Raw genomic sequence first — 55,993 nt, forward strand, 5'->3', positions numbered from 1 at the left:
GCATGCAGGGCTTGGAAGCCATTGCAGCGTTCGCCCGGGAAGTGCTGCCGCTCGATGAACTGCGGCGGAACGAGGCGCGCATTGCCGTGCATTTCTGGCATCTGGCGCTAGGCGATCCCAAGCTGGCCGTCGTGAATGCATCGACGATGGACCAATGGCGAAGCATGCTCGATGGCTGGCTGGAGCAAATTTTCCCCGCAGCAGACGCGCGCACCCTGATGGCCCGCGATGCGCTGATCAACTTCCTCTTGGGTGCCCAGGCCAGCAGCGTGTTGGATGCAGAAGTCAATACCGCTGTCCTGTTGGAAGAACAACTGAAGTACCAGCTGGACCTGCTCGACTCCTTCGCCCGATAGAATTCCCAGCAATATTCTCGGGTTGAAGAAAATAGTGACAATCTTCGCGGCCGAGCGTACCCTCAAATGTGATGCCCCGCACCTTGGAAGCGTCAATGGGGGAGGGAACGCATGTATCAGATCCAGCACGTCGACTCATTTACCGCGTGGTCGCGGCTCATTTCTGATGCCTTCGTGCAATTGCGCAGCGAACAAGTGACCGGTGGCCACTTCACCGCGTCCCTCGGGGTGAACATGCTCGGCGACATCGGCCTGATGCGCATCCACGCAAGGCCCCACGCGGTGCAGCGCACCGTGGATCTGACCAACAGCGGGGATGGGGAGTTCTACAAAGTCTCCTACCAGCTCGACGGCTATGGCCTGCTGGTTCAGGACGGGCGTGAAACGGTGCTCGCCCCGGGAGACCTGGCCATCTATGACACCCAGCGTCCCTATACGCTGGCCTTCGAAAAGCCTGCCACCGTCGTTGTCGCACTGATTCCGCACGGCCAATTCAAGCTTTCAACCCAGCAGGTCGGGCAGGTGACCGCGCTGGCCCTCAAGAACAACCATCCGCTCTCCGGGACCGTCGCCCCGCTCATGAACCACCTTGGCGCCAATCTTGCGCAATGGGACGAATACGGGGGATACCCCTTGGCCCGCAATACCGTGGATCTGCTTGCCACGGCACTCGGCGGGGTGCTGGGAATCGATACCGTTGCGGACACCAAGGCCCAGCAGCGCGAGAAGATCACCAGCTACATTGATGAGCATCTCAACGACGCCGACTTGGGGCCGGCGCAAATCGCGGCGGCGCACTTCATCTCGATCCGCAGCTTGCACGCCTTGTTCGAGCATCAACCCCATAGCGTCGCTGCGCTCATCCGCCACCGCCGCCTCACCGAAGCTTCGCGTTTGCTGCGCGACCCGCTGCTGTTGGCGCAATCAGTCCAGGCAATTGGCGCGCGGGTGGGCATCGCCGATGCGGCCGGATTCAGCCGGATGTTTTCCAAGGAATTCGGCTGCACTCCGGGCAAATACCGCACCGGGCAATGAGACGTGGCGCACAGCCCTGCGCGGGGAAGCAATGAGGCTGCACCGAATGACAATGCGAATCCTCCCGCGCCGTAGATCCTGAAGAGAGCACAATCAACACTTTTGGGGGATCTTATGGCACTGGAACAACGCACTCTTACGGTGCCAGCGCTGGTGGTCATGATCATTGCGGCCAGCGCGCCGTTGACGGCAGTGGCCGGTGGCGTCACCACAAACTACGCGGTGACCGGAATGAGCTCTGTACCGCTGTCCTTCCTGCTCATCGGGGCGGTGCTCCTGGTCTTCAGCATTGGCTACACCGCCATGAGCCGGCATATCCCCAACGCGGGGGCCTTCTACGCCTATGTGGCCGAAGGGCTGGGGCGGATCGTAGGAGTCGGGGCCGCAATGGTGGCGCTCGTTAGCTACAACCTGATGCAAATCGGCATCTATGGAATGTTCGGATTCGCGGCGGCTTCCTTCGCCAATGCCACGTTCAACACGGCAATTCCGTGGTGGGGCATGGCCCTCGTGGCCTGGGCCGCCGTCGGGTTCCTCGGCATGAACCGCGTGGATTTCTCCGTGAAGGTCCTGGGGATCATCGTTGCCGCCGAATTCCTGGTCGTTGTCGTTTACAACATCATGGCTTTTGCGCTGGCACCACAGGCGCCGCAACCGGAAACCGCCTTCAACTTCTCCGACGCGCTGGCCCCGGGCATGGGTGCCGTCGTGGCGTTCACCATTGCGGCGTTCATGGGCTTCGAATCGGGAACCATCTACAACGAAGAGGTCAAGGACCCGCAGCGAACGGCACGGCGCGCCACCATGATCGCCATCGTCATTATCGCCTGCTTCTACGCCTTCTCCGCCTTTGCGGTAGCGGTAGGCGAGGGGGCAGACAACGTCATCGCCGCCTCGGCCGAGAATGGCCCGGATCTGCTGTTCGTCTTTTTCGCAGCCCATGCCCCAACGTGGTTCGTGGATCTTGCGAACATCCTGTTCATCACGAGCCTGTTCGCCGCATTGCTGGCCTTCCACAATGTCATTGCGCGGTATTTCTACTCCATGGGCCGTGGTGGCGCCCTGCCGAAGTTCTTGGCGGTCACCTCGCGAACCACTCACGCGCCGATTGCAGGATCGATGGCCCAGTCGGTGCTCGGGCTGATCGTGATCATTGCCTTCGCCATCGCATCGCGCGGCCAAGAACCCATGTACATCGTGTTCACCATGTTCACCTGGATGACCAATTCCGCGGCCTTTGGCCTGGTGCTGCTGATGGCGCTGACATCCTTCGCTGTCATCGGATACTTTGCGCGGCGCAAAACCGACGACTCGCTGGTCACCCGGGTGATCGCGCCATCGATTTCAGGCATCGCGCTGTTCTACGTCTTCGCCCAGATCATCATCAACTTCGATATCCTGCTCGGCGTTGAAGACCCGGGCCTTCTGGGATACGCGCTCCAAGGCATCGTCATCATCCCCGGGGTACTGGCTTCATTGGCCGCGGCAATCATCAGGCTAACCGGCAAGGGATCCCAGCCGGCAACAGAACTATCCGTCTTGTAAAAGCACAACAAAGGAGTTGCACCATGGCATACGCCAACGCCCAAGAACTATTGGACGCAATCCAGCCCGCCACCGGCGGAACCGAAATTTTCGATCCGGCCACCGGGGAACTCGTGGGACGGGTCGAGCAGCAGACCGCCGAAGACCTGGATGCCGCGGTCGCTTCGGCCAAGGCTGCCCAGCCTGCCTGGGACAAGCTCGGACACGCTGAACGCAAGCGCTTGCTGAATGCCGCTGCGGACAATATCGAGGCTAACGCTGAAGCCTTGGCCGAACTGCTCTCCCGCGAGCAGGGCAAGCCGCTCAATGGCCCTAATGCCCGATTCGAGGTGGGAGGGGCAGCAGCATGGCTGCGCGCAGCAACCGCCTATGAGGTAGAGCCAGAAGTGATCGTGGATGACGGCGAAACCTATGCCGCAAAGCATTTTCGCGCGCTGGGTGTGGTCGGGGCCATCGGTCCGTGGAACTGGCCAGTGATGATCTCCATCTGGCAGCTGGCACCGTCGCTGCGCATGGGCAACACGGTGGTGATGAAGCCCAGCGAGTACACGCCGCTATCGGTCCTGGCACTGGTGCACATCCTGAATGAAGTGCTTCCAGCCGACGTCCTGCAAATAGTCGCCGGTGGGCGCGAAGTGGGAGAAAAGCTCTCCGGCCATCCAGACATTGCCAAGATCATGTTCACCGGGTCCACCCGCACCGGAAAAGCGATCATCCGTTCTTCCGCAGACACGGTCAAGCGACTGACCATGGAACTGGGCGGAAATGATGCCGGCATCGTGCTGGAAGACGCTGATCCAAAAGCCATCGCCCAGGACCTGTTCTGGGGTGCCTTCATCAACACCGGCCAGACCTGCGCTGCCTTGAAGCGGCTCTACGTTCCCGAATCCATCTACGACGAGGTGTGCGCCGAGCTCACCGCGGTAGCCAAGGCCATGCCGATGGGCGTTGGCTTGGACGAGAACAATGTCCTGGGTCCCCTGCAAAACAAGGCGCAGTACGACATCGTCGCAGGACTCGTCGCGGACGCTGTGAATTCGGGAGCCACCGTATTGCTCGGTGCGAACCCGGATGAGCAGGCCAAGGGCTACTTCTACCCCACAACGCTCATCGCCGACATCGACCCGGACAACCGGCTGGTGACCGAAGAACAATTCGGCCCGGCACTGCCGATCATCAAGGTCAAAAACAGTGCTGAAGCAGTTGCCCACGCCAACTCCCTGGAAGTCGGCCTCGGCGCTTCGGTCTGGAGCAGCGACCGCGACAAGGCCCTGGAAGTAGCAGCCCAGATTGAGTCGGGGACCGTGTGGATCAACTCCCACGGCACCATCGATCCGCGCATTCCATTTGGTGGTGCCAAGCAATCGGGCTACGGCCTGGAATTCGGCCTTGACGGGCTGAAGTCCTTGGCACAGCCGCAGATCATCAAGGGCTGACAAGCTCAGGAGAAAACGAGAAGTGGCGGTGTTCGCGGGCCCAAGCCGGGACCTGTGAACACCGCCACTTCCCCATATAGGGCTAGTTGATGATGTCGCCTTTGGGGCTTTCTGCAATCGCTGCGATGCGTTCGCGCCAGGCTTGCAGCTGATCAGGAGGCAGCCGCGTCCAATCATGGATTTCGCGGACAACTTTCAATGGACTGGAACTGCGGTAGGAGCGGGTCGGGTTTCCCGGGAACTTCTTGTCGGTGACATTAGGATCATCTTCGAATTCTCCGGTCGGCTCCACCTCATACACATGCGGAGTTCCGTCATGTGCCGCAATCTGCGCAGCCAAGCCAGCCCCGTCGGGCAACGCCGTGAAATAGATGTGATTCATGAGGATCTCGGGTCGATAGTTCGAGGGAAAACCAGCGGACAGTAAATCGCCGGGGCCCAATGCCGCCTTGGTGCCGTGGTAGAACGGTCCTGCTTCCGAATCCTTGGTCATGGACCCGAGCATAGCGAATTGGCTACGGCGGTAAAAGGGGCACTGGCCGAGCAGCCACAGGGCGGGCAATTGAAGAGTTTCAAGTACCCGGACACGTATATTGGGTGGTGAACTGCGAACAAGCTTTGGAGAATTACTCGTGCCCATCTTGAATAAAGACATGTCCCTGTGCATCTCGTTGTCGGGGCGACCATCAAATCTCGGGACCCGTTTCCACAACTACCTTTATGAAGAATTGGGGCTGAACTTCATTTACAAGGCTTTCTCCACCGATGATTTGGCAGGCGCCATTGCTGGAGTCCGTGCTTTGGGAATTCGTGGATGCTCGGTCTCCATGCCTTTTAAGGAAGACGTGATGAAGCTGGTCGATGAGATCGAGACTTCTGCCGCGGCTATCGATTCGGTCAACACCATCGTGAACACCGGCGGCCGCCTGGTGGCCTCGAATACTGATTTTGAAGCAATTGCGACGCTGATCAAGCGCCACGAGCTGGATGCGAGCCACAGCGTCCTGGTCCGTGGATCCGGAGGAATGGCCAAGGCTGTTGTCGCAGCGTTCCGCGATGCTGGCTTTGAGAATCTCACCGTGCTGGCCCGGAACGAAAAAGCCGGCCAAGAGCTGGCTCAGAAGTACAACTACAAGTTTGCTGCTGCTGATCCAGCACCTGGAAGCCAGATCTTGGTCAACGTGACTCCGCTAGGCATGGATGGGGCGCAAGCCGACGTCCAATCATTTTCCGATGAGCACATTGCCGCTGCTGAAGCCATCTTTGATGTTGTCGCTTTCCCAAGCCAGACTCCGCTGATCCTGGCCGCCCAGAAGGCAGGAAAGCCGGTGATCACCGGCGCGGAAGTCATCGCACTGCAGGCCGCCGCCCAGTTCGAGAAGTACACCGGGCACTCGCTGAGCGATGAGCAGATTGCGCGGGCCTCGGAGTTCTCGCGCCAGTAGCCGCCTATTGATGCTTGAGGGTCAATGTACTGCAACGCCAAATAGCCGATGCCAGCACCAAGACCTTGGTGCTGGCATCAGCTATGTCAGGCGTTGCGGCTATTCGCCTCTTGAATCCGTCTCATCATCAGCAACGAATTCCACGGTTGTCGACTTGCGGCCCCGGGCCACGAGGACGATGACAACGACCAGTGCGATGACAAAGAGCACCGGAACGATATAGAACACGATGAGCTCGTAGGCATTAGGCACTAATGGGTTCACGCTTGAGTCACCATTATCTAATTGATCCATGTTTTTTGGCACTTGGCTTGGGCGGATCAGCCGCGGAGCACTATCTCCAGATCTTCGAGCTGCTGGCCTGCAGGATACTGCCCGTTGAAAAGCTTCGAGCCATCCTCGGTGAGGACAGCAGAGAAACGGGTCTTGACCAAGCCGAAAGCGCGCGAGACGGCAGTTTCAGTGAGTTCAGCGATCGCAACGCGACCATTAGCCGTACCAATGGTGAGCGTGATGGCTTCATCCTGGTTTTCCACGCGAGGCTCTATCAGGTCCAGCTTCATCATGCCTCCGTGTCCGGAGAAGGACACGTGGCCGTTGAACCACACCTCATTATCCGGGACATCAGTTGCCGGGGATGCGGGGAAGACCAAGGAGTTGCCGGCTTGCCAGACACCATTGCTTGCTTCGATGCGTCCGTCAGCAAGGGAAGAAATATAACCCACGAACGAGGCTTTCAGGCCCCATTCCAGATGCGGCTGGAACGGATCGCCAGCTGGCGCACCATTTCCCATCATTATTGTCGTCCTTCCACAAGTTAACGGCACTAAATACTCTGTTGATCAGTATTTCATAACTCCGATAGCTGTTGGTGCCCAGATTCACTGCTAGCTGATCATTACGCGGTGCGTCATTGAGGATGCGATGGTTGCCGCAACCGACGGCAGTGCAGCCGGCAGCAGCTCCACGCTCAATTGCCCGGACGGCCATTTGAGCGTGCAGCGACGATCGCGCGCAAGGATTTGCATCGGCGCATGGGAGCCAAGGAGGCAGCAGCACCCATCGGAACAACGATGGCCGTGCCAAAATCTATCCAAAGGTATTGGTTCCTGGCCGGGCTGTGCCCAGTCAGGCGGCGGAAGCCAGGCTAGATCGCCTTGCCAGGATTCAGGATTCCCTGCGGATCGAAGACGGCACGCAGCCGGCGCTGCAGCTGCAACGAAGTTTCTCCCAGTTCTTCGGCCAGCCAGTCCTGCTTGAGCAAGCCGATGCCGTGTTCGCCGGTCAACGTCCCGCCCAGATCCTTGGCCAGATGGAACATGTCCGCCAAGGCTGCCTTGGGGGCTCCTGAAGTAATCGACTGCCCGCGTGGAACGATAATGATCGGATGGAGGTTTCCATCAGCCGCGTGGGCAATGATGAAAATCGATACAGCGCGTTCGGCTTCGATCCGCTGCAGCCCGTGGATCGCCTCGGCTAGCCGATTGCGTGGGACTCCGATATCGCAGATCGACACCGTACCCAGTTTTTCCATGCTGGGGATGGCCTGGCGCCGGGCTTCGAGCAGAGCTTCGGCATGCTGCGGGTCTACAGCCAATTCGCTGTGCCCGGCTAATGGCCCGATGGCCTCCTGCAACGCCTGCATTTCCAAGTGCGCACCGTAGCCATCGGTTTGGGCGAGCAGCAGCGCACCACCGCGGTTGTGGTGATCGGTTCCCAAAGCGGCATCCACCGCGCCGAGTGTTTTGCCGTCCATGAGTTCCAGCACCGAAGGTGTCAGTCCGGCGGCTGCCACCGCTGAAGCCGCCAAGGCCGCCGACGACTCATCGGGGAAGTAGGCGACCAGGGTGGCAGTGTGCTTCGGCTTCGGGCGCAACCGCAGCATCGCCTCGACCACAATGCCCAAGGTTCCCTCCGAGCCAATCATCAGCGCATTCATGTCATAGCCGGCCACGCCCTTGATGGTGCGCCGCCCGGTGCGCAGCAGCTGCCCATCGGGCAGCACCACCAGCAAGCTGAGCACCGATTCACGGGTCACCCCGTACTTGGCGCACCACATGCCCCCGGCATTCGTCGCAATGTTGCCGCCGATGGAACAAATAGCGGTGCTGGCCGGGTCCGGGGCATAGAACAATCCGTGCTCCAAGGCTGCCTGGTTCACCGCCGCGTTAATAACTCCGGGCTGGACCACCGCGATCCCTTGCACGGGATCCAGCGAAAGGATCTGGTTCATCGCCGACAGGTCCAGCACCACCTCGCCAGCCTGGGCGCAGGAACCTGCCGCAAGGCCCGTGCCTGCCCCGCGCGGGACGATTTTCACGCCGTGTTCCTGGGCCAGCTTCATGGTGAGCACCACGTCATCCACGTCCTGGGCGAAAATCACCCCGTCGGCGAAGCTTTGCGGGATGAACCCCGAGCGATCCACGCTGGCCCGTGCCCGGTCATCCGGATCAACCGAAGCCCTGGGATGGGCGTCCAAGAGCTGCTGGCTGCTTTCTGAAATCATCATGGTCCTCCCGCAAAAAGAAAACTGGCAGGAAGGCTCATGCCTTCCTGCCAGCCAGGTGCTTATTCGACGAAGCTGTCAGCGACGATCAGCGCTTGCTCCAGGCGATCCAGCGCTTCGATGAGCACCTCGTCCTGGATGTTCATCGCCGGAACCACGTGCAGCCGGTTGAAGTTGGCGAACGGCAGCAAGCCGGCCTTCTTCGCGGCGCCAATCACCTGGTTCATCTCCGGGCTGCTGCCGCCATAGGCTGCCAGCGGCTCACGGGTCTCGCGGTTCTTCACCAGCTCGATGGCCCAGAACACCCCGGTGCCGCGCACCTCGCCCACCGACGGGTGATCGGCGGCGAACTGTGCCAGGCGGGGCCCGATGATTTCCTCGCCCAAGCGCTTGGCGTTCTCCACCATGCCCTCGTCCTCCATCGCGGTGATGGTGGCTGCGGCCGCGGCGCAAGCCAGCGGGTGGCCCGAGTAGGTCAGCCCGCCAGGATAGGCCCTCTCCCGGAAGGTCTCGAAGATCTGCGGGCTGATGGCCACCCCGCCCAGCGGCACGTAGCCGGAGTTCACGCCCTTGGCGAAGGTCAGCAGGTCCGGGACCACGCCGAAGTGGTTCACCGCGAACCATTCGCCGCTGCGGCCGAAGCCGGCCATGACCTCGTCGGCGATATACACGATGCCGTGCTTCTTGGTCAGCTCGCGCACGCCCTGGAGGTATCCGGGAGGCGGCAGGTAGATGCCGGCGGTACCCGGAATCGACTCAAGGATGAGCGCGGCAATGGTGCCCGGGCCCTCCAGGAGAATCGTGTCCTCCAGGTGCTTGAGCGCCCGCTGCGTTTCCTCTTCCAAGGTGCTCGAGTTGAAGTAGGAGCGGTAGGGGTAGGCAGGGAAGAAGCGCACCACCCCGTCGCTGGCATGATCCGAGGCGAAGCGCCGCGGATCCCCGGTGATATTCACCGCCAGGTGGGTGCCGCCATGGTAGGAGCGGTAGGCCGAAAGCACCTTGTGCTTGCCGGTATGCAGCCGGGCCATGCGCACCGCATGCTCCACCGCATCCGCCCCGCCATTGGTGAAGAAGATCTTGTCCAGCTCGCCCGGGGTGTGCTTGGCGATCAGCCGGGCCGCCTCGGAACGCGCGTCATTGACATGCTGCGGCGCGATGGTCGCCAGCTTGCCTGCCTGCTCGACGATAGCCGCGATGACCTTGGGGTGCTGATGGCCGATATTGGTATTCACCAGCTGGCTGGACAGGTCGATCAGCTTGTTGCCCTCGCCGTCCCACACATAGGACCCCTCGGTCTTCAAGATGGTCATCGGGTCGAAGGGGCCCTGCGCCTGCCAGGAGTGGAACACATGCTCGCGGTCCAGCTCGTAGGCGCGGCGCCCGGCGGCGATCTGCTCTTCGGTGATCTGGACCTGTGCGATTGCTTGCTCGCTCATGATGCTCCTAGTCGTTCTGCGGGAAGCCGAGGTTGATGCCACCGTGGCTGGGATCCAGCCAGCGCTTGGTGACCACCTTGTTGCGGGTGAAGAATTTGAAGCCCTCCGGGCCGTAGGCGTGCTGGTCGCCGAACAGCGAGGCCTTCCAGCCGCCAAAGGAGTGGTAGCCCACCGGGACGGGGATCGGCACGTTCACCCCGACCATGCCCACCTGGATCTCGTCCTCGAAGCGGCGGGCCGCTCCACCGTCGTTGGTGAAGATCGCGGTGCCATTGCCATAGGGCGAGGAGTTGATCAGGTCGATCCCGTCGTTGAAGGACTCGACGCGGACCACCGAGAGCACCGGGCCGAAGATCTCATCGGTGTAGATGGACATGCCGGTGCCGACCTTGTCGAAGAGGGTCGGGTGCAGGAAGAAGCCCTCGCCGTCGGCATCCACGGTGCCGGTGCGGCCATCGATCACCAGCTCTGCCCCGGCCTCGATTCCGGCGTCGATGTAGCCGGCCACCTTCGCCTTGTGCTCGCCGGTGATCAGCGGGCCCATATCGCAGCCGCGGGTTCCCTCGCCCACGCGCAGCGTCTTGGCGCGCTGGGCGATCTTGGCCACCAGCTCATCGGCGATGGATTCCAGCGCCACCACCACGGAGATCGCCATGCAGCGCTCGCCGGCCGCCCCGAAGCCCGCGTTCACGGCCATGTCGGCGGCCAGGTCCAGGTCGGCGTCGGGCAGCACCAGCATGTGGTTCTTCGCTCCGCCGAAGGCCTGGACGCGCTTGCCGTGGGCGGTGCCGGTGGAGTAGACATACTGGGCGATCGGGGTGGATCCGACGAAGGATACCGAGTTGACCCGCGGGTCGGTCAGCAGGGTGTCCACCGATTCCTTGTCGCCGTGCACCACATTCAGCACGCCCTCGGGCAGGCCGGCCTCCGCGAAGAGCTGGGCCAGCCAGATCGATGCGGTCGGGTCCTTCTCCGAAGGCTTGAGCACCACGGCGTTGCCGGCGGCGATGGCCACCGGGAAGAACCATAGCGGGACCATGGCCGGGAAGTTGAAGGGGGAGATGATGGCCGAGACGCCGACCGGCTGGCGCAGCGACTGCACGTCAACACCGGTCGAGGCGTTCTGCGAGTATTCGCCCTTGAGCAGGTACGGGGCGTTGCAGGCCAGCTCCACCACTTCCAGGCCGCGGGCTACCTCGCCCAGCGCGTCGTCGAGCACCTTGCCGTGCTCCGCGGTGATGATGGCGGCCAGCTCGCCCTTGCGCTCGGCCAGCAGCTGGCGGAAGTTGAACATGATCGCGGTGCGGCGGGCCAGCGAGGTGTCGCGCCACTTCGGGAAGGCCTCGGCGGCCGCGGCAATGGCCACCTCGGTGGTGGCCTTGGAAGCCAGCTGCACGGTGCGGGTGATCTCGCCGGTGGCCGGGTTGTAGATGTTGCCGGTGCGCTCGTTGGCGGAGTAGGCGGCGTTGTTGATCCAGTGCTGCAGGGTATCGGTCAGCGTGGTGCTCATCGCGGGTTTTCCTTTCAGGGTCCTTCATCGGGCTTTCCTTCATCATGGGTCATTGCGGTGACCGGGAACACCGTTACTGTGTCATGATTTATGCAAGAACGATTACGGAGTGTAAAAATGCTGACGGTCAATGAGGTCCTGCAACTGCCGGTGGTCCAAGCCGCCGACCCCCGGATCCTCTGCGCCGACGGGCTGGACTCCGAACTGCGCTGGGTGCACGTGACCGAATCCAGCGAGAACACCGAGCTGCTCCTGGGGCGCGAACTGGTGCTCACCACCCTGCGCAACGTCAGCGACGTCCGGGGCTTCATCACCGCCCTGCGCGCCGCCGGCGCGGCCGCGGTCATCATCGAGGACACCACCGGCAGCGACATTTCCGCAGCGGACCTGGGGCTGCCGGTCATCGTGCTGCGCCGCCGCACCCGCTTCGTGGCGATCACCGAAGTCATCCACCAGCTGCTCGTGGCCCAGCAGCTCGAAGCCGTGCAATTCTCCCGCACCGTGCACGAAATCTACACCGGGCTCTCCCTGTCCGAGGCCGACGAGGCCGACATCGTCGCGCGCACCGCCGAGCTGCTTTGCGCCCCGGTGGTGCTCGAAGATGTCCGCCACCGGGTGCTCGCCCACGCCGACGCCCACCTGGAGGACTGGATCAACCGCTCCAAGTTCGTCGGCTACCTCCAGCACACCGGACGGGCCACCGGAGCGGAGAACTGGCTGCAAACCCCGGTGGGCGCGGCCCGCCGGCGCTGGGGCCGGCTGATTGTCCCGGCCCAATTGCAGGACGACGACCGGGCCGCCCTGGTCCTGGAACGCGCCGGCCAGGCCCTGACCATCGCCCGGCTTTCCGGACGCGACGAGCGCGAATTGCTCTACCAGACCCGCACCGCCACCTTGCACGAACTGGCCGCCGGGCACAGCTACAGCGAAAAGGAGCTGTCCATCCGCACCCAGGCCCTGGGCCTGGCCCCGGCCGCCTACTATGTCCCGGTGGTCATTTCCACCTCCGCCGCGGCCAGCGCCACCGAAACCCAGCTGGCCGACCGCGCCTTGCTGGAGGAGCTCGACCAGCTCGCCGATTCCATGCACCTGGGCATCCTCGCCGGCCTGCGCAAGCCCGGCTACCTCTCGATCCTGCTGCCGGTGCGCGCCCGCGAACTGATCGACTCCACCCTGCAGGGCTTCACCCGCCGGCTGGCCGAGCAGCGGGCCGAGCCGGTGGCCATCGGGGTCGGGCCCGAAGGCACCCTGGGCGCGGCGATCACCGGGCTGGAACAAGCAGCGCAGGTGGCGGAAATCGTGCCGCACCTGCCCACCCGCGCCCAGCCCTACTACCGCTTTGCCGACCTGCGCCTGCGCGGGGTGCTCTCGGCCATGGGCAGCGACCCCCGGATGCGCACCTTCGCCCACGCCGAGCTGGCCTCCTTGCTCAACCCCGTCGACGAACCTGCCCTGGACCTGCTCGAGCTCTACCTCGCGCACAGCGGCAACAAGTCCGCCCTGGCCAAGGCCGGCTACCTCTCGCGCCCCACGCTCTACTCCCGGCTGGCCAAGCTCGAAGCAAAGCTCGGCGTGGTGCTGGACTCCGCGGAATCCCGCGCCAGCCTGCAGGTTGCCCTGCTCTGGTACCGCATGCACGGCTGAGCCCCGCCGGCCGGGGCTGTCCGCGCCGAAGTTCTCCACAGTTCGATCCCGGCGCAGCTCCGCCGCCCGCGCACCCGTGCACGCTGGGGGACATGAGCACAGCAACGACCCAGGCGCTGGCCGATCTGGCCACCGCGGCCCGGCTGATCACTTCGGCCACCGCTGCGCTCAGCGATCCCGGGATCGCTGCCGGCCACGCCGCCTGCTTCGGGATCCTGGCCGAACAGCTGGGCGCAGCCCAAGCCCGCGCGCAGATCCATGTCGCCCACGCCGTGCGGCGCAGCGGCGCCCACAAGCTCGACCAGCCCTCCCTGCAGGCCGTGGCCCAGGCCGGCGCCGATCCCAGCTTGTCCAACCTCGCCGCCGCCGAAGGCCAAACCACCGCCGGGCGCACCGCCTTCCGCTCGGCCCGCTCCTTCCTGCAGGACTGGTTGGATATTCCGCGCAGTGCCGCCCACGACCGGCTCATCCAAGCCGACTGCCTGATCGGCGGCGTGGATGAGGCCGGGCAGCCCCTCGCACCGTGGCTCGAAGAACTGGCCGCGGACTTCGCCGAACCCGCCATCGATCCGCGCCTGGTGGCCGCCACCGCGCTGAAGCTGCACTCCACCTGCAAGGACCTGCCCGATGGCGCGGCCGGGGCCGAGCAAAAACAGCGCCTGCAGTCCGACGCCCGGGCGCTGATCCACAGCGAGCCCAAATCCGCGCGCAAGCACATCGCCGACATGGTCGCCCAGGTCAAAGCCGGCAAGCGCCCGCTCAAAGCGCTGCTGGACGAGGTCGGCCTCTTCCGCCGGGGCACCCGCCGCGGCTTGATCGAATACATCCTGCGAGTTCTGCCCTCCCAGGCCGCAGTGATCGAAGCGCACTTCGCCCGCACCGGCAACCCCGCCACGCAGGCCGGGGACCGCCAGGGATTGCAGGAAGCCGAAGCCGCATTCACCGGCGATCAGGGCGAGGGCTGGGACGATGAAGCCACCAAGCCCGACTGGGCCCGCGAAGGCAACACCGGCCCGCCCGGCCCGGATTCCGGCGCCGGCCCGGATTCCGAACCTGCACCGGATTCCGAACCTGCACCGGATTCCGAACCTGCACCGGGCGCCGACGCGGAGCCCGACACCGAACCAGAAGTCGAAGCCAGGCCCGTTGAGCCCGCACCTGCATGGGAGGATCTGAAACCCGAACGGCGCCGGCTGATCGGCCTCATGGCGCTATTGCTCAAAGACCATCGAGCCAATGAGGACCATCAAGCCAATGACGGGACAAGCGCCAGCCGTGCCGGCCTGGCCACCGCGCAAGTCAGCATTATTCTGGACTACGAGAAAATGCTCAGCGGAGCACCGCGCTATGCCGTGAGCTCCTCGGGGCTGGCGATCTCGCCCGGTGAACTGCGCGCCGCCATGTGCAACGCCGGAATCTTTCCGGTCATCCTCAACGGCCAATCCCTGCCACTTGACCTGGGCCGAACCCAGCGCCTGTTCAGCAAGGCGCAGGGCCGGGCGATCCGCGCCGCCTACCGCGGGTGCGCCTACCCGGGCTGCGCGATGCCCGTCGAACGCTGCGAACTGGACCATCTGGACGCCTGGGAGAACGGCGGATGCACCGACATCCATTCGGCGTCCCTGTGCTGCCCGGTTCATCACGTGGAACGGCACTGCGGGCTGTTCCACGCGGTGAAGATCCCCGGCTGCCGCCCCATGGTCTTGCTATCGCCGGATCTGGACCCGGAACAGCAATTGCGGATCAACACCTACTTCATGACGCCCGATGAGGCCTTGGCCGCCGAGGAGCTGGCGCAGCGCATGACCGCGCAATGGCGTGCAGGCCAGCTCGAAATGGAAATCGTCGACCCCTGAGGACACCAGCTAGAGTGCGCGCAGGTGCCCGCGATGGATCTCGCCGGGCTCTTGCTCGTTCTGGCCAGCCAGCACGACAAAGGCCTGCCCGAACGTCAGCTCGTGGATGTGCTGTTCGCGCAGTCCCAGCTCGCGGGCGATCACCGAGGTGCTGGCTCGATGCTCCAGCTGCAGCGAAGGGAAGACGATCGAGAAGACGCGGGAGGTCACCGGCTGCACCGGTGCCGGCGCTTCGAGCGCGATCTCCTGGGATAGCCAGCAGTAGGCCTTTTCGCCGAGCAACCCGCTGGCCCGGCTATGGGCCAGGATCACCGCGGCCGGCACGCCGAAATGCACTTCGAGGGTCAGCAGCTGCGGAATCTGCAGGGAATCGGAAATCCGCATTTGCAGGGACAAGGCCGGAAGCAGGAGCTGAGCGGCGAACTGATCGGCTTCCAATTCCGCAGCAGCTACCTGTTCGCTGCCTGCGCCCAAGGACGAATGCAGCAGCAGGTGCCCCAGTTCGTGGGCGAGGGCAAAACGCCGAGCCTTCGCGGACCCGGAGGCCAGGAAGATGTAGGCTTGGGAGTCCTCCCAGAAGCTGAAGGTCTTCACCGCTTCGAGTTCCGGGGGCAGGCTCAGCACCCTGACCCCGTGGGATTCGAGCAGGTGCAGCACATCGGGCAGCGCGCCGCAGCCAAGCTGCCAGTCCAGGCGCAGTTGCACGGCCGCATCGGCCGGCGAATATCCGGTCAGGTCCGGGACTTCGGTGGCTGGCAGGGCGAAATTCTGGGTGATTAGGCGATAGAGCTCCACGCCGGTTCGGCCGGCGGCGGCAGCGGCCCGCTTCTGCGCGGTGCTGGTTCGCCGTGGGCTGCGGAAGAAGATGCGTTCGGTATCGATGCCGCTGGCGGCAGGCAGGTGGAAGAAGCGCGGGGTGCATCCGAGCGCGGCGGCCAATTCATCGCCCAGCCGCTCCGGTGCCTGGGCCAGCTCCTGCTCGCAGATGCCCAGTGACGCGGCCAGGGCAGACCGGCTCAAAGCTGCACGTTCGCGTGCGAGCCTGATTCTGGTCGGTTCCAAAGTCATGAGCTTCCTGCCATCTTCCAAAGGCGATCTTCATCGTCCTAGACCACAGACTAGTGGCCTATGACACAAAGCACCAATTGAGCGGCAAAGCGTGAAGACTTGGTGCTTCATATGACGCTGACATGCAGATTTATGGCCCACAGGTTGCACCTGCGGGCCATAAAACACTAGATCTTGTTGGCGGCTTCCTTCAGCACCGTGCGAAGGATGGATTCGATCTGGTCGAATTCCGGCTGCCCGATGGTGATCGGCGGCGCCAGCTGGATGACCGGGTCCCCGCGATCGTCGGCTCGGCAATACAGTCCGGCCTCCCACAGGGCGGGGGAGAGGTATTGGCGCAGCAGCCGCTCGGACTCTTCGTCGCTGAAGGTTTCCTTGGTGGCTTTGTCCTTGACCAGCTCGATCCCGTAGAAGTAGCCGGCCCCGCGCACGTCGCCCACAATGTCCAGATCCTTGAGCTTGGACAGCGTGGTTTTGAAGGCGTCGGCGTTGTTCTTGACGTTCTCGTTGAGCCCTTCGCGCTCGAAGATATCCAGGTTCGCCATCGCCACTGCGGCCGCCACCGGGTGCCCGCCGAAGGTATAGCCGTGGTAGAAAGTGGTGTCGCCCTTGGTGAAGGGCTCGAAGAGCTTGTCGGAAACGACCATCACGCCCAGCGGGACGTAGCCGCTAGTCAGGGCCTTGGCCGAGGTGATGATGTCGGGCACGTAGCCGAAGTCGTTGCAGGCGAACATCGAGCCGATGCGCCCGAAGGCGCAGATGGTTTCGTCGGAAACCAGCAGCACGTCGTATTCGTCGCAGATTTCGCGGACCCGGTCGAAGTAGCCCGGCGGCGGCGGGAAGCAGCCGCCGGAGTTCTGCACCGGCTCCAGGAAGACGGCGGCCACGGTATCCGGGCCCTCGAATTCGATGGCCTCGCGGATGCGCTCGGCGGCCCACAGCCCGAAGTCCTTCTCGTTCTGTGCATACATTTCCGGTGCGCGGTAGAAGTTGGTGTTCGGCACGCGGAAGGTGCCAGGCACCAGCGGCTCGAAGGGAGTCTTCATATCGGGCAGCGAGGTGATGGCCAAGGCGCCCTGCGGGGTGCCGTGGTAAGCCAGCGCCCGGGAGATGACCTTGGTCTTGCCGGGCTTGCCCTTCATCTTGAAGTGCTGCTTGGCCAGCTTGAAGGCCGATTCCACCGCTTCGCCTCCACCGGTGGTGAAGAAGACGCGGTTCAGGTCGCCCGGCGCGTAGCTGGCCAGGCGCTCGGCCAGGTCAATTGCTGGTTCGTGGGCGTAGGACCACAGCGGCATGAAGGCCAGCTTCTCTGCCTGCTTCGCCATCGCTTCGGCCAGCTCGGCGCGTCCGTGGCCGGCGTTGACCACAAACAGCCCGGCCAGTCCGTCGAAGTACTCGCGTCCGGAATCGTCGTAGATCTTGTGCCCCTCGCCGCGCGCAATGATCGGAACCTGCGCGCCTTGCGAGATCCCGGAATGCCGGGCCATGTGCATCCAAAGGTGATCGCGAGCGGCCTGCTGGCGATCGGTACCACGTGGTGTGTTCATCGTGTTCCCCAGTTGTATTCCTGTTTTTTCAGTGAAAGGTAGGTGAAGGTATTGGTGCTGACCACGCCTTGGATTCCGCGGATGGTTCCGATCACCCGAAGCAGGTCCTCGTCGTTCGAGCAAATGACCTCGGCAAGGATGTCGGAACTTCCGGTGGTGACTACGCAGTAGTCCACCTCGGGAAGCTCGGCAATGCGGTCGGCGGTGCCGCTGATGTCATCGTTGGCAACGACGCCGATCATCGCCTGGCGGGTGAATCCCAGCTCCAATGGGTTGGTGACTGCGACGATTTGCATAACGCGACTCTCGACCAGCTTCTGCACGCGTTGGCGCACTGCGGCTTCGCTCAAGCCGACTGCTTTGCCGATGGCGGCATAGGAACGGCGCCCGTCTTCCTGCAGCTGCTCGATGATTTCCTTGGAAATTTCGTCGATGGCCTGTGCTGAATGCGAGGGTAACGTCATATCGACCTCCTTGGGTCATTGGGCTTGGAACCGACCCTACATCCACTGATTCAGTTGCGAAAGGGTTATTTTTGTAAGTTTCTCGTTTCATATTCGTTAAATATCTGAGGAATCTTTTGTTTAGGTCTTGTTTGGCTTTTGCATAGCTGACAGGATAAACGTCATCACATTCAGTATGTGCCAGATCACATTTCGCAGATGTTAGGACGGATGCCATGTCGCACTCGCAACGACGACTACCGCAAGATCCACAAATTCGCGCGCTGGTCCAAGCCATGGGCCAGCGAAGCTTCTCCCGCCGGTCTGTGCTGTCCACCGCCGGGGTGCTGGGCTTGACCGGATTGCTGGCAGCCTGCGGCACCGGCGGCTCCAGCGGAACGAAATCCGAGGTGTCGGTGACTGATATTTCCGAGTCCGATCCCTCCGTGAACTGGGCCAACTGGACCTTGTACCTGGATTATGACGACAAGAAGAAGACCTACCCGACCCTCGACGCCTTCACCAAGAAGACCGGCATCAAGGTCAACTACGCCGAAGACATCGACGGCAACGACTCCTACTACGGCAAGGTGCAGGGTCAGCTGAAGTCCGGCCAGGACATCGGCCAGGACATCATCACGCTCACCGACTGGATGGCCGGGCGCCTGATCCGCCAGGGCTACACCCAGGAATTGAACCTCGACAACATCCCGAACTCGGCGAATCTGCTGCCAACCTTGCAGAATGTCGACTTCGATCCAGGCCGCAAGCACTCGCTGACCTGGCAAACCGGCTATGCGGGCATCGCCTGGAACAAGAAGGCGTTCCCGAAGGGCCTGAAGAGCGTGGAAGACCTCTGGGATCCAGCGCTGAAAGGCCGTGTGACGGTGCTCGACGAGATGCGCGACACCATGGGCTTGCTGATGCTGCAAAACGGCGTGGACATCGCGGGCCAGTGGGGCGAGACCGAATTCGGCGCTGCCGCCGACGTGCTGCGCCAGAACATCGACAACGGCCAGATCCGCCAGGTCAAGGGCAACTCCTATAAGCAGGACTTCATCTCCGGGGACGCGATCGCCGGCATCGTCTGGTCCGGGGACCTGGTCCAGATGAACTTCGAGAACGATGACCAGTGGGAGTTCGTGATTCCCGAGGCCGGCGGCACCCTGTGGAGCGACAACCTGATGGTTCCGGTCGCGTCCCCGCGCAAGGCCAACGCCGAAAAGCTCATGGACTTCTACTACGATCCTGCGGTGGCCGCCGAGGTCGCCGCCTACGTGAACTACATCTGCCCGGTGCTCGGCGCCAAGGAAGAGATGGAGAAAATCGATCCGGAACTGGTGGGGAACCCGCTGATCTTCCCGACCGACGAGGATCTGGCCAATGCCCACGTCTTCCGCTCGCTGGACGGCGAGGAAGAGTCCACGCTGGGCTCGCAATTCCAAGAAGCCATCGGCGCCTGAGCCAGGCTTAGCCCAGAGCAATTGACCAGGAAGTGATAGGGGTATGACTACATTGGCAGAACGAACCGAAAGCACCGAGACCTCGGCGGGGGCCGATCTGAACCTGTCGGGCATTTCGAAGCGCTTCGCCAGCTTCACCGCCGTCGAGGAATTGGATCTGCTGGTTCCCTCCGGAACATTCTTTGCGCTGCTCGGCCCCTCGGGCTGCGGCAAATCCACCACCCTGCGCATGATCGCCGGGCTCGAAGCGCCCAGCGAAGGCAGCATTTCGATCGGCGGGCAGGATGTGACCGCGCTGCCCAGCCACCGGCGCCCGGTGAATACGGTCTTCCAGTCCTACGCGCTCTTCCCGCACATGTCGGTGCTGGAAAATGTGGCCTTTGGCCTGAAGCGCAAAAAGGACCCGCAGGCGATGCAGAAGGCCAAGGCGGGGCTGGAGCTGGTGGAGCTCTCGCACCTGGCCAACCGCAAGCCGGCTCAGCTCTCCGGCGGCCAGCAGCAGCGTGTGGCCCTGGCCCGCGCGCTGGTCAACCGCCCGCAGGTGCTGCTGCTGGACGAGCCGCTGGGCGCGCTGGATATGAAGCTGCGCCGGCAAATGCAGCTGGAGCTGAAGAAGATCCAGACCGAGGTGGGTTTGACCTTCATTCACGTCACCCACGACCAGGAGGAGGCCATGACCATGGCCGACGTGGTCGCGGTGATGAACGGCGGGCGGATCGAGCAGATGGGCGCCCCGCGCGACCTCTATGAACTGCCGCGCACCGCCTTTGTGGCCAACTTCCTGGGCAAGTCGAACCTGATGCGGGGCATGGTCACAGGCCAGGAGAACGGCATGCTCAGCGTGGATGTTTCCGGGCGCACGATCCTGCTTCCGGCTCAGCGGGCGGTGCAAACTGCCGGCGAGGTGGTGATCGGGGTCCGCCCTGAGAAGATCACCATCGACCGGGTGGCGGTGGCCGGGGACAACCAGCTTTCTGGCACCGTGATTGACGTGTCCTTCACCGGGACCACCACCGAGTACCTGGTCGAGGTGGAGCAGATCGGGCTGATCGGCACCTTCTCGCAGAACCGCGGACAGCAGCCGGCCCAGGAAGGGGATACCGTGTTCCTGGCCTGGGACGCCGAGCACTCCTTCGGTCTGGCCGGGGACGAAAGCGTGAATGCCGGAGTCGAATCATGAGCGTCGATCTGCGCAGCAAGGACGAGGTGCGCGCGGAGAAGCGCAAGAACCGCACCGGAATCTACCTGGTTTCCCCCGGATTGCTGGTGCTGGCGCTGTTCTTCGCCCTGCCCGTGGTCATCCTGCTGGCCATGAGCTTGTATGTGAAGCCGCCGGGAGCGGAGATCGGCGAATTTGTTCCCGGTTTCGAGCTGGGCAATTACGCCACGGTGCTCTCGGCCTACTGGCCAGAACTGCTGCGCTCCTTCTGGTTTGCGCTGATCGCCACGGTGCTGGCGCTGCTGATCGGCTTCCCGATGGCGTACCTGGTGGCTGTGCGGCTGCGTGAGCGCACGCTATTGCAGGGCATCCTGCTGGTGCTGCTGATCGCCCCGTTCTTCTCCAGCTTCATCCTGCGCACCCAGGCCTGGAAGCAGATCCTGGCCGATGAAGGATTTGTCGCCCAGTCGCTGAAGTTCATCGCGATCCTGCCAGCCGACGGGCACCTGACCGCCACGCCCATCGCGGTGGTGGCCGGCCTGACCTATAACTTCCTGCCCTTCATGGTGCTGCCGATCTACGCGAACCTCGGCCGGCTTGATACCCGCCTGCTCGAAGCGTCCGGGGACCTGTATGCCAGCCCGATCAGCTCCTTCGCCAAGGTCACGCTCCCGATGAGCGCGCCGGGCATTTTTGCCGGCACGCTGCTGACCTTCATCCCGGCGGCCGGCGACTACGTGAACTCGGCGCTGCTGGGCAACAACCGCGATACGACGATGATCGGGCAGGTGATCGATTCGCGATTCTTCAAGGTCATCGACTACCCCGGCGCCTCGGCGCTGAGCTTCGTCTTGATGATTTCGATCCTGATCCTGGTCACGATCTATATCCGCCGCTTTGGCACCGAGGAGTTGATGTAGCGTGAAGCAGAAAATTGGACGCTGGCTGATCCCCGTGATCGGCGGTGCGGCATTCATCTACCTGCTGGTGCCGATCGCCTACATATTTGTCTTCTCCTTTAATGATGGTGGCCGGGCCAACCTGCAATGGCAGGGGTTCACCCTCGATAACTGGCTCAACCCCTGCGGGGCGCCTGCGGTCTGCGAGTCGCTGGCGCATTCGCTGCAGATCGGCAGCGTTGCCACGGTGATTGCCACCGCCTTGGGCACGGGGATCGCCATCGGCCTGGTGCGCTACAAGTTCCGCTTCCGCAAGCTCACCGATGTGCTGATCATTTTGCCGCTGGCCACCCCCGAGGTGGTGCTCGGCGCCTCGCTGCTTGCGCAGTTCCTGAATCTTGGATGGGAATTGGGCTTCACCACCATCGTGATTTCCCACGTGGTCTTCTGCCTGTCCTTCGTGATCGTGACGGTGCGGGCCAGGGTCTCCTCGCTGGATTCGCGGCTGGAAGAGGCGGCGGCCGACCTTTATGCCTCCCCGCGGGCGGCGTTCTGGAAGGTCACCTTCCCGCTGCTGCTTCCCGGGATTGTGGCGGCCGCGCTCTTGTCCTTCGCGATGAGTTTCGACGACTTCATCATCACGAACTTCAACTCCGGCTCCTTCCAGACCTTCCCGAAGTTCATCTACGTTTCGGCCACCCGCGGCATCCCGCCGCAGGCCAACGTGATTGGTTCGGCGATGTTCATAGTTGCCTTGCTGGTAGTGGTCATCGGACAGGTGATCAGCTACCGGAAGAAGAAGCAGCTGGAAAATTCCTGAGCTGGACAGGGCCTGCACGCGAGTGCGGGCCCTGTCTTTGCGTGCGCTATTGCAGGCTTTCGGCGGATACCTAGCTTTAGAATGTAGTCTCTACGAGATTGGTACCTCGACGCCCTGTTCCGGCAGGCCTTGAACGATTGGAAACTTCATGAGCGATAAGCCTGTGTGGCTCACGCAGTCCGAACGCGACGCCTGGCTGGGATTGCAAACCGTCATGACCCTGCTCCCGGCCACCTTGGATTCCGATCTGCAAGGCCTGGAAGGCATCACGCTCTTCGACTACCACATGCTGGCAATGCTCTCCGAGGCAGAGGACCGGAAATTGTCGATGACCGCCTTGGCATCGCATACCAGTGCGTCGCTCTCGCGCCTGTCGCATGTGGTGAAGAAGCTGGAAAGCCGGGGATGGGTGGTTCGCGAGCAATCCGATGAAGATGCCCGTGTGAAAATCGCCTCATTAACGGATGCCGGGTGGGACGCAGTGGTGAATATGGCGCCTCATCATGTGGGCTCGGTTCGGGCCCTCTTGTTCGATCCCCTTGATGACAAGGACGTTAAGAACCTGAACGCGATTATGCGCAAGGTGACTGCCTCGCTGGACCAGGATCATTGGATCCTGAAGCCGGGCGCCACCGATTTGGAACACTGAAGATTTCTCGATAAGCTAATCAGGCGTTAATCGCGTGTGTTGTTATGCCGTCTAGCGGTGGAACAACGACGCGTTGCCCGTAATACCGAATATCGTGACCACCTGAGTACGGGGACATTGCTCGACCGGTTGCGAAGTTCACCGACTTACATACTTTAAGGCTCTTCGGTTGGTTCTCACCCAGCCTGGTTACCTTCCTAGTGTGCAGTATTAACGGTGTTTCACTGGTTGGCGGGACTCATAACGCACTAAGCGGTGCCGATATTTGCTTATGGGCACTGTGCGCGAGTACCGCCGAATTTTACTACTAACTAACTGAGGAGTGATCATGGCAGCTGTTTGCCAGGTAACCGGTACTACTCCGGCCTTCGGACATAGCATCTCCCACTCGCACCGTCGCAACAAGCGTCGTTTCGATCCGAATATCCAGAAGAAGACCTACTACGTGCCTTCGCTGCGCCGCAAGGTGACCCTGACCCTCTCGGTCAAGGGCATCAAGCTCATCGATGCTCGTGGAATCGACGCTGTTGTTGGCGACCTGATTGCGAAGGGTGTGAAGCTCTAAGATGGCAAAGAAGGATAAGGACGTACGTCCGATCATCAAGCTGAAGTCCACCGCTGGTACCGGTTTCACTTACGTAACCCGTAAGAACCGTCGTAACGACCCAGACCGCATGGTTCTGAAGAAGTACGATCCAGTAGTCCGCAAGCACGTCGAATTCCGAGAGGAGCGCTAAGACATGGCCAAGAAGTCCAAGATCGCAAAGAACGAACAGCGCAAGGTCATTGTCGAGCGTTACGCTGAGAAGCGCCTCGAGCTGAAGAAGACCCTTGTAGATCCAAACGCAACTGACGAGGCTCGTGAAGCAGCCCGCGTAGGCCTGCAGAAGCTGCCACGCGACGCTTCCCCGATCCGCGTTCGCAACCGCGACTCGATCGACGGCCGCCCACGCGGTACCTTCCAGAAGTTCGGTATCTCCCGTGTTCGCTTCCGCGACATGGCACACCGTGGTGAGCTTCCGGGCATCACCAAGTCTTCCTGGTAAGACCTGCAAGCCATTTGGCTTAGCAAAAGCCGCCTTCCTTTTCGGAAGGCGGCTTTTGCCGTTAAGCACTAGCTTTTGCGCTGCCACCAGCGGCGTTTTGCCGGCTGGGCAGGAACGGCCTCGGCAACGCTGGCGCGGCGCTGCTGCCAGGCCAGCACCTCTGCGGTGGCATCACGCACGGCCGTGATCACCGGAGGTCCGCCCAGCAGCTGGCGCCGGGCCTCGATAATCCGCTGATTGAAATCCTCGATATGCTCGCGCACTGACTTCTCGGTAGGCAAGCGATCCAGGGTCTGCTCCATCTGCTCGTCCTCCACCCGCAAGGTCAGCGCCGGGGGACCCATGCCGGTGATCTGCTCGCGGCGCATCATCGACTTCAGCCACCAGTCCGGATCGTCATTGCTGGTGATGTGGTCGATCTTCTGCCCGGCCAAGGCCAGATGATCGAAGTCGCCGCGCGCAAAGGCCTCATCGAGCACCGAATTGGCCACCTCCCACGCTTCGTCCTCGGCATGCAGCTGCAGCGGTGTCTTCTGCTTGGCCACCGGAGCCATTCCTGTGGCCTGCGCATACTCGTCCACCGGCAACGGCTCCTCGCTGGCCTTCTCCATCTGGTACCGCGCGGCGTCCAGCGCAGCATCCTTCTTCTGGTTCATACTCCTATCGTGGCACCGCCATTGATGGCGGGCAACTGCTTGGTGAACGGCAAGTGCCCGATGCCATCCAGATCGGCGGCTAGATCAAACTGGGGCTGGTAACCGGCGTTGAGGTACAGCTTGAGCGCCTCGGGCTGGCGAGGTCCGGTGGTGAGGTAGATCTGTGTATAACCTAGTTCGGTTGCCGCGCGTTCCAGCTCGACCAGAACTCGTCTCGCAAGTCCCCGCCGCCGATGCTCTTCATGGGTCCAGATGCGTTTGAGCTCGGCGGTGTGCTGGTCATAGCGTCGAAGAGCACCTCCGGCAACCGTACTTCCAGCCTCTTCGAGAATGACAAAACGCCCTAGCGGATCGCTGAATTCGTGGGCTGGAAAGCGGTCAAGTTCCTGGGCTACCGAACCGTTGCGATCGCCATAACGCTGGGTATATTCAGCAGTGAGCCCGGCAAAAAGTGGGGCGAGGCGTGGGTCGCCGATCGAAACGGTGTGAGCGGTGAGCTCGGGGGCTTGAGTCATGGATGTTCCTCGATTCTAGGCAATGCTGTGATGGGCTTGTGCCACGGCGCCGGCTAACTCCCACTGGTCCATGGATGCCGGAGCCGAGAGCAGCTCACGGGCCAGCGCGTCGCTATCGGCGAAGGGAGCGGAGTTGGACTGAGGTCGTGAGAAAGCACCGGCTTGGAATCGGCCTACGGCCGCTCCGGTAGCAAAAAGCCAACGCTGGACGCGCCCTCCTCTGCCTATGGCCTGGCGTAGTGAAGTGATGTGCATTTTTCCTGAACCTCCTGGTTCTTCGGTGATCAGTCCTTGGCGCGATAGCGAGGCCAGTAGGGGATCGGTGCTTGTTGAGATGTTCGTGCTGGGTAGCCTGGCCTCGATCAACCACGGTGCATGAACGGCACCGGCGAGGGTTTGCGCGCTGAACAGCTGGTGCTCGGTGTCGAACCCGAAAGTGGTTTCCGGGCCCAAAAACCGGACAAATCCTGACTCGTGCAATGCCAGTAGTTCGCGCAGCCGATGTGCGGGCGGGCCGGAATCAACAAAGCTGAAAAATCCCTGCCACCATTTGGCCAGTTGTGCTCGCCCGGCCTGACTGAATTTGTCGTGGACGAGCGGAAGGGTGACAAAGCAGCGCAGCAGTCCCAGAAAGAGGGCCTGGTACTCTGGGCGATCTGGCGAATCACGCAGGCGCAAATCCTCTTGAATATGCTCACTGACCAGCTTATTGAGTTGTTCGCCGTGGCCCTGGGCAGGCAACGGGCGGGGGAGGGGCAGGGGAGACTCAAGATCCTCAAATTCCAGCCGATCATTGGGTGCAACAAATGCGGCAACGAGGCTTGCGCGTTCGGGGAAGTACCAATCGATGCGGTCATAGGCGGCTAGAAAGTCCGCCCACCTTCCGCGCAACTGATCTGGTCGTGTGGCAAATAGTTCGCGGTAGTAGAAATATCCGGTTTCTTTTGCGACCAACGGCCAAATATGGGCGAAGAAGTCCAGATTGCCGTGCCGCGCGTGCAATTCAGCGACCGCTTCCTCAGTGAAGTATCGGGCGGTCAGCTCTGCAGTTGTGGAGCTGCGGATCTTGCTGTGGTACGGCACTCCGCGCCGGGAACCGGCCAGAAGCCTGGGTTCCCGACCGCTAGGGATATAGCGCAGTTCACCGGAGCCGGTGGGCTCAAAGCGTCCGCCACGGCCTTCAAAAAGCAGTACAAAGAGATCGGTGAAGGCCAAGCCCATACCCGAGACAAGAACCTCTGTGCCCGGCAACAACTCTTCGAAGTTGATGTCGTTGGTGTAGCCCGGTGGGATGTAGCCCAGATGATCAGCGCTATCGGCGCGCGCGGAGAATTCTGACGCGCGGGCATCGGAGCTCATTTTGGCATCCAGATGGCCTTGGGCGAGAACCACCTGATCGGCGACGAGTTCTTCGCCTGAAGCCAGCAGAACCTTGTGCGGTCCTGAGCCGGGGATCAGATCCACCGCGGAATCTTGATGGACTTTTATGGAATCCGGCGCGGTGAAGGATGCCTGGACCCGGGCGAAGAACCAGCGCAGGTAGCAGGACTGCAGCCGGCGGGTAGGGAAGTCGCCAGCACCCAAGGTAGCTACTTCGGCTTGCAGAAGTGGATCGGCCAGTACTAGGGGTGGCACATCGGGCAGTTGCCCCTCGCGGATGAGCTGCACCCATTGATCCAATGCCGGGCCGTTATTGGCCGGGCCCAAGCATTGAACCGAGTCATCGGTGAACATCGTGACATCGGCAGCTCGAGAATTGAGCTTAAGCAGGGGACTTTGATCTTCTCGCCAGATGCGACCGGCGCCCGCTGGGAATGGGTCGACGATATGCAGGTGAAGCGCGGTGTTATTCAACAGCGCGCGGTTGGCGCTGATGCGCTCCAAAATAATGGCGGTTCGTGGCCCGCCGCCGATAAAAACGATGTGCCGCTCGGTCATTTTTCTCCTTTGCGCTGCCATTCGATGAGTGTCTGGAATCTGTGGGTAGCGCCAGATTAGGAGGCGATGGAGGCGCCAAGATAGCGTGCTGACTTGCAAAGACGCATAGGTCATGGTTCTGCCATGCAGGGACATAAGACGCGATAAACCTGCGCCAAAAAAGGGTCATGAATCGTCATTTCGACACATGGTGTCCTTGGGTGAACTTGCATGAATCGGGTAAGTGCAATCGGCCAAGCTTCGGTTCTAGCGTGAGCACAACAGATACGAACTCACGAAGGAGGAACCGATGCCACCGGCAACAAACATCACCACGCCACGGGCCGTGCAGGAACCAGCCACGGAGCTCTTGAAGGAGCACATAGCTGCTGAACGGGGTCACGATGCAGCACCCAATTACGCGGACTATGCTGTAGTCGCCGCCCGGCATCCGTGGCGCTGGGTTGGCACGGCGATAGTTGCTGCGCTGGCGGCAGCGGTGCTGTACTCGCTACTGACCAATCCGCGTTGGGAATGGGGCGTGGTAGCCCAGTGGTTCACCGCCGAATCCATTCTGAGAGGTCTCGGCCAGACGCTGAAACTGACCTTGATCTCCGGCAGCCTGGGTTTTGTGCTCGGATTTATTCTGGCGCTGATGCGGCTTTCAAGCTCGCCGCTTTTCAGCTCGGTGTCGTGGACTTTTTCCTGGATCTTCCGTTCCACCCCGCTCTTGGTGCAGCTGTTGCTTTGGTACAACCTCGGCTACCTGTATGAAAGCATCCGGCTGGGCGTCCCCTTCACCTCGATTACTTTCGCGGAATTCCAGACCACCAGCCTGATCAGCCAGTTTGCGGCTGCGGTACTGGGACTGACTTTGAACCAGGCGGCTTATAGCGCCGAAATTATTCGCGGTGGCATACTCTCCGTAGACCAGGGCCAGATCGAAGCGGCCACGGCCTTGGGTATTCCACGCTGGCGTCGATCCACCAAGATCGTGCTCCCACAAGCGATGCGCGCCATCTTGCCGACCGCTTTCAACGAAATCATCGGCCTGGTCAAGGGCACCTCGATTGTCTACGTGCTGGCCTATTCGGAACTGTTTTACACCGTGCAAGTGATCTACAACCGAACGCAGCAGGTATTGCCGATGCTACTGGTGGCCACCATCTGGTACATCGTGATCACCTCGGTGCTCAGCGTCGCCCAATACTACATTGAGCGCCACTATTCACGAGGGGCGTTTCGCACTCTTCCACCGACGCCACTGCAACAACTGAGCGCCTTCTTCTCAACCCACGCCACCACCAAGATCAACTCCTCGAAAGGACAGCCATGAGTCTGGCAACTACACAAGTCGCAACCCGCGGAGCAGTGGCGGTGCGCTCGGTCGATAAGAGCTACGGCAACCAGCAGGTGCTCCACGAGGTCGATCTAGACGTGGCCGAAGGAGAAGTACTGGTCATTATCGGACCCTCGGGCTCGGGAAAGTCCACATTGCTGCGCACCATCAACCACTTGGACAAGGTCGACCGAGGCACCATCAGCCTGGATGGGGAACTGATCGGCTACAAGGTGCGCAACGGCAAACTGCATGAACGGCGCGAATCAGAAATTCTCGCCCAGCGTACCGAAGTGGGCATGGTGTTCCAAAACTTCAACCTCTTTGGCCACCTCACCGCGCTGCAGAACATCATTGAAGCGCCAATCTACGCGCGAAAAATCCCCAAGGCCAAGGCATTAGCTCGAGCCAAGGAACTGTTGGCTCGTGTGGGACTAGCAGACAAGGCCGGTGCCTATCCCCGTCAGCTCTCTGGCGGACAACAACAGCGCGTAGCGATTGCCCGGGCGTTGGCTTTGAACCCCAAGGTAGTGCTTTTTGATGAGCCAACCAGTGCGTTGGACCCCGAGCTGGTGACAGAGGTACTGGAGGTCATCAAGGACCTGGCGAAGTCCGGGACCACACTGATTATCGTGACCCATGAGATCGGTTTCGCTCGCGATGTCGCGGACCGAATCATCTTCATGGACAGCGGACGCGTAGTAGAGCAGGGAACTCCAAACGAACTGCTGACCAATCCTCAGCACGAACGCACCAAATCATTCCTTTCAAAAGTCATCGAACCGGCCTTTAACATCTAAAACTTCGTCACCAAGGACTCGCACCATGAACAAGTACGCAGCTGTTTCTGCACTATCCGCCGTTGGCCTGCTCGGCCTGGCTGGATGCGCTGACCCGGGAGCCGCCGCTCCGGCAGCATCCTCGAACTCTGAGTCAAAGAGCACTATCACCTACAACACCTCGCCTGACCAAGACCGAATCCGCTCCACCAAGGATCCGAAACTGGCCGACGCGGTGCCTGAAAAGATCAAGAAGGACGGCAAATTGACCGTTGCCACGACCGCTGGTTCGGTACCGCTGTCCTTCCATGCCACGGATGAGAAGACCGTGATCGGCACGGAAGTCGATCTGGCACAATTGGTCGCCGACAAGCTGGGCTTGGAACTGGATTTGCAGATCACCAGTTGGGAGAACTGGCCCTTGAAAACCGAATCGGGTGACTTCGAAGCGGTCTTCTCAAATGTCGGCGTGAACGCTGATCGAGTCAAGAAGTTCGACTTCGCTAGCTACCGGGCTGCCTACATGGGATTTGAAGCTCGTGCCGGCAGCGACATCTCGGTGAAGTCCGCGGATGACATATCAGGCAAGAAGATCGCGGTGGGTTCTGGAACCAACCAGGAGAAGATCCTCTTGGCCTGGAACAAGGAGCTGGAAGGCAAGGGCAAAGCCCCGGCAGAACTGCAGTACTACTCCAGCGAGGCCGACACCATTTTGGCCCTATCTTCAGGTCGCATTGACCTGAACATCGCGCCGTATCCGTCCACCGTGTACCGGCAGAACCAGCGAGATGACTTGAAAGTGGTTGGCAAGATCAACGCCGGCTGGCCCAACGAAACGCTGGTCGCCGCAACTACCAGAGCCGGGAACCATCTGGCCGAACAGATCACTGCAGCGTTGAACGAAACCATCGAGGAAGGCACCTATGCGAAGGTGCTTGACCGCTGGTCGTTGAGCGACGAAGGGCTAACAAAATCGGAAACCATCAACGCGTCCAACTACAAGGGTAAATAATGCGTTTTCAGGTTCTAGACATTATTGCCCACCAGGATGACCCGATCACCGGCCTGCAGGTTGATACCGCGCAGCGCTTTGAGCAGGTCGTTCACACCGCGGTACGCGCAGAGCAACTCGGATTTGATTCCTACTCCATAGGCGAGCGGCACGCTGGGGCGTTCATTTCCTCCTCGCCGGCGGTCGTGCTTGAAGCCATCGCTGCACGGACCAGGAAGATTCGTTTGCATACAGGTGTTGTCGTGCTTTCCATCCTTGACCCGGTGCGAGTGGCAGAGGACTTCGCCACCGTTGACCAACTGAGCAACGGACGACTGGAACTAGGAATAGGCAAGGGCAATGAGGTCGCGCACTTCCCGCTCTTTGGCAGAAATGTTGAAGACCAATGGGACTTGCTGGAAGAGAACTACGAACTGCTCAAAGCCCTGTTTAGTGATGAACCGGTGGACTTCGCCGGACAGTTCCGCAGCAGTCTTGCACAAGTCACCACCAGCCCGCGCCCTTACCAGTCTTCGGTACGGATCTGGCATGGTTCGGCCACCTCGCTACGTTCGGCAGAACTGGCCGCTAAGCACGGTGACCCATTGTTCTCCGCCAATGCGATCCAGCCCAAAGAAAATTACATGGCTCTGATCGACCACTACAAAAAAGCGTATGAGCAGGCCGGCCATGATTTGGCAGGCAGATATGTCGGTTCGGGTAGTGGCGCAGGTGGAGTGTATCTGGCTGACAGCACCAAGCAAGCGATCAAGGAATTTGGGCCGGTTTATGAGGCACTGACCAACCGGCGCAATGTGCCAGGGAATAACACCCCGTATCGCAATATCGAGCACGCCGTTGCCGAGGGCCCGCTGTTGGTTGGCAGCCCCGAATTTGTGGCGGCCAAGATTCTGGATTACCACCAGAGCTTCGGCCACGACTTGCAATCCATCTCGCTGCCCACAACTCAACCCCATGAGGCGCAAATTGAAACTTTGGAACGCTTCGCCCAAGAAGTGATCCCCTTGGTCAACACACCAACCACTCTGTGGACCGAGCAGGATCCGCAGGCGAAAAATACTTTACGAAAGGAGTATGCACCATGAGCGAACGCTCAGTGCTGCTGGCCCTGAATCTCGACGGTGCCGGAAACGATCCCAAGCACACCGCCTACCAAGCGTTGCGCGCTGAATCCGCAGGTTTCAATGCTGTGAGTTTTTCCAGCGACGGGTTGCTCGACGCCGTGCAGCGGGCAAGCTACGTGGCCGCACAAACTCGCCGGATCGGTTTGTTGCCGGTGATCGATGTTCTCTTTACCGAACCGTTCCACACCGCCACTCAATTGGCCAGCCTGGACATCATTTCCCGAGGTCGTGCCGGATGGATCTTGGAAACACATAATGACTCCGTGCAGGCGCAGGCAGTCGGACGCACCGTGTTAGCTGATGATGAGCTCAGTATCGAAGCCGCCGAGGTGGTCACCACCCATCGCCGGCTCTGGGATAGCTGGGAGGATGACGCGGTAGTCCGCGATGTGGCTACCGGGCGTTACCTGGATGCGAACAAGTTGCACTACGTGGATGTTGAAGGCAGAAACTTCTCAGTTAAGGGACCAGCCATCACCCCACGCCCACCACAAGGGCAATTGCCGATTATTGCCCCCTCGCACCTGTTTAGCGAATCAGGTTTGCAACACTGCCGGTTAAATGGAGCGGACGTTATAGCGATCAATACCGCGAGCCTCCAGACATTGCTGGCACAAGCGACAGCTTCCAGCACCTCCGGAGCCGTCGCAATTGAGCTCGACATTTATCTCGATACAGCTGGCCAGACCGGGGCACAGCGTGCCGCAGACATTGGGATCCAGAGCAGCGAACGCGCGGTTTTTGCAGGCAGTACCAAGGCGCTGATCAACTTCCTGGCCGAATTCGCAGAAGCAACTGCCAATCCAGCAGACCAACGCCGGCATCTGGTGCATTTGTATCCCGGAGATCTAGAAATCGACGGGGCAGTGCTGATCGACGAAGTACTTCCTCAACTGAAGTACGGCAATCTGCTGGCACCCAATTCAACGACCTTGCGCGAGAATTTCGCGTTGCCAGTAGCCCAAAACCGCTTCCAGGAGGCATCATGAGTACCCAGCATCAACTTCGATTCGGCGTCTTCTTCCAAGGCGTGAACTCATCCACCATTTGGCGCAGCCAAGTCTCGGGGTCCCAAACCGACTTTGCCTCCTTCCGGCAGATCGCCCAGACTGCCGAGCGGGGCCTGTTCAGCGCCTTTTTCCTCGGTGAAGGCCTGCGACTGCGTGAACATCTAGGAGGAATCCACGAGCTCGATGTGGCGGGCCGCCCAGACGCGCAAACCATGCTCGCAGCACTTGCCGCGGTAACTAGCAGGATCGGTTTGGTAGCCACCCAAAACACCACCTACAACGATCCAGCGGACTTGGCCCGTCGGCTCTCCTCGTTGGATCTGATTTCTGAGGGGCGAGCTGCCTGGAACATCGTCACCACCCACAACGCGTGGACTGGCGCAAACTTCCGTCGCGGTGGCTACCTTGAGCACCACGAGCGATACTCGCATGCTGAAGATTTTGTGCGTACCGTCCGGCAGATCTGGGAGGGAGGACCAGTCCACCACCGAGGAAATCATTACAACGTCGACTACACCGGCACCGTTCCGGTTAGCTCACAGCATCGCCCCGTGCTATTCCAAGCCGGTGACTCGGCCGAGGGGCGGGACTTTGCGGCCCGCCAAACCGATGTCATCTTCTCCGCCCACGTCGGGCTGGAAGATGCAGTGGAATTCCGAAGGGACATCAACGCTCGTGCAGCCAGGGTGGGACGTGCCGAGAATTCGGTGAAGATCATGCCGGGAGCCGAATTCATCGTTGCTGAGACCCCAGAGGCGGCAGAAGAAAAGCACCACTGGGTACGCGAACATCAGATTGGCCCGCAACAGGCGCTGGCCTACCTCGAACAGTTCTGGGGGACCCGGCTAGAGAGCGTGGACCCATATGGGCCACTACCGGAGTTTGACCCAGTAGTAAAGCAGAGCTCGGTAACCCGAGGTAGCGGGTTCCAAGGAGCTAAATCCCTAGAACTGGCCGCCACGTGGCGTGCCGAAGCCAAGGAGAAGGGGCAGAACATCATCGAGTTCGTCCGTTCGCGCTCACACCGTGCCGACCAAACCTTCACTGGCTCCTACGACCAGATCGCAGACCGGTTGGCACGATACGCAGAACTCGGAGCGGTAGATGGCTTCAACATCACCCCGTGGCTGATACCTACCGGGCTTGATGACATCGTCAATCACCTGGTGCCGCGCCTGCAGGAGCGTGGCATCTATCCAGAGTCCTACGCCGGAACCCTGCGCGAAAACTTGGGTCTGAGCATTGACGAAACCCACGAACAACGGGCGCAGCAGGAACCATTAGCAGAACAGGAAGTGTCATGAAACAACAGAGAACTCGCAGTGCCTTCAGCATCGTGGCGCTCATCGGGCTGGTATCACTATGCGCCTGCGCTGATCCGTCGCAGGCTACCGAGGATGCGCCCTCGGCCACCGCCAGCGATAGCGCAGCTGCAGCTTTGAGCAGCCCCAACCAGGATCGTCCCGAAGTTGAGGTCAATGTGAAGGCTCAAGCTCTGGTGCCAGAAAAGATTGCTGCAGATGGAAAATTGAGTGTCGTGACCGCACCCGGTGCTGCACCATTGAGCTTCTATGCCACGGATAACAGCACCCCGGTAGGCAACGACGCGGACCTGGCCGCGGCGCTCGCCGATGCACTGGGATTGGAACTTGAGCTTGTCCCGGTGTCTTGGGCCGATTGGCCCTTAGGAATTGAGTCGGGCAAGTACGAAGCCGCGATCAGCAACGTGACCGTGACTGAAGAACGCAAGAAAAAATTTGATTTCGCGACCTACCGTGAAGACTTGCTAGGTTTCTATGCCGACAAGGATTCCAAGATTGGCCCCATCTCAAAGGCCGAGGACGTTGCCGGGCTGAAGATCATTGTCGGTTCGGGCACCAACCAGGAGAAGATCTTGGTTGATTGGGATAAGGCCAATCGAGCCAAAGGGTTAAAGCCCGTTGACTTCCAGTACTACGACGATGATTCGGCATCCACCTTGGCGCTGTTGTCCGGTCGTGCCGACGCAAGCTTTGGGCCAAATGCCACTGGCGCCTACAAGCAGGCGACAACCGGAGAACTCAAGCAGATTGGATCTTTCCCCGGCGGGTGGCCAGACACCGCCCAAGTGGCGGTGACCACCAAAAAAGGCAGCGGGTTGGCTGAAGCCACGGAGGTTGCCTTGGACGGCCTGATGGATTCGGGCGCGTACTCTCAGATCTTGGACAAATGGGGACTTGGCGAAGAAGGAATTACTGATTCGCGCTTGAACCCTGACGGATTGGCCGGGTAGCGCTTGTAGTACGGTGGGGGCATGAATCGTGCAGTGCGTTTGGGTTCCCTGGAACAGTTGGGGCAGGGTCCGCCTCAAGCCAATATTCATGACAATCATGGTCGCTGGAAGTCACTAGGAGATGGCAAAACTGCTGTAGTTACGGGTGCCAACGCCGGTCTGGGATTTTTTGCTTCCCTGGGGCTGGCCGCCGCTGGTGCTCATGTGATTCTGGCATGTCGCAACCGGTTACGCGCTGAAAAAGCCATGGCAGCTATCAGTTCTCGGGTGCCTGGAGCAAACGTTGAATTCATGCAGTTTGACGCTGATTCATTGACGTCTGCCACGGCTTTGGCCGCGGAACTTCGCGGTCGCCAGCTCGATATCTTGGTGGCCAATGCAGGAATGATTCGTACGCCATTATCGAGGGAACCCGGACTGTTGGAGTACGAGCGCACAATGACCACCAACGTCATTGGACACGCCCGACTCATCGGGGAATTGGCTGAGAAGTTCCGCCAAGGTTCGTTGCGTCTGATCACCCTCGGGTCGATGTCCACGTTGATGTTGCGCACGGATCCTTCGAATCTCAAGCTGGAAACCGACTACCATCCCTATCGTGCTTATGTTCAATCCAAAGCGGTGCTTCAAAGCCTTGGCATTGGACTGGATCATCGATTGCGCCAGCTGCAGTGGCCGGCCAGATCCATCGCTGTGCATCCTGGGTATTCACTGTCCGGGCTCACCCCACAGATAGAAGGAATCAACGAACCTGACTTTGCCAAGCGTTTGACCGGCCAGTTGCAGGCCAGTTTCGCGCAGGGCAAACATGAAGGTTCGGTGGCAATTGTGGAGGCAGCCTTGACTAGAGGGCTGGACAACTGCGCGCCCGGAATCTTCTTTGGTCCGCAACTGACCGCCAAGGGCCGTATTTCGCTAGCCAGACCGGCAAATGTCACTCGAAGCAAGGTGCTTCAAGACGCGGCATGGGAGATATTTGTGCAAGCCAATGAGGGACTCGATCCGTTTGCGCTGTAGCTCCCGGGTGAGCTTTCACACCTCAAATCTCTAGAGGAATTCGGCAAAATCCGCGGGACGATGCTCTTTTTGTCGCCCACAACTGGTAAGTTCATCACTGATAAGTCCGTGCGACCGTGCGGCATTCGAAGCCTGGAAACAGGTTTTGGATCACTAGTCCAGGAGGACCATACATTGGCTATGAACCGTAGCGAACTTGTTGCAGCCGTTGCAGCGAAGACCGAAAACTCCCAGGTTGCCGTCAACGGTGTTCTGGATGCTGTGTTCGAGGTTTTCGTCGACCAGATTTCCAAGGGCGAAAAGGTCACCATCCCAGGTTGGTTGGCTGTAGAGCGCACCGATCGTGCAGCTCGCACCGGACGCAACCCACAGACCGGTGAAGCAATCCAGATTCCTGCTGGCCACTCGGTCAAGCTGACCGCTGGTTCGAAGCTGAAGGCTGCTGTTGCCAAGAAGTAAGCTTCTTCAGGCTTGAGCAAGGCCCATCTTCCCTCGACGGGCAGATGGGCCTTGCTGCATTAATGGGCGTATCAGAACTGGTCGTTGAACCCAAAAATGATGCCGTTAGGCCCAGAAATCTGTAAGAAGATGAAAAAATCCCGGTATTTCGCCTGTTTTCGGGCATTTCGCGGCCCAAGGTTTGATATGTTCTCACTGATAAGTCCGTGCGACCGTGCGGCGTACGAGGCCCGGAACCGGGTTTTGGATCACTAGTCCAGGAGGACCATACATTGGCTATGAACCGTAGCGAACTTGTTGCTGCTGTTGCAGCGAAGACCGAAAACTCCCAGGTTGCCGTCAACGGTGTTCTGGATGCTGTGTTCGAGGTTTTCGTCGACCAGATTTCCAAGGGTGAGAAGGTGTCGATCCCAGGTTGGTTGGCTGTAGAGCGCACCGATCGTGCAGCTCGCACCGGCCGCAACCCACAGACCGGTGAAGCAATCCAGATTCCTGCTGGCCACTCGGTCAAGCTGACCGCTGGTTCGAAGCTGAAGGCTGCTGTTGCCAAGAAGTAAGCTTCTTCAGGCTTGAGCAAGGCCCGATTCTCTGCTGGAACCCTCCGGCGGATGGATCGGGCCTTCTGCTTTTCTGCACGTTTGAGCCGATCTTCTACTTCGCGTAGAATCAGGCGTGCTTGATGATCCACCAGAAGAATAGGCTGAACCCAGTGCCACAGAATCCCGCAACCCGCGTACTGCGCGGCTGGTTGGCGGCGAGCGTGTGCACCTGGACGGCCTTTGCGGCTCACGCCCACAGCGCCCCGACAAGAATGTCGCTGGTTGCGATGGGCCTGATCACCTGCATTTCAGCGGTGATCGCGCTGCTGCTGGTAGGAAAGAAATACAGCTTGTGGGCGACCAGCCTGGTGGTGATCGCCAGCCAGGGCCTATTCCACTTGAGCCTGTCGGTGATGAGCCACGGCGACTCCGGGGTCTCCGGCATGGAGCACGTGCAGCATACTGGGCGCAGCCTCGAACTGGCGCACAACATCAGCGCCCACTACGCCGAGGTGCACACCGAGTCGATGCTCTACGCGCACGTGCTGGCTGCAGTGGTCAGCATCCTCGTGCTCAACCGGGGCGAGCGCCTGCTGGCCCTCTTGGGCTCATACCTCACCCTGTCTTCGGCACGGCGAATTTTTTCGCTCATCCGTGGGCAGGTTCCTGAAACACCGGTGCTTCCGGCCTACTTTCCGGTGCGTTTTCAACTCAAGCTTGCGCAATTGGGACGGCTGCCCGGGCGCCGGGGTCCTCCTTCCTTCGTTCTTGCCGCCTAAGACAATAACGAAGTTCCCCCTGAGAGGGGGGATTGGAAGGAAAACAATGAAGAACATGACGCTGCCCAAAATGACCCTGACCCGTCTGGCCGCTGTGATCGCGCTATCGATCTTGGCCCTGTTCAGCTCGATGACCGCCGCCTCGGCCCACGACGAGCTGGTCAGCTCCACTCCCAAAGACGGTGCGAGCCTGAAACAAGCTCCCAAAGAGCTGACCCTCGAGTTCTCCGGCGAGCTGCAAACCATGTCCGGTGTGGATTCCACGAAGGTGGTGCTGAAGCAGGACGGCGAGGCCGTCGACGCGTCAGCCGAAACCAAGGGCAAGACCGTGACCGTGACCCCGGCGAAGCCCTTGGAAAGCGGCCAGTACGAGCTGGCCTTCCGCGTGGTCTCCGAGGACGGGCACCCGGTGGAGAACAAGCTGGAGTTCACCGTGAATGCCTCGGCAAAGCCGACCCCATCGATGATCAGCGCACCAAGCGAATCGGCCGCTCCAAGCGAGTCGGCACAGCCTAGCGAGAACCCGCTGCAGGATGCGGGCAGCTCGATGAGCCCGGTCATCTGGGTCATTATCGGCGTCGTGGTCCTTGGCGGCGTCATTGGCGTTCTGGCCAAGTTCATGCGCAACACCAAGTAAGCAGCCACTTTATTCCGGTGCGCCCAAGGCCACCGCGGCCTTTGGCGTGCCCGCACATTCTGTGCCCACACCACGAAAGCTTGAGACGATGAAGACTAGAACCATGACCGCGCTGCTGCTGAGCTTCGGACTGCTGCTCACCGGTTGCGCGCAAAACGCACCAGCTGCCAGCCAGAGCTCCAAGGCACCGCAGTCCGCTGAGCAAAACAGCACGCAAGCACAGGGGCTTGTGGCCAGCGACACCTGGGCCAAGGCGGCCGAATCAGGGATGAGCGCGGCGTTCGGAACCCTGCACAATTCCGCGGACTTCCCGCTGGAATTGCGCAAGGTGAGCAACGCGCAGGGAGATGAGATCCAGCTGCACGAAATGACCGGCAGCGGGCAGAACATGAGCATGAAACAGCTTGAGGGCGACCTGGTGATCGCTCCCGGAGCCGACGCGGTGCTGGCTCCCGGCGGAAATCACCTGATGTTCATGGATCTGAAAAAGCCGCTGGTCGCCGCCCAAACCACGACGCTGACCCTGGAGTTCTCCGACGGCTCGAGCACCGACGTTGATTTCGCGATCCGCAACTTTGATGGCGCCAAGGAAAACTACGATGAGCATGCCGGACATTAATGTTCCCCGCCGCCTGCTGCTGGGCAGCACCGCTGCCGCAGCGGCTGGCGGGCTGCTCACCGGCTTTGGCGCTGGCGGCCTGCGCTCCGCCGTGGCGGCAGCTCCAGCGCAAGAGGCTCCTGGCGGCCCGGGGTTCAGGTCGTTCTACGGCCAGTACCAGTCCGGGATTATCGATGCGCAGCAGGAACATGCGGTGTTTGCCGGATGGGATGTGCTCTGGCGCGATGGCTCGCGCAAGCAGCAGCTGCAGGCCTTGCTCCAGATGCTCACCGATGATTCGGCCCGGCTGATGGGCGGCCGGGGAGTGCTGGCCGATACCGAACCGGAAATGGCGCAGCCGCCCAGCGAACTGACGCTGACCGTGGGGCTGGGCCAAAGCCTGCTCGATGTGGCCGGGTGCGGGAGCATCGCGCAGCTGCCGGACTTTGCCGGCGACGAGCTTGAAGAGCAGTATCAGCAAAGCGACCTGCTGATCCAGTTCTGTTCGCAGGACCCCACGGTGCTGCACCATGCGGTGCGAGCGGTGGCCAAGAACCTCCGCGGGCTGGCCAGGCAGCGCTTTGCGCAGGCTGGCTTCATGCGCCCGATGCCCGGACGGGAAACCTTCAGGAATCTGTTCGGGCAAGTGGACGGGGTCAATAATCCGAAAGACCAGTTGCGCGAGCAGGCGGTATTCGGCGATGGGCAGGACAGCTGGATCGCCAACGGCACCACGCTGGCGCTGCGCCGATTCGAAATGGACCTGGACCGCTGGGACGAAGTGGATGCCACGGGCCGGGACTTCGCCCTGGGCCGCAGGCAGGCCGATGGCTCGCCGCTCTCGGGCACCAGCGTGGATGATCCGGTGGATCTGGCGGCAGTAAATGACCTGGGCCTGCCGAGCATCGCCGCCAACGCGCACGTGGCCCTGGCCAAGCCGAGCCACGCAGCCGAGAGCATCCATCGCCGGGGCTACAACTACGATGACGGGCAGCACGCCGGCTTGCTGTTTGCCAGCTACCAGCGCGACCCGTCGACCAGTTTCATACCGGTACAGCAACGGCTGGCCGCCGCGGATGCGCTGAACACCTGGCTGAAGCCGGTGGGTTCGGCCCTCTATGCGATCCTTCCGGGGATCAGCGAGGGCGGGTATTTGGGCGAGCAGCTCTTCAGCTAGCCCCGGCCGCTGCCCCGCCATGGTGTGAGATGCACCGTAGCGGGGCAGCGCTGGCACTTCCGGCCTGACGGGGCCGGGCAAAAATGAGATGATAAGAAGGATATGGATACAGCACAGCGCACGGTTTCAGCCACCCGCTTCATCCTGCCCGGACTGCTCGCTTCGGCGGCAGTTTTCCTGGCCGCGGTGATGTTCACCGGCATTGCCCGCCCGGCCGAATTGGCCGACCCGGGAGCCTTTATCCGCTGGAGCCTGCCGATCGCCCGTGCGATCCACCATTCTTCCATGTCAGTGGCCATTGCAGCGCTGATCTTTGCCGCCGCGATCCTGCCGCGCAGCAAAAAAGTCACCCGCGATGTGCAGGGCGCCGATCATCCGGCCTTCAGCCGCGCGATGAACATTGCCGCCTCAGCGGCGGTGCTGTGGACGCTGTCGGCCGCCAGCGTGATGGTGCTGACCTTCTGGGACCTGGCCGGCCTGCCGATCAACTTGGACGCGCAGTATTCAGCGGCGATCCTCGACTACATCCTGTCGATCACCACCGGCCGGGCCTGGGCCTGGATGGTGGTGATCGCCGCGGTGGTCAGCTCGCTGGCCTTGGCGGTGCGATCCAAGACCGGGGTGGGAGCCACCGCGTTCTTCTCGCTGTTCGGCATCCTGCCGCTGGCCTTCATCGGCCATGCCGCCGGGGGAGATGACCACTTTGCCGCGGTGAACTCCATCGGCCTGCACCTGCTGGCCGTGGTCCTGTGGTTTGGCGGCATTATCGTGCTGGCGCTGCTGGCTCCGACACTGGCCGGCGAAGCCCCCGGACGCAAGCGCGGCCAGGTGCTCGCCGGAGTGGTGCTGCAGCGCTATTCGGCGCTGGCCGCCTTTGTGGTGTTCTTGATGATCGGTTCCGGGCTGGCCTCGGCGGTCATCCGCATCACCAGCTGGGAACAGTGGCTGACCCCCTACGGCACCCTGGTGATCGCCAAGCTGCTGATCACCCTGGCCCTGGGCGCGCTGGGCCTGTGCCACCGGCGCTTTGTGATCCCCAAGCTCCTGGCGGGGCAGTACGGAGCGCTGCGCGCGGCCTGGCAGATCGTGCTCGGCGAGGTCATCCTGATGGGCTCGGTCATGTCGCTGGCCACCGTGCTGGCCCGCACGGCGCCGCCGACCTCCGATGAAGCCCCGGCGCAGACCACCCCGGCGCGCCTGCTGACCGGCTACGACCTGCCGCCGGCCCCGGATACCGCCAGCTGGTTCACCACCTGGCGGATGGACTGGATCTGGGTGGCCGTGTGCCTGTTCGGGCTGGCCGCCTACCTCTGGGCGTTCATCACCCTGGCCCGCCGCGGGGACAAGCCCAGCGTGTTGCGCCTGGCCAGCTGGCTTGTTGGCCTGATTGCGCTGTTCTACGTGACCAGCGGCGGCGTGGCGGTGTACGGGAAGATCCAGTTCTCCACCCACATGGTCGACCACATGTCGCTGACCATGATCGTGCCGATCTTCCTGGTGCTCGGCACCCCGATCACCCTGCTGCTGCAGGTGCTGCCGGCGCGCACCGACGACACCCGCGGCCCGCGCGAATGGATCCTCTTCCTGGTGCATTCGCGCTACTCCAAGGTCATCACGCACCCGATTTTCGCGGCCGTGAACTTTGCCGGGTCGATCGTGGTCTTCTACTTCACCCCGATCCTGGAACCGGCCATGCTCTACCACGCGGGCCACGAGCTGATGAACCTGCACTTCCTGCTCACCGGCTACCTCTTTGCGCTCTCGCTGGTGGACGCCGATCCGGTGCCCAAGCGCTACCCCTACCCGATGCGCCTGGTGGTCTTGCTGGCCACCGTCGCCTTCCACGCCTTCTTCGGGGTGGCGCTGATGAGCACCGAAACCCTGCTGGCCCCGGACTACTTCGGCAATATGGGCCGCACTTGGGGCGGCAGCGCGTTGGAGGACCAGGTGGTGGGCGCCGGGGCGATGTGGGCCATCGGCGAGGTGCCCACCCTGGTGCTGGCCATTTTTGTGGTCCTCTCCTGGCTCAAGCAGGACAAAAAAGACACCAAGCGCTATGACCGGCAGGCAGATCGCGACAACGACGCCGAGCTGGAAGCCTACAACGCGATGTTCGCCCGCTACCAGCAGGCCGATAAGAGGAACCCGAATGCCTAAGAAAATGACTGTGGCCCTGGCCCTGTGCGCTGCGCTGGCCCTGAGCGGCTGCTCGTCCACCCAGGCGCAAATGCCGCAGGACCAGACCCACAAGAAGGCCGCCGAGGCCACCGCCAGCCCGAGCCCCAGCGAATCCGCACGCCAGTTGACCACCGCCGAGGTGGCCACCACCGCCGGCGCGGTGCTCGCCACCGAGCTGGGCTTCCCGAACAGCGCCAAGATCCAGGGCAAGGACCTTGAAGCGCTGGCCACGCCGCCCACCGATACGCTCAAGGACATTGTGGTGCTGCCGGCGCAGTGCTCGGCCCCGATCAACGACCTGAACTGGTCGCCGGTGCAATTGGGCACCGAATCGGCGCGCACCGATTTCACCAATGCGAACCAGTCCATCACCGGTTCGGTGGAAGTGGCGAAGCTGGGTGCAAATGGCGCAGCCGCGGTCGACTCGCACAACAAGAATGTGCGCACCATCGTGGAGCAGTGCAAGTCCGCGAAGCTCAACGGCATGGACTACACCGAAACCCTGAAGTTCTCCGATCCGCAGGTGGACTCCGTGGATTCGGCCCTGTATTACAGCCGCGATGGGCAGTACGCACAGAATTCGCTGGTGCTGATCAAGAAGACCAAGCAGTATGCGGTGATGGTCTCCTTTGTGGCCGGCAGCTCGCTGGCCGACGAAAAGTTCAACAAGGTGGCCACCAGCGTGATGGATGCGGCCATCGCCCAGCTGCCCTAGCGGAATAGAAGCCGGGTGGCACCTGTTGCACCTCAATGTTCCTTAACACCGTTTAGTACTGCCCCGGACCGTGGCCGATAATGAAGTTCTAACTGCCGAGCCACGGCAATTGCGAAAGGATGACCATGAGCGCAACAGAATCGGTCCGCGCCAACTACAAGGTGCGCGCCAGCGAACTGCTGGGCCGCAACTGGCTGAATACCGGCGGCAAGCAGCTGGACCTTGAAGCCCTGCGCGGCAAGATCGTGCTCCTGGACTTCTGGACCTTCTGCTGCATCAACTGCCTGCACGTGCTGGACGAGCTGCGCCCGCTCGAGGAGCAGTACTCGGATGTGCTGGTCACCGTGGGCGTGCACTCGCCAAAATTCGAGCACGAAGCGGACCCGGATGCGCTGGCCGCGGCCGTGGAACGCTATGAAATCCATCACCCGGTGCTCGATGACCCGGAGCTGGTCACCTGGCAGGCCTACGGCGCCCGCGCCTGGCCGACCCTGGTGGTTTTGGATCCCGAAGGCTACATCGTCGCGCACCTGTCCGGCGAGGGCCACGCCCAGGGCCTGGGCTCGCTGGTCGATGAACTGATCGCCGAACACGAAGCCAAGGGCACCTTGCATCGCGGCAATGGACCGTACGTCGCCCCGGAAGCCCGCGAGGGCGACCTGCGCTTCCCGGGCAAGGCCATCGCCCTGGACAACGGCAACTTCCTGGTGGGCGACTCTGGCCACCACCGCCTGGTGGAGCTGGACGCGGACTTCTCGGTGGTGCGCACCATCGGCTCGGGCGCCAAGGGCTACGCCGATGGCGACGCCGGCACCGCCCAGTTCAACGAGCTGCAGGGCCTGGCCGCGCTGCCTGCGGAACTGGCTGCGGAGGTGGGCTACGACGTGATCGTCGCCGACACCGTCAACCACCGGCTGCGCTCGGTCAACCTGGCCACCGGCCAGGTGGGCACCGTGGCCGGCAACGGCGTGCAGCGCCTGCTGGATTCGGACAACGCGCGCCAGGAAACCCAGCCCACCGATTTGGGCACCGATGCGCTGAATATTTCGCTGTCCTCACCATGGGATGTGCTCTACCACCCTTCGGGCCAGGTCATCATCGCGATGGCCGGGACCCACCAGATCTTCGCCTTCGACCCGCGCACTACCGCGGTCTCGGTCTTCGCCGGCACCGGCCTGGAGGGCCTGAACGACGGCACGCCGGATGAGGCCTGGTTCGCCCAGTCCTCGGGCCTGGCGCTCTCCGGCGAGAACGTGTGGATCGCCGACTCGGAAACCAGCGCGCTGCGCTGGATCGAGGTCCAGGACGGCGAGGCGAAGAGCGTGAACACCGCGATCGGCACCGGGCTGTTCGACTTCGGCTTCCGCGATGGAGCCGCCGAGCAGGCCCGCCTGCAGCACCCGCTGGGCGTGGCGGTGTTGCCTGATGGCTCGATCGCGATTGCGGACTCCTACAACGGGGCGGTGCGCCGCTTCGACCCGGCCACCAAGACGGTGTCCACCCTGGCCAAGGGCCTGAAGGAGCCAGCCGATGTGCTGGTGGATACCTCCGTGGACGGGGACCCGGTGCTGCTGGTCGTGGAGACCAACACCCATCAGCTGGTGCGCATCCCGATCCCTGCCGAGGCATTGGTCGTCGATGAGGGCGCCAGCCAGACCCAGCGCCCGAAGACCCGCGTGCAGTCCGGAAACCACGAGATCCTGGTGCGCTTTGCCGCTCCGAAGGGGCAGAAGCTCGATGACCGCTGGGGCGACCCGACGCAGTTGAAGATCTCGGCCAGCCCCGAAGAGCTGATCCTGGAAGGCGGCGGCACCTCGGTGGGCCTGACCCGCACCCTGGTGCTCAACCCCGAGGTTTCCGAGGGCGTGCTGCACATTACCGCTCGTGCCGCGGCCTGCGATGGCGAGCCGGGCGGCGAGATCCCGGATCACGCGGCCTGCCACCTGTACCAGCAGGACTGGGGCATTCCGGTGCTGCTCGATGCCCAGGGCGAGAACGAGCTGCTGCTCGACCTTCGCGGCGTGAACTAGCCGCAGAGGCCAGGGAAGCGCGCAACCCGCAGCGGGGAATGCAGAGGAAACCTCAGCATTCCCCGCTGTGCCGCATTAGACTGTAGTGCGGGAGGCACCGGAGGGATCCGGCGAGAGCTTATGGCAGTGAAAATGTTCCGGGCATTGGAAATACCCAACTACCGGTTGTGGATCATCGGCGCCCTGGTCTCGAATATCGGCACCTGGATGCAGCGCGTAGCCCAGGACTGGCTGGTGCTGACCGAACTGACCAACCATGACGCGGTAGCCACCGGAATCACCACGGGCCTGCAATTCCTGCCCGTCCTGCTCCTGGCACCCTATGCCGGGCTGATCGCCGACAGGTTCAACAAGCGCCGGCTGCTGATGGCGACCCAGAGCTTCATGGGGCTGTGCGCACTGGTCCTGGGGCTGCTGGTCGTCACGGATTCGGCAGAACTCTGGCACGTATACGTGCTGGCCGGGCTGCTGGGCATCGGCGCCTCCTTTGACGCCCCGGCCCGCCAGGCCTTCGTCTCCGAGGTGGTTCCCGGAAGCCACCTGGCCAACGCGGTGGCGCTGAACAGCGCCAACTTCAACCTGGCCCGCCTGGCCGGCCCCGGCATTGCCGGCGTGGTGATCGCACTGGTGGGCACCGGCCCGGCGTTTTTGCTCAACGGCGCCTCATTCCTGGCGGTGATCAGCTCGCTGGTGTTCATGCGCAAGGACGCCCTGCATCCCACCACTCCGGTGGCCCGGGCCAGGGGGCAGGTGCGTGAGGGGTTCAGCTATGTCAGAAGCCGCAAGGACCTGGTGCTGATCTTCTTCCTGGCCTTCATCATCGGCACCTTCGGGCTGAATTTCCAGCTGACCAATGCGCTGATGGCCACCGACGTCTATGGGGTGGGCGCAGGGGAGTACGGCATCCTGGGCAGCATCATGGCGGTGGGAACCTTTGCCGGGGCGCTGCTGGCGGCGCGGCGTTCGGCCCCGCGCTGGCGTTTCCTGATCGGCGGCGGGGTGTTCTTCGGCTGCGCGGCCCTGGCCAGCGCCTGGATGCCGAACTACCTGCTTTTCGCCCTCATGCTCATCCCGGTGGGACTGGGAGCGCTGACCTTCTTGAACAGCTGCAACACCATGGTGCAGATGTCGGTGCCCGGGCAATACCGGGCCCGGGTGCTGGCGTTGTACCTGATGGTGGTGCAGGGCGGGACGCCGATCGGCTCGCCCCTGGTGGGCTGGTTTGCCGAGCTCTTCGGCACGCAGATCGCCGTGTCCATTGGCGCGGTGCTGTCCCTGGTGGCGAGCTTGCTGGCGCTGTTCTTGTGGCAGAGGTTCAAGACCAACGCGGTGCCGCTGCGCAGCCAGTTCCGCGAATTGCTCGGCCGATAAGCTCCCGGCCGCAAGAACTACTGTGCGGGCTGTTCGCCGCCGGCCACCGGAACCACGGAGACTTCGGTGGTGCTGGTGGTCAGCTCCGCGGTGAAGGAATAGGTGTCCTTGATGGTCTTCTTTTCCTTCACCCCGGTGCGCAGATCCTGCTCGGTCAGCGTCAGATTGGCGGTGGTTGTCAGCGGGGAGAGCACCCACGCGCCGTTGTAGTAGCTGACATCGATCTTCGGGTATTTGGCGATGTCCCACTTGATGGTGGAGGAATCAACGCGCGCCGAGGTGTTGTAGGCGAAGGGGCAGCCCGAAGGCATCAAGACCTGCTGGCTGGCGCAGCCGTCCAGGTATTTCTTGACCTTGGAGTTGATCGCGGAGACAAAGGCCTTGGTCGGCTGCGTCTTCAACGCGATCTCCACTGGCTCCTTGGCAGGCTGGGTGACCACGACACCGCGGGTGTCGGCGGAAAAATTCTTGGTGCTGAAGCTTGCATCCAGCACCGAGGGATAGAAGACCGGCAGGGTACTGACACCGGCCTCCAACGGGATCTTCTGCTCGTTGACGGCCACCTCATTCACCGTGTTGGCCTTGATCTTCACGCTGGGCAGGGTGGACGGTTCGAACTCCCACTTGTCGAAGAAGAACCAGGACTTGCCGGCATGGCGCAACGTGTAGGTGGACTGCTGGTCCACGCCCGTGGCCTTGTAATGCGCGGTCACGGTGCGCAGCTCGCTGTCTCCGTCCACCGGCTGCGGCTTGTCGGTGCTGAAGTCCGTGATGCCGGCCTGGGTGCGCTTGAGCACCTCGCCGTCCAGCGCTACCGCATCGCCCTTCGGCACACTGGCCTGCATCAGCCCCAGGGCCTTGGCGCCTTGGCCGTCGGCGAGGTAGCGCTGCAGGACCTTGACCTCGTGCGCAGGGGAGAACAGGGTGCGATTAGCGATTATCACGCCGGCAACAGCCAGAACGAGCACTGCCACCGCGGCAAGGGCCCAGCGAAGGGCCAGGCGGGTGGCGGCGATCGGCGTGGAGTTAGGAGTCTTCATCAGTAGCTAGGCTATCTGGTTTCGGGCTCCGGACTGTAACCGGCAGGTCAAAAACGGCGGGTCTTCTCAACGGCGGCGGCGCTTTCGGTTGCCGAACATTCCGCGCAGCAACTCGCGCCCAATCATCGATGCGGCGTCCAAGGCCATGTCCATCATCGGGTTCGGCTGTGCCGGGGCCTGCCGCTCGCGAGGCGCTTCGGCCTGCTGCGCGCCAGCCGGTGCCTCAGCTGGTTGCTGCGGCGTCGCCGTAGCAGCGGGGGCGGCTTTGGCTTCCAGCAATTCCCGGGCCGATTCGCGGTCCACGGCGGTGGCGTACCGCGAAGCCAGCGGGGAGGCCGACAGATTCTCTTCCAGAACCTGCGGCGATGCCGGGCCGATGGTGGACCCTGGCGAGGACATCCTGGTCCATGCCACCGGGGTGGGTGCGCCCTTTTCGCCGAGCACGGTAATCACCGCTTCGCCCACGCCAGCCTGGGTCAGCGCCTCTTGCAGGTCCACGCCGTTGACCGGGAAGGTCTTGATGATCTCCTTGAGCGCGCTCTGGTCCTTGGCGGTGAAAACGCGCACCGCATGCTGGATGCGGTTGCCCAGCTGGCCCAGCACCTCATCGGGCAGATCGGTGGGGGACTGGGTGATGAAGAACAGGCCCACTCCCTTGGAACGGATCAGGCGCACGGTGTTGATGATCGCGTCGGTGAACGCCTTGGTGGCGTCCTTGAACAAGAGGTGTGCTTCGTCAAGGAAGAACACCAGCTTCGGCTTGTCCAGGTCGCCGGCTTCGGGCAAGTCCTCGAACAGGTCCGCGAGCAACCACATCAGGAAGGTGGAGAACAGCATCGGCTGCTGGTTCACCGAAGGCAGTTCCAGCACGTTGATCACGCCGCCGGTTTCGCGCACCTGCAAGAAATCGGCGGTGTCGAATTCCGGCTGCCCGAAGAACTGGTCCAGTCCCTGGGATTGCATGATCGTGATGCCACGCAGGATGACCGATGCGGTCGCCGCGCTCACCCCGCCCAGGCCCTTCAGCGCTTCGGCGCCCTGGTCGCTGACCAGGAAGCTGATGACCGACTTGACGTCGTTGAGGTCATCGAGCAGAAGCTTGTTGGTGTCGGCATAGTGGAAAATCAGCTGCAGGCATTCTTCCTGGGTTTCGTTCAGCTCCAGGACGCGGGCCAGCAGGATCGGGCCAAAGGCATCGACGCTGGCGCGCACCGGGGTGCCGTGGGCCCCTTCGCCCAGCGAGAGGAACTCCACCGGGTTGGCGCGGGGAGAAAATTCCTTGCCGAGTTCGGCCAAGCGGGCGGTGAGCTTTTCCGAGCCTTCGGCGCTTTGGGCCAGTCCGGAGAGATCCCCCTTGATGTCGGCGAGGAATACCGGAACACCGGCCTTGCTCAGCTGCTCTGCCATCAGCTGCAAAGTGACCGTCTTGCCGGTGCCGGTAGCACCGGCGACCAAGCCGTGGCGGTTGAGCATTTTCAGCGGCAAGCGGATCGGCGCGGTGGGCTCGGGCTTGCCGTCAATCAGGGCTGCGCCCAGATCGAGGCTCTCGCCTTGGAAGTTGTAGCCTTCGATGAGGCCTGCCAGCAATGCATTTGTATCCTGGGTCATAGCGCTACTCTATGCTTTCTAGAACGGGTGCAAAAGACGTTGGACGAAGGCTTGTGTGCGGGGATTTGCCGGCGTGGACAGAACCTGGGCAGCGTTTCCGGTCTCCACGACCACTCCGCCATCCATGAAGACGACGGTATCGGCCACATCCCGGGCGAAGGCCAGCTCATGGGTCACCAGCACCATGGACCATCCCTCCTGGGCCAGTTCCTTGATGACGCTGAGCACTTCGCCAACAAGTTCGGGATCCAGCGCACTGGTCGGCTCGTCGAAGAGCAGCAGGTCGGGTTGCTGCATCAGCGCGCGGACAATGCCTACGCGCTGCTGCTGTCCGCCGGAGAGCGAATTCGGGTAGGCCTCGGCTTTGGAGCCCAGCCCCACGCGATCCAGGAGCTTGCGCGCTTCCAGCAGCACCTGGTCGCGCGGGCGCTTTTGGACTTCGATCGGCCCAATGCTGACATTTTGCAGCACCGTCAGGTGCGGGAAGAGATGGTGCCCCTGGAAAACCATGGCTGAACGATCGCGCAGCACCTGCGCTGATTTTGGCTTGGTTGTGGCATCGAAGCTCACCGCCGGGCCGCCTTCAAAGCCGACGGTTCCCGCATCCGCGATTTCCAGCCCATTCAGGCAGCGCAGGGCTGTGGTCTTTCCTGAACCGGAGGGGCCGATCAAGGCCACGACTTCGCCGGAGTGCACGGAAAAATCGATGCCCTTCAGCACCTGGTTCTCGCCGAAAGCCTTGTGCAGGCCGGTGACGCTGAGCAAGGTTGTGCTACTTGGCGACATACTTTTCCAGCTTTCCTTCAACAGAGTTCTGCAGCGCAGAGAGCAACAGGCAAATGATCCAGTAGATCGCGGCCGCTTCGCAGTACAGGAGCATGAACTCGTAGGTCGAGGCCGTGATCTCCTGGGCCTTGCGGAACATTTCGGTGACCAGAATGGTCGAGGCCAACGAGGTGTCCTTCACCAATGAGATGAAGGAATTGGACAGGGGAGGAATCGCCACGCGGGTGGCCTGCGGAAGGATCAACCGGTACAGGCTGCGCGTGCGCGACATGCCCAGGGTGTATCCGGCTTCCCATTGTCCGGCTGGGACCGAGAGGATCGCGGCGCGGATAATTTCTGTGGCATAGCCGCCGATGTTCAGGCTGAAGGCAATGATCGCACTGGGCCAGGGATCAATGGTGATCCCCAGGCTGGGCATGCCGTAGAAGATGACAAACAACTGCACCAGCAGGGGAGTGCCGCGAACAATCGAAATGTAGACCCGGGCGATGCCCGAGAGCGCCGGGTTTTTGCTGATGCGCATCAGCGCCATCAGCAAGGCGATCGCCAGTCCGAGGGCAAAGCTGATCAGCGCGAGCGGAATGGTTGCCGTGATTGCGCCATGGGCCAGTGGCCAGAGCGAATCGATGAATAACTGCCAATTCGAATCCATAAGCTACCTTTGAGACAAACGAGACTGGCCCCACGCTGGAGACGTGTGGAGCCAGTCTACTGTTTCACCAGGGATGGTACCGGTTATTTGCTGATGTCCTCGCCGAAGTACTTTTCAGAGATCGATGCCAGTTCGCCATCGGCACGCAGCTCGTCCAGGGCGCCATCGATCGCTTCTTGCAGATCCTCCGAGCCCTTGCGCAGGGTGACTGCCGACTCGCTCTTGTCCTCGGATTCGGCGGCGATCTTGATGCTGTCATCCGGATTGGTCTTCTGTGCATCCAGGAAGGTCAGCTTGTCATTGACGGTGGCATCCACTCGACCCTGCTTGAGCAGGGTGACCGACTGGGCCCACCCCTCCACCGGCTCGATGGTGGCTCCAGCGGCCTTGGCTGCCTCATAGAAGCTGCTGGTCAGCGACTGCGCGGTCTTCTTGCCCTTGAGCGAGTCGAAGGAGGTGATGTCGGTGTTGTCGCTCTTGGTGACAACGACGCCCTCGGAAACGGTGTACGGCTTGGAGAAGAGGTATTTTTCTTCGCGTTCCGGGGTAATGGCCACCTGGTTGGCGATCACGTCAAAGCGTCCGGCATCCAAGCCGGCAAAAATCGCGTCCCACTGGGTTTCCTGGAATTTGACCTCAACACCCATCTTTTCGCCGACGGCCTTGATGACCTCAACGTCGTAGCCGGTCAGATCGCTGCCTTCATGGAAGGAAAAGGGGCGGTAGGTTCCCTCGGTGCCGACGGTCAGCACGCCGGCGTCCTTGACCTTTTGCAGGGCTGAACCGTTCTGCTCGGACGAGGAGGAGCCAGCGGTGCCGCTAGATGAACCGCAGGCGCTCAGGGATAGGGCAAGAATTGCGGTGGTAGCCAGCAGTGGAACGGTGCGCTTCATGGTGACCTCATTCAAAAAAGGGGTGATTATGCTCTAGTCCTAACAACAGTCTAGAGACATCCGCTTATTCCGAAGCTCAAAAGTTACACTAAATTCCCAGCATGACGGCCAGCAACATCATCAGCGGTATCGCGCAGATGGTCGTGATGAGCACCGTATCCTTGGCCACGGTCACCCCGTGGTTGTAGCGCGAGGCGGTCACGAAGATATTTTGCGCGGTAGGCAGGCCGGCCATGATCACCGAAGCGACCAGCATTTCTCCGCGCAGCCCGAAGGCCAGATAGGCCAGCACCCAGGCCAGCGCCGGGTGGATGACCAGTTTTGCAGCCGTTCCGATGAGCACATCGGCGCGTCGGCCGGACTTCTTCTCCAGCGGCCTGGACCCCACCAGCGAGATGCCGAAGGCCATCAGCATGCATGGAATCGAGGCGCCGGCAATCAGATCGATTGGTTCAAGCACGATCGAGGGCAGGCTGAAGCCGGTCAGCGCGACGACGAGGCCAAGCATGGAGCCGATGATCATCGGGTTTTTCGCGGTGGCCACCAGCAGTGCCAGCGGCGTGGTGCGGTGGCGCGAGGTGGTGGCATCCAGCATCGCCAAATTGATCGGCTGGTACAGCGCCAGCTGGAACAAGATGATGGGTGCGGCAAAAGACGCATCGCCAAGGACATAGAGGGCGATCGGCAGCCCGAGGTTGGCCGAGTTCACGGTGGACGCGGACATCGCGGCAATGATCCGCTCCGAAGCCGAGCGCTTCAGCCAGCGCGCCGTCGCCAGGTAGTAGACCAGGGCAGTCAGCGCAGCGGAGATGGCGGCCACCCACAATAGCGGGCCCAGCACGGCGACGGGATCGGACTCGGCCAAGGTGGTGAACAACAGGGCCGGGCTGGCAATGAAGAAGGTGACCCGGCTCAGGACATTGCGCCCCTGTTCGCCCAGCACCCCGGTGCGCCCAACCAGATATCCAACGGCGATCACCACCCAGATGATGGAGAAGCCTTCGAGGACTCCGGTCATCATGCTCCTTGGGCGTTGGCCTGGTAAAACGAAAACGTCGGGGCACCTGATGGTACCCCGACGTCAGTGCGAGCGGGCGACGGGAATCGAACCCGCGTATCGAGCTTGGGAAGCTAGCGCTCTACCATTGAGCTACGCCCGCAGGTGCACCGAGCGGCCTAATGACGGCTCGGGCAACAATCAGCATATCCCACGAATTCGTCCGGCCGGTAAACGGCGCGGATAATCGTGCGGAAAGTTACGCCTGGCCTTCGGATTTCTGCTTCAGCAGCTGCTGCTGCAAGATGGCCACGCCATCAGCGGGTACCTCGAAGCTCAGCTCATCGCCCGGGTTCACTACGAATCCGGTGTTCTCCAGTGCGCGCACCACGGTGGCGCCTTGGACCTTGACGCCAAATGGCGCCTGGTCGATGTAGCTGGACGGAATGCGTTCCAGAGTGGTGAACAGCGCCACCACGGCCTCGCCGGTCGGGTTGGTCAGCAGCATCGGCTGGGCGTTCTTGTTCTCTTCGGTGACCTCTTCGCGGGAGAGGAAGTACACCTCGGCGCTCATGAAGGCGCCAATGACGGAACCGGACAACTCAGGCTTGTTTAGACCGGCCTGCAGCATCATTTCGAAGTGCGTTTTAGGCTTGGCACGGTGCTGGTCCATGGGCGTCTCGATGATCGCATCCGGGATTTGTGTCGGATTCTGGCCATCGTGCGCAGCTGGGGTGTTCTCGGTGCTCATGTACTCCAGCATGTCGCGATAAAGCCTCAGGTGCAAACGGCGAATGCGGGAAAATCGGGGTAAAGGCCTAAAATGGCAGATGAGCATCCACGATTGAATCAAGGACAGAGCATGCCTGAATTCCGTTATGAGGATCTTCTGCCTATTGGCGAAGATACAACCCCATACCGCAAGATTTCCTCCGAAGGCGTCGAGGTCGTCGCCGGCCCGGACGGGAAGAACTTCCTCAAGGTCGCACCAGATGCCTTGGAGCAGCTGGCCGAAACCGCACTGCACGACATCTCGCACTACCTGCGCCCAGCCCACCTGCAGCAGCTGCGCAACATCCTCGACGATGAGGAAGCCAGCCCGAACGACAAGTTCGTTGCACTGGATCTGCTGAAGAACGCCAACATCGCAGCCGGCGGCATCCTGCCGATGTGCCAGGACACCGGCACCGCGATCGTGATGGGCAAACGCGGCCAGCGCGTCCTGTCCGAAGAGCAGGATGAAATCTCGCTCTCGCGCGGCATCTACAACGCCTACACCAAGCTGAACCTGCGCTACTCGCAGCTGGCACCGATCACCACCTGGGAAGAGAAGGCCACCGGCAACAACCTCCCGGCGCAGATCGACCTGTACGCGAACACCAAGGACGGCGCTGACACCAGCTACAAGTTCCTGTTCATGGCCAAGGGCGGCGGATCGGCCAACAAGTCCTTCCTGTACCAGGAGACCAAGGCCATCCTCAACGAGAACTCGATGCTGAAGTTCCTTGACGAGAAGCTGCGCTCGCTGGGCACCGCGGCCTGCCCTCCGTACCACCTGTCCATCGTCATCGGCGGCACCAGTGCCGAAATGGCGCTGAAGACCGCAAAGTACGGTTCAGCCAAATATCTGGACTCGCTGCCTACCGAAGGCGCGATGACCGGCCGCGGTTTCCGCGACACCGAGCTGGAAGAAAAGGTCCTCGAATTGACCCGCCACTTCGGCATCGGCGCGCAATTCGGCGGCAAGTACTTCTGCCACGACGTGCGCGTGGTGCGCTTGCCTCGCCACGGTGCTTCGATGCCAGTGGCCATCGCAGTATCCTGCTCGGCTGACCGCCAGATGCTGGCGAAGATCACCGAAGAGGGCCTGTTCGTGGAGCAGCTGGAAACCGATCCAGCCCGTTTCATGCCAGAAGAAAACCACCCGGCCGTGGCCGCCCACGACGATGAAACCGACGGCGTCACCGGCACCGGTGGCAGCTCCGTGGTGAAGATCGACCTGAACAAGCCAATGGATGAGATCCTGGCCGAACTGACCAAGTTCCCGGTCAAGACCCGCCTGTCGCTAACCGGCCCATTGGTGGTTGCCCGCGATATCGCTCACGCCAAGATCAAGGAACGCCTGGACGCCGGCGAAGAGATGCCGCAGTACCTCAAGGACCACCCGGTCTACTACGCAGGTCCGGCGAAGACCCCGGAAGGCATGCCTTCGGGCTCCTTCGGCCCGACCACGGCAGGGCGCATGGATTCCTATGTGGACCAGTTCCAGGCAGCCGGCGGCTCGATGGTCATGCTGGCCAAGGGCAACCGTTCCAAGCAGGTCACCGATGCGTGCAACACCCACGGCGGCTTCTACCTTGGTTCCATTGGCGGCCCAGCCGCACGCCTGGCCCAGGATTGCATCAAGAAGGTCGAAATCCTCGAATACGAGGAATTGGGCATGGAAGCCATTTGGAAGATCGAAGTCGAGGACTTCCCAGCCTTCATCGTCGTTGACGACAAGGGCGAGGACTTCTTTGCCGAGACCTTGAAGCCGACCTTCACCGGCATTCCGGTACGCGCAAAGTAGATTTCGGCGTTCTGGAGGGGGACTGCCAGCGGTTATCGCAACCGCTGGCAGTCCCTGTGCAATTCCTAGCCGATGCACAGGCTGCGGCGGGGGATAAAAGCCTGAATACCGGGGGCTGCTTCGGTAGAATTCATGGTGCTTCGCATGCGCTGGATGCATTACCGGGATGAAGGGCAGGACTGTGAGACGGCTACTGGTCGTGAATGTGCTGCTGGGCATCCCCGGAATTATCTACTATTGGATGCTGAGCCTCATGGTGCTTGCCGATCCGCTGACCACGTGGGGGAGGGCAGCCCGGGACCTCTATGAGGCCCACTCGTTCTTGCCTGTCCAGGTAGTGCTCGGCCCGCCACTGGCCATCGGAACCATGATCTGGGTGCTGTCCAACGTGAACTTGATCTACCGCAGGAAGCGCGCAGGCGCCTGCCAGAAAACCAGTGGCAAGTACTTGCACTGGGGCATTGCGCTGGTGGCCTCGTTGATCCCGACCGCCGTGTTTCTGGGTATTGCGGTGTTCTTCTAGGCAGCCTTATTTTTCAGTGAAGCCGAAGCCCCAGTCACGGTAGGGCGGCAAGAAGCGCAGGACCAGAAGGTCGTCTTCCTTCATCACGCCGTGGCCAGCCTTCTGGGCGTCCTTATCGGATTCCTTGCCGGCTTCCTTGTCGGCTTTTTTCGAGCCGGCTTCTTCCTTCGGTGCTTCCAGCGACTTTCTGAGCATCTGGAAGTAGTCTTCATAGGTCTGTGCGCCAGATTCAGCCAAGGCCTTGGCATGATCCTTGCCGATGTAGCGCACATGCCATGGCTCGTATTTGTAGCCGGTGATCTCTTCTTTGCCCTGCGGGTAGCGGATGATCAGGCCGTAATCCCCGGCATGCTCGGCAATCCAGATGCCTGCGGGAGTTTGGCCGAATTCTTCCTTCAACTCAGCCCGGCTGTTGGTGTATCCCAGGTCTGCTGCCAGCCCGAGCTGGTGCTCGCTGGTTCCGGGGCGTGCCGAAATGCGTTCAGCATAAGCCGTCCCGTACTTCGCTTGATATTGGCTGAACAGGGCCGCTTGGCGTTGATATGAGCGGTAGGCACTGAGCAGCTTGATGGAGTGCCCGGCAGCTCGGGCATCAGCGATGAGGTCCTCGACGGCTTCTGCGGCTTCGGGGCGCAAGGCCAGCCCGGTGCCGCCAACACCCACCAGGTTGGCCGGGGTGTAATCCTCAGGCGACAGCTTGGTGGTTGGATTGATAAGGGCCAGCATGCTCGACGCATCTGAAAGCTGTGAGCTTTCAACGGCAGGCAGGTCTTCGGCTGGCGCGGCCAGCGCAGCCGGAACTGCACAGAGCAGCAGTGCCGCGGAAAGAACGGAGCTGGTCAGCGCGGAGGCTAGACGCATGATGTGATGAACCCTTGTGTTGCGAAGTGATGATGAAGGGGCAAACCCCAATCCCACGATAGCTGGAATTGCTGGGG

General features: G+C 61.7%; 55 protein-coding genes and 1 tRNA gene (1 of these 56 running past the window's edge). 35 read left to right on the top strand and 21 right to left on the bottom strand.

Going from position 1 to position 55,993, the window contains the following annotated elements; all coding sequences use genetic code 11:
* The 4 genes from H6F58_RS13835 to H6F58_RS13850 all read left to right on the top strand — a co-directional run.
* Window positions 1-356, top strand: partial view of a TetR family transcriptional regulator C-terminal domain-containing protein gene (locus H6F58_RS13835; protein WP_195181982.1) — the 3' portion only. 232 nt of this gene lie to the left of the window's left edge; 356 of the gene's 588 nt are visible here — the last part of the coding sequence; its start codon lies off the left edge, out of view; it ends in the stop codon at window positions 354-356.
* A gap of 111 nt (window positions 357-467) precedes the next feature.
* Window positions 468-1,391 (top strand): helix-turn-helix domain-containing protein, encoded by a 924-nt coding sequence (locus H6F58_RS13840; RefSeq protein ID WP_195181983.1) that lies wholly within the window; start codon window positions 468-470, stop codon window positions 1,389-1,391.
* A gap of 114 nt (window positions 1,392-1,505) precedes the next feature.
* Window positions 1,506-2,936 carry an APC family permease gene (locus H6F58_RS13845; RefSeq protein ID WP_060702440.1) on the top strand — a complete coding sequence of 477 codons (1,431 nt, stop codon included), beginning with the start codon at window positions 1,506-1,508 and terminating at the stop codon, window positions 2,934-2,936.
* Window positions 2,937-2,959: 23 nt separating this feature from the next.
* Window positions 2,960-4,372 (top strand): aldehyde dehydrogenase family protein, encoded by a 1,413-nt coding sequence (locus H6F58_RS13850; protein ID WP_146276024.1) that lies wholly within the window; start codon window positions 2,960-2,962, stop codon window positions 4,370-4,372.
* An 82-nt stretch (window positions 4,373-4,454) separates the two neighbouring features.
* Here H6F58_RS13850 and arr read toward each other — a convergent pair whose 3' ends face one another.
* Complete coding sequence (arr, locus tag H6F58_RS13855; RefSeq protein ID WP_195182025.1) at window positions 4,455-4,865, bottom strand: NAD(+)--rifampin ADP-ribosyltransferase; 411 nt, start codon at window positions 4,863-4,865, stop codon at window positions 4,455-4,457.
* A 139-nt stretch (window positions 4,866-5,004) separates the two neighbouring features.
* Between arr and H6F58_RS13860 the strand changes: the two genes are divergently transcribed.
* Entirely contained in the window at window positions 5,005-5,817 is an 813-nt protein-coding gene (locus H6F58_RS13860; RefSeq protein ID WP_195181984.1) for a shikimate 5-dehydrogenase, read from the top strand.
* Window positions 5,818-5,916: 99 nt separating this feature from the next.
* On the opposite strand, the gene H6F58_RS13865 is transcribed toward H6F58_RS13860, so the two are convergent.
* The 5 genes from H6F58_RS13865 to H6F58_RS13885 form a co-directional block, all read right to left on the bottom strand.
* On the bottom strand, window positions 5,917-6,081 hold the full coding sequence (locus H6F58_RS13865) for a hypothetical protein (protein WP_194943673.1): 165 nt from the start codon (window positions 6,079-6,081) through the stop codon (window positions 5,917-5,919).
* Window positions 6,082-6,137: 56 nt separating this feature from the next.
* A complete protein-coding gene (locus tag H6F58_RS13870) occupies window positions 6,138-6,614 on the bottom strand; it encodes an HtaA domain-containing protein (RefSeq protein WP_060702437.1) in 477 nt (158 codons plus the stop codon).
* Between the two features lie 350 nt (window positions 6,615-6,964).
* Complete coding sequence (locus H6F58_RS13875; RefSeq protein ID WP_244652606.1) at window positions 6,965-8,326, bottom strand: FAD-linked oxidase C-terminal domain-containing protein; 1,362 nt, start codon at window positions 8,324-8,326, stop codon at window positions 6,965-6,967.
* Window positions 8,327-8,385: 59 nt separating this feature from the next.
* Entirely contained in the window at window positions 8,386-9,759 is a 1,374-nt protein-coding gene (locus H6F58_RS13880; RefSeq protein WP_195181985.1) for an aspartate aminotransferase family protein, read from the bottom strand.
* Between the two features lie 7 nt (window positions 9,760-9,766).
* Window positions 9,767-11,269: a CoA-acylating methylmalonate-semialdehyde dehydrogenase gene (locus tag H6F58_RS13885; protein ID WP_060702435.1), complete on the bottom strand. Its 1,503-nt coding sequence runs from the start codon at window positions 11,267-11,269 to the stop codon at window positions 9,767-9,769.
* A gap of 117 nt (window positions 11,270-11,386) precedes the next feature.
* On the opposite strand from H6F58_RS13885, the gene H6F58_RS13890 reads away from it, so the two are divergent.
* Window positions 11,387-12,913: a PucR family transcriptional regulator gene (locus H6F58_RS13890; protein WP_171919556.1), complete on the top strand. Its 1,527-nt coding sequence runs from the start codon at window positions 11,387-11,389 to the stop codon at window positions 12,911-12,913.
* A 92-nt stretch (window positions 12,914-13,005) separates the two neighbouring features.
* Window positions 13,006-14,769, top strand: a complete 1,764-nt coding sequence (locus H6F58_RS13895) for an HNH endonuclease (protein WP_195181986.1) — start codon at window positions 13,006-13,008, stop codon at window positions 14,767-14,769.
* 9 nt (window positions 14,770-14,778) lie between these two features.
* On the opposite strand, the gene H6F58_RS13900 is transcribed toward H6F58_RS13895, so the two are convergent.
* The 3 genes from H6F58_RS13900 to H6F58_RS13910 all read right to left on the bottom strand — a co-directional run bounded on the left by H6F58_RS13900 (window position 14,779) and on the right by H6F58_RS13910 (window position 17,848).
* Window positions 14,779-15,837: an ImmA/IrrE family metallo-endopeptidase gene (locus H6F58_RS13900; protein ID WP_195181987.1), complete on the bottom strand. Its 1,059-nt coding sequence runs from the start codon at window positions 15,835-15,837 to the stop codon at window positions 14,779-14,781.
* 167 nt (window positions 15,838-16,004) lie between these two features.
* Entirely contained in the window at window positions 16,005-17,384 is a 1,380-nt protein-coding gene (locus H6F58_RS13905) for an aspartate aminotransferase family protein (protein ID WP_195181988.1), read from the bottom strand.
* A complete protein-coding gene (locus tag H6F58_RS13910) occupies window positions 17,381-17,848 on the bottom strand; it encodes an Lrp/AsnC family transcriptional regulator (protein ID WP_060702430.1) in 468 nt (155 codons plus the stop codon). The genes H6F58_RS13905 and H6F58_RS13910 overlap by 4 nt, the downstream gene beginning before the upstream one ends.
* Before the next feature lie 215 nt (window positions 17,849-18,063).
* Between H6F58_RS13910 and H6F58_RS13915 the strand changes: the two genes are divergently transcribed.
* The 8 genes from H6F58_RS13915 (at window position 18,064) to rpsN (ending at window position 23,863) form a co-directional block, all read left to right on the top strand.
* The gene (locus H6F58_RS13915) at window positions 18,064-19,290 is read left to right on the top strand and encodes a spermidine/putrescine ABC transporter substrate-binding protein (protein ID WP_146276006.1); all 1,227 of its coding nucleotides are present in this window, start codon (window positions 18,064-18,066) and stop codon (window positions 19,288-19,290) included.
* Window positions 19,291-19,333: 43 nt separating this feature from the next.
* Window positions 19,334-20,470: an ABC transporter ATP-binding protein gene (locus H6F58_RS13920; protein WP_060702428.1), complete on the top strand. Its 1,137-nt coding sequence runs from the start codon at window positions 19,334-19,336 to the stop codon at window positions 20,468-20,470.
* Entirely contained in the window at window positions 20,467-21,369 is a 903-nt protein-coding gene (locus tag H6F58_RS13925) for an ABC transporter permease (protein ID WP_060702427.1), read from the top strand. The genes H6F58_RS13920 and H6F58_RS13925 overlap by 4 nt, the downstream gene beginning before the upstream one ends.
* A gap of 1 nt (window position 21,370) precedes the next feature.
* The gene (locus tag H6F58_RS13930) at window positions 21,371-22,168 is read left to right on the top strand and encodes an ABC transporter permease (protein ID WP_060702426.1); all 798 of its coding nucleotides are present in this window, start codon (window positions 21,371-21,373) and stop codon (window positions 22,166-22,168) included.
* Window positions 22,169-22,316: 148 nt separating this feature from the next.
* A complete protein-coding gene (locus H6F58_RS13935; protein ID WP_060702425.1) occupies window positions 22,317-22,817 on the top strand; it encodes a MarR family transcriptional regulator in 501 nt (166 codons plus the stop codon).
* A gap of 328 nt (window positions 22,818-23,145) precedes the next feature.
* Window positions 23,146-23,382, top strand: a complete 237-nt coding sequence (gene rpmB, locus H6F58_RS13940) for a 50S ribosomal protein L28 (protein WP_060702424.1) — start codon at window positions 23,146-23,148, stop codon at window positions 23,380-23,382.
* Window position 23,383: 1 nt separating this feature from the next.
* Entirely contained in the window at window positions 23,384-23,554 is a 171-nt protein-coding gene (rpmG, locus tag H6F58_RS13945) for a 50S ribosomal protein L33 (protein ID WP_022874359.1), read from the top strand.
* 3 nt (window positions 23,555-23,557) lie between these two features.
* Entirely contained in the window at window positions 23,558-23,863 is a 306-nt protein-coding gene (rpsN, locus tag H6F58_RS13950) for a 30S ribosomal protein S14 (protein WP_060702423.1), read from the top strand.
* A gap of 68 nt (window positions 23,864-23,931) precedes the next feature.
* Here the strand turns inward: rpsN and H6F58_RS13955 are convergent, their stop codons facing one another.
* The 3 genes from H6F58_RS13955 to H6F58_RS13965 are packed head-to-tail and all read right to left on the bottom strand — an operon-like array spanning window position 23,932 to window position 26,972.
* Window positions 23,932-24,519 carry a DUF1992 domain-containing protein gene (locus H6F58_RS13955; protein WP_195181989.1) on the bottom strand — a complete coding sequence of 196 codons (588 nt, stop codon included), beginning with the start codon at window positions 24,517-24,519 and terminating at the stop codon, window positions 23,932-23,934.
* Window positions 24,516-25,034, bottom strand: a complete 519-nt coding sequence (locus H6F58_RS13960) for a GNAT family N-acetyltransferase (RefSeq protein ID WP_195181990.1) — start codon at window positions 25,032-25,034, stop codon at window positions 24,516-24,518. Before H6F58_RS13960 ends, H6F58_RS13955 begins: the two co-directional genes overlap by 4 nt.
* 15 nt (window positions 25,035-25,049) lie before the next feature.
* Window positions 25,050-26,972, bottom strand: a complete 1,923-nt coding sequence (locus tag H6F58_RS13965; RefSeq protein ID WP_195181991.1) for an FAD/NAD(P)-binding protein — start codon at window positions 26,970-26,972, stop codon at window positions 25,050-25,052.
* A gap of 289 nt (window positions 26,973-27,261) precedes the next feature.
* Between H6F58_RS13965 and H6F58_RS13970 the strand changes: the two genes are divergently transcribed.
* The 18 genes from H6F58_RS13970 (at window position 27,262) to H6F58_RS14055 (ending at window position 45,987) form a co-directional block, all read left to right on the top strand.
* A complete protein-coding gene (locus tag H6F58_RS13970; RefSeq protein WP_195181992.1) occupies window positions 27,262-28,287 on the top strand; it encodes an amino acid ABC transporter permease in 1,026 nt (341 codons plus the stop codon).
* The gene (locus H6F58_RS13975; RefSeq protein WP_195181993.1) at window positions 28,284-29,090 is read left to right on the top strand and encodes an amino acid ABC transporter ATP-binding protein; all 807 of its coding nucleotides are present in this window, start codon (window positions 28,284-28,286) and stop codon (window positions 29,088-29,090) included. Before H6F58_RS13970 ends, H6F58_RS13975 begins: the two co-directional genes overlap by 4 nt.
* Before the next feature lie 25 nt (window positions 29,091-29,115).
* Entirely contained in the window at window positions 29,116-30,081 is a 966-nt protein-coding gene (locus tag H6F58_RS13980) for an ABC transporter substrate-binding protein (protein ID WP_146275993.1), read from the top strand.
* Entirely contained in the window at window positions 30,081-31,166 is a 1,086-nt protein-coding gene (locus H6F58_RS13985; RefSeq protein WP_195181994.1) for an LLM class flavin-dependent oxidoreductase, read from the top strand. The genes H6F58_RS13980 and H6F58_RS13985 overlap by 1 nt, the downstream gene beginning before the upstream one ends.
* Complete coding sequence (locus tag H6F58_RS13990; RefSeq protein ID WP_195181995.1) at window positions 31,163-32,194, top strand: LLM class flavin-dependent oxidoreductase; 1,032 nt, start codon at window positions 31,163-31,165, stop codon at window positions 32,192-32,194. Before H6F58_RS13985 ends, H6F58_RS13990 begins: the two co-directional genes overlap by 4 nt.
* Window positions 32,191-33,519, top strand: a complete 1,329-nt coding sequence (locus H6F58_RS13995) for an LLM class flavin-dependent oxidoreductase (RefSeq protein ID WP_195181996.1) — start codon at window positions 32,191-32,193, stop codon at window positions 33,517-33,519. Before H6F58_RS13990 ends, H6F58_RS13995 begins: the two co-directional genes overlap by 4 nt.
* On the top strand, window positions 33,516-34,487 hold the full coding sequence (locus tag H6F58_RS14000; protein ID WP_195181997.1) for a transporter substrate-binding domain-containing protein: 972 nt from the start codon (window positions 33,516-33,518) through the stop codon (window positions 34,485-34,487). Before H6F58_RS13995 ends, H6F58_RS14000 begins: the two co-directional genes overlap by 4 nt.
* A 39-nt stretch (window positions 34,488-34,526) precedes the next feature.
* Window positions 34,527-35,504, top strand: a complete 978-nt coding sequence (locus H6F58_RS14005) for an SDR family NAD(P)-dependent oxidoreductase (protein WP_195181998.1) — start codon at window positions 34,527-34,529, stop codon at window positions 35,502-35,504.
* Between the two features lie 174 nt (window positions 35,505-35,678).
* A complete protein-coding gene (locus H6F58_RS14010; RefSeq protein WP_061954273.1) occupies window positions 35,679-35,963 on the top strand; it encodes an HU family DNA-binding protein in 285 nt (94 codons plus the stop codon).
* A 272-nt stretch (window positions 35,964-36,235) separates the two neighbouring features.
* A complete protein-coding gene (locus H6F58_RS14015; protein WP_013349906.1) occupies window positions 36,236-36,520 on the top strand; it encodes an HU family DNA-binding protein in 285 nt (94 codons plus the stop codon).
* Between the two features lie 152 nt (window positions 36,521-36,672).
* Window positions 36,673-37,281 carry a hypothetical protein gene (locus H6F58_RS14020; RefSeq protein WP_195181999.1) on the top strand — a complete coding sequence of 203 codons (609 nt, stop codon included), beginning with the start codon at window positions 36,673-36,675 and terminating at the stop codon, window positions 37,279-37,281.
* A gap of 46 nt (window positions 37,282-37,327) precedes the next feature.
* The gene (locus H6F58_RS14025) at window positions 37,328-37,918 is read left to right on the top strand and encodes a copper resistance protein CopC (RefSeq protein ID WP_195182000.1); all 591 of its coding nucleotides are present in this window, start codon (window positions 37,328-37,330) and stop codon (window positions 37,916-37,918) included.
* Window positions 37,919-38,006: 88 nt separating this feature from the next.
* Window positions 38,007-38,537 carry a copper chaperone PCu(A)C gene (locus H6F58_RS14030; RefSeq protein WP_146275977.1) on the top strand — a complete coding sequence of 177 codons (531 nt, stop codon included), beginning with the start codon at window positions 38,007-38,009 and terminating at the stop codon, window positions 38,535-38,537.
* Window positions 38,518-39,693 (top strand): Dyp-type peroxidase, encoded by a 1,176-nt coding sequence (locus tag H6F58_RS14035; RefSeq protein WP_195182001.1) that lies wholly within the window; start codon window positions 38,518-38,520, stop codon window positions 39,691-39,693. Before H6F58_RS14030 ends, H6F58_RS14035 begins: the two co-directional genes overlap by 20 nt.
* A 102-nt stretch (window positions 39,694-39,795) precedes the next feature.
* On the top strand, window positions 39,796-41,850 hold the full coding sequence (locus H6F58_RS14040; RefSeq protein WP_195182002.1) for a cytochrome c oxidase assembly protein: 2,055 nt from the start codon (window positions 39,796-39,798) through the stop codon (window positions 41,848-41,850).
* Window positions 41,843-42,586, top strand: coding sequence for a hypothetical protein (locus tag H6F58_RS14045; protein ID WP_146275971.1), 744 nt, complete (start codon window positions 41,843-41,845; stop codon window positions 42,584-42,586). The genes H6F58_RS14040 and H6F58_RS14045 overlap by 8 nt, the downstream gene beginning before the upstream one ends.
* 119 nt (window positions 42,587-42,705) lie before the next feature.
* Entirely contained in the window at window positions 42,706-44,616 is a 1,911-nt protein-coding gene (locus tag H6F58_RS14050; protein ID WP_186468096.1) for an NHL domain-containing thioredoxin family protein, read from the top strand.
* Between the two features lie 120 nt (window positions 44,617-44,736).
* Complete coding sequence (locus tag H6F58_RS14055) at window positions 44,737-45,987, top strand: MFS transporter (RefSeq protein WP_244652607.1); 1,251 nt, start codon at window positions 44,737-44,739, stop codon at window positions 45,985-45,987.
* Window positions 45,988-46,004: 17 nt separating this feature from the next.
* Here the strand turns inward: H6F58_RS14055 and H6F58_RS14060 are convergent, their stop codons facing one another.
* The 8 genes from H6F58_RS14060 to H6F58_RS14095 form a co-directional block, all read right to left on the bottom strand.
* Window positions 46,005-47,027, bottom strand: coding sequence for a hypothetical protein (locus H6F58_RS14060; RefSeq protein WP_146275967.1), 1,023 nt, complete (start codon window positions 47,025-47,027; stop codon window positions 46,005-46,007).
* Window positions 47,028-47,093: 66 nt separating this feature from the next.
* Window positions 47,094-48,635 carry a helicase HerA-like domain-containing protein gene (locus tag H6F58_RS14065; protein WP_146275965.1) on the bottom strand — a complete coding sequence of 514 codons (1,542 nt, stop codon included), beginning with the start codon at window positions 48,633-48,635 and terminating at the stop codon, window positions 47,094-47,096.
* An 18-nt stretch (window positions 48,636-48,653) separates the two neighbouring features.
* Window positions 48,654-49,421 carry an amino acid ABC transporter ATP-binding protein gene (locus H6F58_RS14070; RefSeq protein WP_280521052.1) on the bottom strand — a complete coding sequence of 256 codons (768 nt, stop codon included), beginning with the start codon at window positions 49,419-49,421 and terminating at the stop codon, window positions 48,654-48,656.
* Window positions 49,408-50,073 (bottom strand): ABC transporter permease subunit, encoded by a 666-nt coding sequence (locus H6F58_RS14075; RefSeq protein WP_195182003.1) that lies wholly within the window; start codon window positions 50,071-50,073, stop codon window positions 49,408-49,410. The genes H6F58_RS14070 and H6F58_RS14075 overlap by 14 nt, the downstream gene beginning before the upstream one ends.
* 83 nt (window positions 50,074-50,156) lie before the next feature.
* Complete coding sequence (locus H6F58_RS14080) at window positions 50,157-50,966, bottom strand: amino acid ABC transporter substrate-binding protein (RefSeq protein ID WP_171919522.1); 810 nt, start codon at window positions 50,964-50,966, stop codon at window positions 50,157-50,159.
* An 88-nt stretch (window positions 50,967-51,054) separates the two neighbouring features.
* Complete coding sequence (locus tag H6F58_RS14085) at window positions 51,055-51,984, bottom strand: AEC family transporter (protein ID WP_060702409.1); 930 nt, start codon at window positions 51,982-51,984, stop codon at window positions 51,055-51,057.
* 71 nt (window positions 51,985-52,055) lie between these two features.
* Window positions 52,056-52,126: transfer RNA gene (locus H6F58_RS14090), tRNA-Gly, on the bottom strand.
* A gap of 96 nt (window positions 52,127-52,222) precedes the next feature.
* Entirely contained in the window at window positions 52,223-52,714 is a 492-nt protein-coding gene (locus tag H6F58_RS14095; protein ID WP_060702408.1) for an SseB family protein, read from the bottom strand.
* 111 nt (window positions 52,715-52,825) lie between these two features.
* Here H6F58_RS14095 and H6F58_RS14100 point away from each other — a divergent pair, with 111 nt between their 5' ends.
* Window positions 52,826-54,532 carry a fumarate hydratase gene (locus H6F58_RS14100; RefSeq protein ID WP_195182004.1) on the top strand — a complete coding sequence of 569 codons (1,707 nt, stop codon included), beginning with the start codon at window positions 52,826-52,828 and terminating at the stop codon, window positions 54,530-54,532.
* Window positions 54,533-54,713: 181 nt separating this feature from the next.
* Window positions 54,714-55,055, top strand: a complete 342-nt coding sequence (locus H6F58_RS14105) for a hypothetical protein (RefSeq protein WP_146275955.1) — start codon at window positions 54,714-54,716, stop codon at window positions 55,053-55,055.
* A gap of 6 nt (window positions 55,056-55,061) precedes the next feature.
* Here the strand turns inward: H6F58_RS14105 and H6F58_RS14110 are convergent, their stop codons facing one another.
* On the bottom strand, window positions 55,062-55,916 hold the full coding sequence (locus H6F58_RS14110) for a M15 family metallopeptidase (protein WP_146275954.1): 855 nt from the start codon (window positions 55,914-55,916) through the stop codon (window positions 55,062-55,064).
* Between the last annotated feature and the right edge of the window lie 77 nt (window positions 55,917-55,993).

The organism is Glutamicibacter sp. FBE19, from assembly GCF_015524875.1.
GTDB lineage: Bacteria > Actinomycetota > Actinomycetes > Actinomycetales > Micrococcaceae > Glutamicibacter > Glutamicibacter halophytocola.

What these genes read in the sequence shown, in the direction of transcription:
- H6F58_RS13840 (WP_195181983.1), top strand. Translation starts at nt 468, where the DNA reads ATGTATCAGATCCAGCACGTCGACTCATTTACCGCGTGGTCGCGGCTC.
- H6F58_RS13845 (WP_060702440.1), top strand. Translation starts at nt 1,506, where the DNA reads ATGGCACTGGAACAACGCACTCTTACGGTGCCAGCGCTGGTGGTCATG.
- H6F58_RS13850 (WP_146276024.1), top strand. Translation starts at nt 2,960, where the DNA reads ATGGCATACGCCAACGCCCAAGAACTATTGGACGCAATCCAGCCCGCC.
- arr (WP_195182025.1), bottom strand. Translation starts at nt 4,865, where the DNA reads ATGACCAAGGATTCGGAAGCAGGACCGTTCTACCACGGCACCAAGGCG.
- H6F58_RS13870 (WP_060702437.1), bottom strand. Translation starts at nt 6,614, where the DNA reads ATGATGGGAAATGGTGCGCCAGCTGGCGATCCGTTCCAGCCGCATCTG.
- H6F58_RS13875 (WP_244652606.1), bottom strand. Translation starts at nt 8,326, where the DNA reads ATGATGATTTCAGAAAGCAGCCAGCAGCTCTTGGACGCCCATCCCAGG.
- H6F58_RS13880 (WP_195181985.1), bottom strand. Translation starts at nt 9,759, where the DNA reads ATGAGCGAGCAAGCAATCGCACAGGTCCAGATCACCGAAGAGCAGATC.
- H6F58_RS13885 (WP_060702435.1), bottom strand. Translation starts at nt 11,269, where the DNA reads ATGAGCACCACGCTGACCGATACCCTGCAGCACTGGATCAACAACGCC.
- H6F58_RS13890 (WP_171919556.1), top strand. Translation starts at nt 11,387, where the DNA reads ATGCTGACGGTCAATGAGGTCCTGCAACTGCCGGTGGTCCAAGCCGCC.
- H6F58_RS13895 (WP_195181986.1), top strand. Translation starts at nt 13,006, where the DNA reads ATGAGCACAGCAACGACCCAGGCGCTGGCCGATCTGGCCACCGCGGCC.
- H6F58_RS13900 (WP_195181987.1), bottom strand. Translation starts at nt 15,837, where the DNA reads ATGACTTTGGAACCGACCAGAATCAGGCTCGCACGCGAACGTGCAGCT.
- H6F58_RS13905 (WP_195181988.1), bottom strand. Translation starts at nt 17,384, where the DNA reads ATGAACACACCACGTGGTACCGATCGCCAGCAGGCCGCTCGCGATCAC.
- H6F58_RS13910 (WP_060702430.1), bottom strand. Translation starts at nt 17,848, where the DNA reads ATGACGTTACCCTCGCATTCAGCACAGGCCATCGACGAAATTTCCAAG.
- H6F58_RS13915 (WP_146276006.1), top strand. Translation starts at nt 18,064, where the DNA reads ATGTCGCACTCGCAACGACGACTACCGCAAGATCCACAAATTCGCGCG.
- H6F58_RS13920 (WP_060702428.1), top strand. Translation starts at nt 19,334, where the DNA reads ATGACTACATTGGCAGAACGAACCGAAAGCACCGAGACCTCGGCGGGG.
- H6F58_RS13925 (WP_060702427.1), top strand. Translation starts at nt 20,467, where the DNA reads ATGAGCGTCGATCTGCGCAGCAAGGACGAGGTGCGCGCGGAGAAGCGC.
- H6F58_RS13935 (WP_060702425.1), top strand. Translation starts at nt 22,317, where the DNA reads ATGAGCGATAAGCCTGTGTGGCTCACGCAGTCCGAACGCGACGCCTGG.
- rpmB (WP_060702424.1), top strand. Translation starts at nt 23,146, where the DNA reads ATGGCAGCTGTTTGCCAGGTAACCGGTACTACTCCGGCCTTCGGACAT.
- rpmG (WP_022874359.1), top strand. Translation starts at nt 23,384, where the DNA reads ATGGCAAAGAAGGATAAGGACGTACGTCCGATCATCAAGCTGAAGTCC.
- rpsN (WP_060702423.1), top strand. Translation starts at nt 23,558, where the DNA reads ATGGCCAAGAAGTCCAAGATCGCAAAGAACGAACAGCGCAAGGTCATT.
- H6F58_RS13955 (WP_195181989.1), bottom strand. Translation starts at nt 24,519, where the DNA reads ATGAACCAGAAGAAGGATGCTGCGCTGGACGCCGCGCGGTACCAGATG.
- H6F58_RS13960 (WP_195181990.1), bottom strand. Translation starts at nt 25,034, where the DNA reads ATGACTCAAGCCCCCGAGCTCACCGCTCACACCGTTTCGATCGGCGAC.
- H6F58_RS13965 (WP_195181991.1), bottom strand. Translation starts at nt 26,972, where the DNA reads ATGACCGAGCGGCACATCGTTTTTATCGGCGGCGGGCCACGAACCGCC.
- H6F58_RS13970 (WP_195181992.1), top strand. Translation starts at nt 27,262, where the DNA reads ATGCCACCGGCAACAAACATCACCACGCCACGGGCCGTGCAGGAACCA.
- H6F58_RS13975 (WP_195181993.1), top strand. Translation starts at nt 28,284, where the DNA reads ATGAGTCTGGCAACTACACAAGTCGCAACCCGCGGAGCAGTGGCGGTG.
- H6F58_RS13980 (WP_146275993.1), top strand. Translation starts at nt 29,116, where the DNA reads ATGAACAAGTACGCAGCTGTTTCTGCACTATCCGCCGTTGGCCTGCTC.
- H6F58_RS13985 (WP_195181994.1), top strand. Translation starts at nt 30,081, where the DNA reads ATGCGTTTTCAGGTTCTAGACATTATTGCCCACCAGGATGACCCGATC.
- H6F58_RS13990 (WP_195181995.1), top strand. Translation starts at nt 31,163, where the DNA reads ATGAGCGAACGCTCAGTGCTGCTGGCCCTGAATCTCGACGGTGCCGGA.
- H6F58_RS13995 (WP_195181996.1), top strand. Translation starts at nt 32,191, where the DNA reads ATGAGTACCCAGCATCAACTTCGATTCGGCGTCTTCTTCCAAGGCGTG.
- H6F58_RS14000 (WP_195181997.1), top strand. Translation starts at nt 33,516, where the DNA reads ATGAAACAACAGAGAACTCGCAGTGCCTTCAGCATCGTGGCGCTCATC.
- H6F58_RS14025 (WP_195182000.1), top strand. Translation starts at nt 37,328, where the DNA reads ATGAAGAACATGACGCTGCCCAAAATGACCCTGACCCGTCTGGCCGCT.
- H6F58_RS14030 (WP_146275977.1), top strand. Translation starts at nt 38,007, where the DNA reads ATGAAGACTAGAACCATGACCGCGCTGCTGCTGAGCTTCGGACTGCTG.
- H6F58_RS14035 (WP_195182001.1), top strand. Translation starts at nt 38,518, where the DNA reads ATGAGCATGCCGGACATTAATGTTCCCCGCCGCCTGCTGCTGGGCAGC.
- H6F58_RS14040 (WP_195182002.1), top strand. Translation starts at nt 39,796, where the DNA reads ATGGATACAGCACAGCGCACGGTTTCAGCCACCCGCTTCATCCTGCCC.
- H6F58_RS14045 (WP_146275971.1), top strand. Translation starts at nt 41,843, where the DNA reads ATGCCTAAGAAAATGACTGTGGCCCTGGCCCTGTGCGCTGCGCTGGCC.
- H6F58_RS14050 (WP_186468096.1), top strand. Translation starts at nt 42,706, where the DNA reads ATGACCATGAGCGCAACAGAATCGGTCCGCGCCAACTACAAGGTGCGC.
- H6F58_RS14055 (WP_244652607.1), top strand. Translation starts at nt 44,737, where the DNA reads ATGGCAGTGAAAATGTTCCGGGCATTGGAAATACCCAACTACCGGTTG.
- H6F58_RS14060 (WP_146275967.1), bottom strand. Translation starts at nt 47,027, where the DNA reads ATGAAGACTCCTAACTCCACGCCGATCGCCGCCACCCGCCTGGCCCTT.
- H6F58_RS14065 (WP_146275965.1), bottom strand. Translation starts at nt 48,635, where the DNA reads ATGACCCAGGATACAAATGCATTGCTGGCAGGCCTCATCGAAGGCTAC.
- H6F58_RS14070 (WP_280521052.1), bottom strand. Translation starts at nt 49,421, where the DNA reads ATGTCGCCAAGTAGCACAACCTTGCTCAGCGTCACCGGCCTGCACAAG.
- H6F58_RS14075 (WP_195182003.1), bottom strand. Translation starts at nt 50,073, where the DNA reads ATGGATTCGAATTGGCAGTTATTCATCGATTCGCTCTGGCCACTGGCC.
- H6F58_RS14080 (WP_171919522.1), bottom strand. Translation starts at nt 50,966, where the DNA reads ATGAAGCGCACCGTTCCACTGCTGGCTACCACCGCAATTCTTGCCCTA.
- H6F58_RS14085 (WP_060702409.1), bottom strand. Translation starts at nt 51,984, where the DNA reads ATGACCGGAGTCCTCGAAGGCTTCTCCATCATCTGGGTGGTGATCGCC.
- H6F58_RS14095 (WP_060702408.1), bottom strand. Translation starts at nt 52,714, where the DNA reads ATGAGCACCGAGAACACCCCAGCTGCGCACGATGGCCAGAATCCGACA.
- H6F58_RS14100 (WP_195182004.1), top strand. Translation starts at nt 52,826, where the DNA reads ATGCCTGAATTCCGTTATGAGGATCTTCTGCCTATTGGCGAAGATACA.
- H6F58_RS14110 (WP_146275954.1), bottom strand. Translation starts at nt 55,916, where the DNA reads ATGCGTCTAGCCTCCGCGCTGACCAGCTCCGTTCTTTCCGCGGCACTG.